This window comes from Spirillospora sp. NPDC052269 (genome assembly GCF_040679435.1).
Lineage (GTDB): Bacteria > Actinomycetota > Actinomycetes > Streptosporangiales > Streptosporangiaceae > Spirillospora.
The window spans coordinates 1-57,671 of record NZ_JBFAUU010000032.1; the positions used below are offsets into that span (position 1 = coordinate 1).

Consider the following 57,671-nt stretch of genomic DNA (forward strand, 5'->3'; position numbering starts at 1 on the left):
GTCACCTCAGTCGGCCCATACAGGTGGTGCACGATCGCTTCGGGACAGGCATCCATGACCCGGGCCACCGCCTCGGCCGGAACCACATCCCCACCAGTCAGAACATGACGCAACCCGGCAAAGCACTCCGGAGACTCCTGCGCGAGCACCCGAAACAACCCCGCCGTCACATGCACCGCCGTCACGCCGGCCCCGGCAATCAGGTTCTCCAGGACGCGCCCATCAACCTCGCCTGGCGGAGCCAGCACGACCGTTCCGCCGTTCAGCAGCGGCACCCACAACTCGAGAGTCGACGCATCAAACGCATGCGGCGCGTGGAACAACACTCGCCCGTGGCCGATATCACCCCAACAACCATCCAGCGCCAAGCCCGCTACGGCACCGTGCGTCGCGATCACGCCTTTAGGCACACCCGTCGACCCCGACGTGTACATCACATACACGCCATCCTCAGCCGACACCCCAACAGGAACCGGACCTTTCGAGAATCCCTCATCCGCGCCAAGAAGATCCGACGTGACCGTCAGAACCGGAGCGGAATCCTCCAACAGGAAACTCACCCGCTCAGCCGGATACGCCAGATCAACAGGAACGAACACCGCACCCACTTTGACGATCCCGAGCACGACCACGATCAAATCGGCCGAACGCGGCAACATCACCGCAACCCGATCCCCGACCCCGACACCACGCGATCGCAGGAACCGGGCGAACCCGTTCGACCGGGCATCAAGCTCGCCATAGGTCAGCGACACGTCCCCGTCAACAACCGCGACCTCATCCCGCGAACGCGCCACCACCCGCCCGAACAACCCCGGCACCGTCGCATCAACAACACCGACCCCACCGACATTCACACCCTCGACCAGACGCGACCGCTCACCCTCCAACAGGACGTCGACATCGCCCGCCCGAAGCCGCGGATCCCCCGCGACCTGGATCAGTACTTGGAGGAGCCGGGAGACCAGGGCCTCGGCCGTCTCCCGGTCAAACAGGTCGGTCGCGAACTCCAGGTAGCCGTCCAGTCCGTGTGGACGTCCGCCCTCCGCGCGGCGCTCCCGCAGCCCGACGGCAAGGTCGAACTCGATGGTGGCCAACGGAACCGGGAGCGGAGTCGTGGCCAGTCCCGAAAGGTCCCACGGCGAACTCGGCGTGTCCTCCATGACCATCAGCACTTGGAAGACCGGGTGGCGCGCCAGTGAACGGGTCGGGGTCAGGGCGTCCACAAGGTGCTCGAACGGCAGGTCCTGATGCGCATACGCCGCCAGGTCCACCTCCCGAACCCGGGCCACCAACTCCGCGAACGTCGGATTCCCACCCACATCAGTCCGCAACACCAACGTGTTCAGAAAGAACCCGACCTGATCGTCCAACGCCTCGTCCGTACGACCCGCGATCGGCGAACCCAACGCAATGTCATCACCAGCACCAAGCTGGGACAGCAACACTCCCAAGGCAGCCTGCGCCACCATGAACAATGTCGCGCCGCAATCGCGGGCGACCTCCACCAGCCTGCGGTGTACTTCGGCATCGACCGTGAAGGAAAGCGTTTCACCCTGGTGGCTCGCCACTGCCGGACGCGGCCGGTCGAAAGGCAGCTCCAACTGATCGGGCAGGCCGTTCAGCGCCTCCTTCCAATACGCGAGCTGCTCGTCGAACAAGCCGTTCAACAACTCACGCTGCCAAAGCGCGAAATCGGCATACTGCACCGGCAATGGCGCCCATTCCGGCGGGCCGCCGGCCACACGGGCGGCATACGCCGCCGACAAATCCCGCGCCAGCACCCCCATCGACCAACCATCGGCCGCGATGTGATGCACCACGATCAACAGCACATGCACATCCGCCGCCAACACGAACAACCGCACCCGCCACGGAAGCTCGACTCCCAAGTCGAAGCCCCGGCCGACCTCGGCGGCCATCGCCAGGTCGAGTTCGTCCTCGGTCGTCTCGGCCAGCGCCACGTCGGCGTCCACGTCGTCGGCGATCAGCTGGAACGGAGTCCCGTCGATCTCGGGGAAGATCGTCCGCAAGGCTTCATGCCTGCCGACCACATCAGCCCACGCGGCCTTCAGCGCCGAGGTGTCCAGCCGGCCGGCCAGGCGTACGGCCGCGGCCGTGTTGTAGGCGGCTCCGGCGTCCTCCAGCCGGTTCACGAACCACATCCGCTGCTGCCCGAACGACAACGGCAACCGCTCCGGGCGCCGCTGCACACGAGCGACGGACGGACGGACGGATCCCAGTTCGTCCAGGCGGCCTGCGAGTCCGGCCACCGACGGCGTCTCGAACAACGCCCGAACCGACAACTCGACCCCCAGGACCGCCCTGGCGCGGCTCGCCAGCCGCGTCGCCAGCAGTGAGTCGCCCCCGATCTCGAAGAACCGATCGTCGAGGCTGACCTGCGAAATCCCGAGGACCTCGGCGAACAGTCGGCAGAGGATCTCTTCCTGTGGTGTGCGTGGTGCTCGTCCGGAGGATGTGGAGGTGAGGTCGGGAGCGGGAAGCGCGGTCCGGTCGACCTTGCCGTTGGCGGTCAGTGGCAGCTCGTCCAGGACGACCATCGCGGCGGGCAACATGTAGTCCGGCAACCGCTCAGCCGCGAACTCCCGGACGCTCATCACATCGTCCGCAGTACCGACCAGGTAGGCGACAAGGCGCTTGTCCCCCGGCCGGTCTTCGCGTGCCACGACCGTTGCTTGTGCGATTTCGGGGTGGCTGGTCAGGACGGCTTCGATCTCGGCAGGCTCGATCCGGAAACCCCGGATCTTGACCTGATCATCCACACGGCCCACGAACACCAAACGGCCGTCACGATCCCAACGGACCAGGTCACCGGTGCGATACATGCGCCCACCGAACGGACACGCCACAAACCGCTCAGCCGTCAACCCCGGCCGATCGAGATACCCCCGTGCCAACCCACGCCCAGCAACATAAAGTTCCCCAGCCACGCCAGGAGGGACCGGCCGCAAACAACCATCCAACACGAAAACCTGGACACCATCCCGCGGACCACCGATCGGCAGCACCTGCGGAGGTTCATCGACCGTGAACGTCGTCGCACACAACGTCACCTCAGTCGGCCCATACAAGTGACGGACAGTCACCCCGGGACAAGCCTCGACCACCCGGGCCACCGCGTCCGCCGGAACCACATCCCCACCCGTCAGAACATGACGCAACCCGGCGAAACACTCCGGAGACTCCTGCGCGAGCACCCGAAACAACCCCGCCGTCACATGCACCGCCGTCAGCCCAGCCCCGGCGATCAGCGACTCAAGGCCATTCCCATCAAGCTCCCGCGACGGAGCCACCACGACCGTCCCACCGTTCAGCAGCGGCACCCACAACTCGAGAGTCGACGCATCAAACGCATGCGGCGCATGGAACAGAACCCGACCGGCACCGATGTCCCCCCAACAACCATCCAAAGCCAGCCCCGCCACGGCGCCATGCGTGGCCATCACACCTTTGGGCACACCCGTCGAACCCGACGTGTACATCACATACACGCCATCCTCAGCCGACGCCCCAACAGGAACCGGGCCTTTCGAGAATCCCTCATCCGCGCCAAGGAGATCCGACGTGACCGTCAGAACCGGGGCGGAATCCTCCAACAGGAAGCTCACCCGCTCAGCCGGATAAGCCAAATCGACGGGAACGAACACCGCACCCGCCTTCACCACACCCAGCAACACCACAATCAAATCGGCCGAACGCGGCAACATCACCGCAACCCGATCCCCACCCCCGACACCACGCGACTGCAAGAACCGCGCGAACCGATTCGACCGGGCATCAAGCTCACCAAAGGTCAACGACACGTCCCCGTCAACAACCGCGACCTCATCCCGCGAACGCGCCACCACCCGCCCGAACAACCCCGGCACCGTCGCATCAACAACACCGACCCCACCAACATTCACACCCTCGACCAGACGCGACCGCTCACCCTCCAACAGGACATCGACATCGCCCACCCGAAGCCCCGGATCCCCCGCGACCTGGATCAGTACTTGGAGGAGCCGGGAGACCAGGGCCTCGGCCGTCTCCCGGTCGAAGAGGTCGGCGCTGTACCAGAGGGCTCCATCGATGCCGGTCGGTTCCCCTCCCGGAGCATGCCGCTCGCGCAGGCTGAGGTAGAGGTCGAACAGCCCGAACGACAACTCGTTCCGGGCGGACTCGACGCCCACTCGTTCCGGCGAGACGACCAGTCCCGGCAGGTCCCAGCACGCATCCGGCGCGTCCTCCATCACGATCAGCACCTGGAACAGGGGGTGGCGCGAAAGCGAACGGGCCGGAGCGACGGCGTCCACCAGGTGCTCGAACGGCAGGTCCTGATGCGCATACGCCGCCAGGTCCACCTCCCGAACCCGGGCCACCAACTCCGCGAACGTCGGATTCCCACCCACATCAGTCCGCAACACCAACGTGTTGGCCAGGAATCCGACCAGGTCGTCGAGTGCCCGATCGGTTCGGCCCGCGATCGGGGAGCCCAGCGGGATGTCGTCCCCCGCCCCCAGCCGGGACAGCAGCACCGCCATCGCGGCCCGCATCACCACGAACGGCGTGGTGTCGCTTGAGGCGGCGACCTTCAGGAGCCGTCGGTGGAGATCCGCGTCCACAACGACCCCGACCGACGCGCCGCGTCGGGAGGCCGCGGCGGGGCGCGGGCGGTCGCCCGGCAGCTGAAGTTGCTCGGGAAGTTCGGCCAGGGCGGCGCTCCAGTACGCGCGCTGGCGTTCGACCAGGCTGTCCGGGTCGTCCTCGTCGCCCAGCAGCCGGTGTTGCCAGAGCGCGAAGTCGGCGTACTGCACCGGCAAGGCCGCCCACTCCGGCTCACGCCCGCCGGCCCGCGCCGCGTACGCCACCGACAGGTCCCGGGCCAGGACACCCATCGACCAACCATCGGCCGCGATGTGATGCACCACGACCGACAGCACATGCACATCCGGCGCCAATGCGAACACCGTCGCTCGCCAGGGCGGCTCGGTCCCGATGTCGAAGCGCCGCGCGGCATCGTCGGCCAGCGCCTCGGCCAGCGAGTCCTCGCCGGTGGCGAGGACGGCCGGCTCGATCCGGGCTTCGGCGGGAGTCAGGATCAGCTGGCGGGGTTCGCCGCGCTCATCGGGAAAGATCGTCCGTAGCGTCTCGTGCCGCAGGGTGACATCGGCGACCGCCGCTTGGAGCGCGTCAATGTCCAAGGCGCCGCTCATGCGGACGGCCATCGCCATGTGGTAGGCGGCGCCCGCGTCCTCGAGCCGGTCGACGAACCACATTCGTCGTTGCCCGAAGGACAGGGGAAGAATCTCCGGGCGTTTCTCGGCGACCACAGGTGGCCGGAACTCGCCACGATTCTCGCGGTAACGCCGGTCTGCGCCCATGCCCGCCCTCTTTTGTTCCGCGCCGCCTGGGATCTATTTGCGTCTGCAGCCGCTCAACGCCCTCCGCACAGTAACCAGAACGACCGGGCGTCCAATAGTGCGGAGTTCGACAGGTAATTGACCGGACCAGGAACGGCACGGACTCGAAGGACCGCACCGCGAGAGGCATTGAGTCGTACGGGTCTCCCGTTTACGGAACGATCCACAAGCTGAAATGCCATGCGCGGGAAGACCGGTCCGGCGGGTTCGCCCTTGGCGGGGTCAGGTCACATCCGGGGAAAGCGGACGGCGACCTCGAGGCCGCCTTCGGGGGGTGCCTCGGCGTGCAGGTCGGCGTCATGCGCGGTGACGATGGCGGCGACGATCGAGAGGCCGATGCCCTGCCCGTCCCGGCCGCCCAGCCGTGTCGCCGCGAGCCGCTGGAACGGCTGGAAGATCGTGTCGACCTGGTCGGCCGGGACGACCGGGCCGGTGTTGCGCACCACCAGTTCGGAGCGTCCGTCGCGGACCCCCGTCCGGATCGTGATCCGGCCGCCGGGCACGTTGTGCCGGACGGCGTTGTCGACCAGGTTCACGATCAGCCGTTCGACCAGCGGTGGATCGCCTAGCACGTGGGCGGAGTCCAGTGCGACGTCGAACGTCGGCGGATCCGCCACCACGTCCCGCCGGGCGAGGTCCAGCACCTCACCGGCGATGATCGCAAGGTCGAGACGGGTGCGCCGGTCGAGGCCGCGCTGGCTGCGGGCCAGCGTCAGCAGCGCCTCGATGAGTTTGCCCTGACGCTGGTTGCTGCCGAGGACGCGCTTGCAGGCGTCCCGCAGTTCCGCGGCCGTGGCGTTCGGGTCGGCGAGCGAGACCTCGAGCAGGCTGCGCTCGTAGGTGAGCGGGGTGCGCAGTTCGTGCGAGGCGTTGGCGACGAACCGGCGTTGCGCCTCGAACGCGCCCTCCAGGTGGTCCAGGAGGTCGTCGAAGGTGTCGGCGAGACCCTTGAGCTCGTCGTCGGGGCCCGTCAGGCTCAGCCGGCGATGCAGGTCGTTCGCCGAGATCGCCCGCGCGTTGTCGGTCATGCTGCGCAGCGGGCGCAGCGCCCGCCCGGCCATCAGCCAGCCCAGCCAGACCGAGCCGACCGTCATGACGGCGAGTGCGATGCCGGACGCGGTGAGCAGGTCGCGCAGGTAGTCAGCCCGCTGCCGCGCAAGCTCGGCCCTCAGGTCGGGCATCGTCGGCGCCTTCGGTCCGGGCCCGAGCCCCCCGGGCGGGCTCGGCAGAACGGGCGCCTTGGGCGGGTCGACCGCGGACCAGGGCGAGGCGTGCGCCACCAGCACGTAGACCACGGTGAGCAGCACCAGGCCGCTCACCAGGAACAGCACTCCGTACAGGAGCGTGAGACGCAGCCTAATCGACACGGTGGGCGCGATCCATCAGATCCGGTAGCCGACCTGGGCGACGGTCTCGATCAGCGGTGGGTCGCCTAGCTTGCGCCGCAGCCTGCTGACCGTCACCTTCACCGTGCCGGTGAACGGGTCGGTCGCCTCGTCCCAGGCCCGCTCGAGCAGTTCCTCGGCGGACACGACCCTGCCGCCCGCGGCGAGCAGCAGCTCCAGGACCGCGAACTCCTTGGGGCTGAGGTCGAGCCGGTTGCCGCCACGCAGGACGACCCGCCTTCCGGGATCCAGCTTGAGCTCCCCGTGCGCGAGCACCGGCGGAACCGCGGGCTGGGCGCGCCGGGCCAGGGCCCGCACGCGCGCCACGAGCTCGGCGAACGCGAACGGCTTGGGCAGATAGTCGTCGGCCCCGAACGCCAGGCCCTCGACCCTGTCCTCGATGGTGGACGCGGCGGTCAGCATCAGCACCCGCGCCGGGTACCGCTGCGAGACCAGGGTCCGGCACACGTCGTCGCCGTGCGTTCCCGGCAGGTCGCGGTCGAGCACGACCACCTCGTACCGGTTCACCGACGTGCGCGCCAAGGCCGCCGTCCCGTCCAGGGCGACGTCCACGGCCATCCCCTCGCGGCGCAGGCCCGCGGCCAGCGTCTCCGCGAGCTCCTGATGATCCTCGACGACGAGAACGCGCATGGGGCCACCGTTTCCAGACAGCTGGACGTGTCCATTCTTACCGGTGAGCGGTTACAGCGGCGTAACGGCCCTTGTTCCGGGGTGGTAACCGCTCTCTTGGTGCACTGGTCTCTCCACCACCCGACGACATGACGGGAGCGAACAATGGACGCGCCTTCCGAGGAGGAGGCCCGCCACCGGTGGACCGGCCGGCGGATCACAGTGCCAGTTTGCCTCGCCGCGGCGGCCGTCACGGCCTTCGCGGTCGCCCAGACGACATCGGTTCACGCCGGGGACAACGATCGGCGGGTGAGTCTGAGTGCTCAGTCGCAGGCACAACCGGCAACACAACCGAAAGCGCGGTCGCTGGAACGGTCGCGGCCGGCACAGGGGAAGGCCGGTGGCCAGGACCGGGCCGAGGCGTTCACCGCCTGCATGAGGTCGCACGGGGTCACGGACTTCCCCGGGATCACCGTCGGCAAGGACGGGACGGTCCAGCTCAGGAACGGCGGGTCGGTCAACCCGCTCTCACCGACCTACAAGGCCGCGGCCAGGGCATGCGCCTCGCTGCTGCCGAAGGGCAGCGCCCTGCCGGGCGATCCCGCTCCACCGAGCCCGTCGGCGCCGACGCTGACGCCCGCGTGTGAATCGGGATGCCCGGCGCCGCCGAAGGCGCCGGAACTCCCCTTCTGACCTGGAGGTAAGGGCCGGAACGCCTTTCTTCTCGGCCCACAAACCGGGCGAGTCCAATTGCGCAAATTGCGCAGTTGGACTCGCCCGAAGCTCGATGTGCGGGACGCCACCGGACGCCCCGCGTATTCGCATGTCCACACACAAGGGACGCGCACGAAATCCGGATTCTTGCCATGCCCGAACGCCGTCAACTTCGAACGCGCGCCCCATGTCCTACCAATCCCCTGTCACCTGCATGTAACCGGCATGCCGTCAGGCTTGAGACGTGATAAGAAATCGCTTTCTCGCCACGGCAGTGCTTTCCATTCCCCTCGTCCTCACGGCGGCGACCGGCTGCGGATCCGGAGAGAAGCAGTCGGCCACCCCCACCCAGTCGGCCGCCGCCGAACAGGACAAGCTGACGAAGTTCGCCCAGTGCCTGCGCCAGCACGGGCTCGACGTCGAGGACCCCAGACCCGGCTCGCCGGGCATACAGATCAAGTCGGGCCTCGACGACAAGACCAAGGTCGACACCGCCACCAAGGCGTGCCGGGCGTACAACCCCGTCGGCGACATCGACTCGCCGGGAATCGCGCAGCAGGACCGGAACCTCAAGGTCGCTCAGTGCCTCCGCAAGAAGAACATCCGGGTCTCCGACCCCAAGGACGGCCAGGGTGTGCAGATCGAGGGCAAGCCGGGTGAGCAGCCGAGGGCCGACCAGGCGATGAAGGAGTGCCTCAAGGAGGTACCCGACTTCGTCCCGGGCGCCGGGGGCTGACCCGATGACACTGCTCGAACCCGGCGCGTCCGATGCCTCCGGCGCGCCTGGCGCGTCTGACGCGTCCGGTGTCTCCGGCGCGTCCGAAGCGTTCATCCCTGAAACCGACACGCCCGACTCCGGATCGCCGGTCCGGCGTTCATCGCCCCACCGGGCCCTCCGCTGGGCGGTCGCGCCCGTCGTGCTCCTGGGCGCGGTCGGCACCGCCGTGGCGCTGCGGGGTGGATCGGACGACGGCGGTGCACCCGCGCCCGCGACGACCACCGTGGAGGTCGTCCGAACCGACCTCGCGGCCCACACCAAGCTCGACGGTCTGCTCGGCTACGCGGGCGCCTACACCGTCCTGGCGATCGGGCCCGGCAGTCTGACCTGGCTGCCGTCGATCGGGGCGGTGATCAGGCGGGGCGAGGCCGTGTACGGCCGCGACGCCGACAGGATCCCCCTGTTCTACGGTGCCATGCCGTTCTGGCGCACGTTGCGCCCGGGGATCGCGGACGGCCGCGACGTCCTGGACCTGGAGCGCAACCTGGTCGCGCTCGGGTTCGGAGCCGGGATGAGCCCGGACGACCACTTCGACGCCGACACCGAGGCGGCGGTCCGGCGCTGGCAGCACCACCAGGGCATGCCCGGGTCCGGGACCGTCGAGGTCGGGGACGTCGTCGTCCAGCCCGGGGCCCTGCGGGTCACCGGCGTCCAGGCCGTCCCCGGCGACCCGTCGCGGGGGCACATCATCACCGCGTCCGGCGACCGGCGGGAGGTGACCGTGAACCTGCCGGTCGGCCAGCAGGAGATCGCCTCGCGCGGCGCGGCCGTGCGCGTGGAACTGCCCGGCGGCCGGACCGAGGCGGGCCACATCGCGATGGTCGGCACCGTCGCCAGGAGCGCGGGAGGCGGGGGTGGGGGTGGAGGCGGGGGTGGGGGTGGAGGCGGAGGTGACGTCCGTCAGTCCCAGGCGGGCGAGGGCACCCAGACGGCCACGGTTCCCGTCTCCATCACGCTCGACCGTCCCTCCGGCGCAGGGCGTCTCGACGGCGCGCCCGTCACGGTGGCGTTCACCAGCGACCGGGTGGCGAACGCCCTCGCCGTCCCGGTCAGCGCGCTGCTCGCGACGCAGGACGGTGCGTACGCGGTCAGGGTGATGGACGTCCAGGGTCGCCCAAGACTGGTGAAGGTCGCACTCGGCCTCTTCGCCGACGGCAAGGTCGAGGTCAGGGGCGACCTCACCGAGGGACAGAAGGTCGAGGTGCCCCGCTCATGACCGGCTCACTCTCCGCCGGAGGGCCCATCGTCGAACTCCAATCGGTCTCCAAGGACTACCCCGGGGGCGTGCGGGCGTTGCGCGGGGTGTCGCTCAGCATCGGGCCGGGAGAACTGGTGGGCGTCGTCGGGCCGTCCGGCTCCGGCAAGTCGACCCTGCTCCATCTCATCGGCACGCTCGACCGGCCGAGCGCGGGCCGGATCCGCATCCGCGGCCACGATGTCGCCGGGCTGCCCGACCGTCGGCTGGCGGCGATCCGGGCACGCTGGATCGGCTTCGTGTTCCAGCAGTTCATGCTCACCGACCATCTGACGGCGGTCGAGAACGTGGCAACCGGCCTCCTCTACCACGGTGAGTCGCCCCGCCGCCGCGAGGCGCTCGCCCGCGAGAGCCTGGAGCGGGTCGGACTCGGCCACCGGATGCTCCACCGCCCAGGCCAGTTGTCCGGCGGCGAACGGCAGCGCGTCGCGATCGCGCGGGCGCTGGCCGGGCGGCCGCCGCTGCTGCTCGCCGACGAGCCGACCGGCAATCTCGACTCGGTCTCCAGCGCCGGGATCGTCCGCCTGCTCACCGAGCTGCGCGAGGACGGCACGACGGTCGTGGTCATCACCCACGCCGCCGAGATCGCGGACGCGATGGCCCGCCGCGTGGAGATCCTCGACGGCCGTGTCGCCGCGGACTCGGCCACCGGCCCGTACGCGGCGTCCGCCCAGGGGCCGGGTGGCGCGGTGTCGGAGGCCGGGACATGAGCGACCCGGTGACCGCGCCGCTCCCCGAGCCGGCCCGCCTGCGGGCCGGGGATCTGGGCCTGGTCGGGCTGGCCGGGCTGCGGGGGCGGCCCCTGCGCGCGGTGCTGTCGGCACTGGGGATAGCGATCGGGATCGCGGCGCTGGTGGCGGTCCTCGGCCTCAGCAGCGTGAGCCGGGCCGGACTGCTGGAGCAGATCCACCGGCTGGGCACCAACATGCTGACGGTCCAGCCCGGCCGGACGATGCTGGGCGAGTCGGCCTCGCTGCCGCTGGACGGGCCGGACATGGCCCGGCGGGTCTCCGGGGTGACCTCGGCCTCGGCGGTCGGCAACGTCCCGGACGCGACGGTCCGCCGCACCGACAGGATCGATCCGTCGGAGACCAGTGGGATCGCCGTGCAGGCGACCCGGCTCGATCTGCTCGCGACGTTGCAGCGCGAGGGCGACGGCACCCGCGTGGTGCGTTCCGGCACGTTCCTGAACGAGGCGACGTCCCGCTATCCGGCGGTCGTGCTCGGCTCGGTGGCGGCTTCACGACTGGGCGTCGACGGGGCGGGCCGGCAGGTCTTCCTGGGCGGGCGGTGGTTCACCGTGATCGGCGTCCTCGGCAGCCTCCCGCTCGCGCCCGAGATCGACCGGTCCGCCCTGATCGGCTGGCCGCAGGCCGCCGGGCTCGGCTTCGACGGCCACCCCACCACGATCTACGCCCGAGCGGACGACGCGGCGGTGCCGTCCGTCCGCGACGTGCTGGGCCGCTCCGTCGACCCGGAGAACCCCGAGCAGGTGCAGATCAGCCGTCCCTCGGACGCGCTCACCGCCGCACTCGCCGCCAAGTCGACCTTCAACACGCTGTTCCTCGGTCTCGGCGCGGTCGCGCTGCTGGTCGGTGGCATCGGCATCGCCAACATCATGGTGATCTCGGTGCTGGAACGCCGCCGGGAGATCGGGCTGCGGCGGGCGCTCGGCGCGACCCGGCGGCAGATCAGGCTGCAGTTCCTCACCGAGTCGGTGACCCTGTCACTGCTGGGCGGGACCGCCGGGTTGCTCACCGGGATCGGGATCAGTCTCGCGTACGCGCTCCATCGCGGATGGCCACCGGTGCTGCCGGTCCAGGCGATCGCCGCGGGCGCCGCGGCGGCGGTCGCGATCGGGGCGGTCGCGGGGCTGTATCCCGCCCGCCGTGCCGCCGCGCTTCCGCCGACCGAGGCCCTCGCGGGCTCATAACCGCCCGTGTCCAGGTTCCGCCGTTGTCGCCGCTCGGCGGCTGCTACACAATGACTTCCATTGTCAATCTCTTGTTTCACATAGTGTTTCGACAGGAGAAAAGCGGCATGGGAAATTCCTCACTCGCCGACATCTGGCCGATGACGGCAATGCAGAAAGGAATGCTCTTCCACGCCGAATACGACCCCGAGGGCACCGACGTCTACCGGAGCCAGACGATCCTGGAGTTCCAGGGGCGGCTGGACCTGCCCGCCCTGCGGGCGGCCGTGGACGCGCTGGTGCACCGGCACGCCCCGCTCCGGGCGGGCTTCCAGATGCTGCGCTCCGGCGCGAGTGTGCAGGTCGTGCACCGTTCGGTCACGACCCCCTGGGAGGAGATCGACCTGCGTGGGGCGGCCGACGCCGAGCTCGACGTGGTGCTGGACCGGGACTGGACGCATCGATTCGACCTTTCGCGGCCACCGCTGCTCCGGGTGACAGCGATCCGCGGAGACGACGAGCGACACCGGATCGTCCTCACGGTGCATCACATTCTCTGCGACGGATGGTCCTTGTCGATTCTGCTGAACGAGTTGGTCGAGCTTTACCAATCCCGCGCGCTCCCTCCGGTCACCCCGTACACCGAATATCTGGCGTGGCTGGCCGAACGCGACGACGACGCGGCGATGCGCGCTTGGGGGACCGCGCTGTCGGGGGCGGAGCCCACCCTGGTGGCACCCGGCCAGTCGCTCCGCGCGCCCGCCGATCCCGGCTTCCTCCGGATCGGCATCCCCACGTGGGTGACCGCGGGCCTGGACCGGCAGGCGCGCCGTCTCGGCGTGACCACGAGCACCGTCATGCGGGCGGCCTGGGCGATCCTGCTCGGCAGGCTGACGGGGCGCCACGACGTGCTCTTCGGCGCGACGACCGCAGGGCGGCCCCCCGACGTCCCGGGGATCCACACGACGGTCGGCCTGTTCATCAACACCCTTCCGGTGCGGGCCCGATGGGACCCCGGCGCATCGGTGGAGTCCCTGCTCGTCCGGCTCTTCGAGGAGCAGACGGCGCTCCTCGCCCACGAGCACGTGGGCCTGACCGAGCTGCAGGACCTCGCGGGATCCCGCGAGCTGTTCGACACGCTCGCGGTCTTCCAGAACTACCCCGCGGGCCTGCTGGACGTCGGTGAGTCGACGGCCCGGTCCTTCGGTGACGGGCTGAAGCTGGTCGAGGTCACCGGGCGGGACGCCGCGCACTACCCCCTGGTGTTCACGGCGGACTCCACGACCCTGCGGCTCACCTACCGAACGGACCTGTTCGATCTCGAGAACGCCGGTGCGCTCCTCCACCGCCTGGAGAGGATCCTGTCGCAGATCGCCGCGGATCCCTCCGTCCAGGTGGCCGACCTCGACCTGATGCTCGACGGCGAGCTCGACCTCGTCTCGCCGCGGGGCGACGCGTCGGCCCACCGGTCCGCCGAGACGGTGCTGGAGGGGTTCGGGCAGGTGGTCCGGCGCGCGCCGGACCGGCTCGCCGTCGTGTCCGGCGACGTCCACCTGAGCTATGGTGAGCTGGACGAGCTGACGGACCGGTTCGCGCTGTTCCTGTCATCGCGCGGCGTGGGCGCCGGTGACCGGGTGGCGGTCCTGCTCCCGCGCTCGCCGGACCTGCTGACGGTCCTGGTCGGCGTCGCCAAGACGGGCGCCGCGTACGTGCCGATCGATCCGGACCATCCGGCTGAACGGATCGAACGCCTGCTGTCGGAGGCCGAGCCCTCCTTCGTCGTGACCTCCTCCGTGCTGGACGGCTGGTCCGAGGACCTGCCCGGTGGCCCGGTCCCCCTCGCTGCGCCGGGCGGGGTGTCGCCCGACTCGGCGCTGTACGTCATGTACACCTCGGGCTCGACGGGCGTTCCGAAGGGGGTGACGGCGACCCACCGGGGTGTCGCGGCGCTCGCCGCCGACCCCGCCTGGGGCGACTGCTTCACGGGCCGGGTCCTGTTCCACGCGCCGCACACCTTCGACGCGTCCACGCTGGAGATCTGGGTGCCGCTGCTCAACGGCGGCTGCGTCGTCGTGGCTCCGCCCGGGGTTCCCGACCAGGACATGCTGACCGACCTTGTGTCCCGGGAAGGACTGACCACCGTCCATCTGACGGCGGGCCTGCTCCGGATTCTGGCGCAGGAGACGCCCGAGTGCCTCACCGGGCTCTCGCACCTGCTGACGGGCGGCGACGTGGTGCCGCCCGAGGCCCTGGCCAGGATCGTCCGCGCCTGCCCGGACCTGTCGATCCGCCATCTGTACGGGCCCACCGAGACGACCGTGTGCGCGACGCGGTACACGCTCGAACCCGGCGCGGAGACGCCGCGCGTGCTGCCCATCGGTGACGCCTGCGACGACGCCCGGCTGCTCGTTCTCGACGAGCGGCTGCGCCCGGTGCCCACCGGCGTGCCCGGCGAGCTCTACATCGCCGGGCACGGCCTGGCTCGCGGCTACCTCCGCCGGGCCGCCCTGACGGCCGAACGGTTCGTCGCCCACCCGTCCGGTGAGCGGATGTACCGCACAGGCGACAGGGTCCGGTGGGTCAGGACCGGGGCCGGGCCGCAGCTGGAGTTCCTGGGCCGCTTCGACGACCAGGTCAAGATCCGCGGATACCGGGTCGAGCCCGCCGAGGTCGAAGCCGCGCTGGCCGCCTGCCCGGACGTCGCCCAGGCCGCCGTGGTCGTCCACACCGACGGGCCCGGCCCGTCCGGCGGGTCCGGCGCGTCCCGCGGCACGCGCCTCGTCGCCTTCCTCGTGCCCACCGGCGACGGAGACCGGACCGGCGAGGCCGCCCGGCTGTTCGCCGCGGCGCGGCTGCCCGAGTTCATGCTGCCCGCCGCGACGGTCGTCCTGGACCGGCTTCCCCTCACTCCGAACGGGAAGGTCGACCGGGCCGCGTTGCCCACGGTCCCGCGCACCGCGGGCCGCACCGTCGGGCGGGCCCCCCGCACCGACGCCGAGCGCGCCGTCCACCGGATCTGGTGCGAGGTGCTCGGCCGGGACGAGTTCGGCGTACGGGAGAAGTTCTTCGACGCGGGCGGGAACTCGCTGGCGCTGCTGACGCTGCGGAACCAGGTCGCGGGCCTGTGCGACGAGCAGTTGCCCGTCGCGTTGTTCTTCGAACACTCGACCATCGAGGCGATGGCGGGGATCGTCGACCGTTCACGCCGTTCCGCCCCCGCTCACGAAGCCGGCCATGAACTGTGAACGCATCGGAGGACGCCATGAGGACGGGCGACGTCGCGATCATCGGAGCCGCGGGGATCTTCCCTGACGCCGACGACCTGGAGACGTTCCACGCCAACCTGCGGCAGGGACGGAGCAGCGTCGGCCGGCCCGGCGACGGCCGCGTGCTCAACTGCGGCGGCGAGCGAGGCGTCCGGTACCTCGCCATGGGGTACCTGGACCGGCCGGACCTGTTCGATCACGACCTCTTCGGCATCCCGCGGCGCGAGGCCGAGCTGATGGACCCCCACCAGCGCATCCTGCTCCAGCTCACCCACCAGGCCATCGAGTCCGCCGGGTACGCCCCGGGACGCCTGGCCGGGTCGGGCACGGCCGTGCTGGTCGCGGCGAGCGACGCCGGAGCGGGACCCGCGGACGGCGAGCGCGACGTCGTGGAGATGCTCGGCACGTCGGTGGCCACACTCGCCGCGCGGATCAGCTATCTGTTCGACTTCCGGGGGCCCGCGCTCGTCGTGGACACGGCCTGTAGCAGCGGCCTGACCGCGCTCGACCTCGCGGTCTCCCGGCTGCGCGCCGACAGCGCGCCGCTCGCCGTCGTCGGCGGGATGAACCTGTTCCCGGCGCTGCTGCCGCGGGAGGGATGGGAGCCGCTGCCGGGCCTGGAGTCGCCCGACGAGACGTGCCGTCCGTTCGACGCGTCCGCCAACGGCATGACCGCCGGGGAGGGCGGCGGCGTGCTGGTCCTCAAGCCGCTCACCGCCGCGGTCGCCGACGCCGACAACGTGCTCGCGGTGCTGAAGGGCATCGCGGTCAACCACAACGGCCACCGCGCCGCGGGCATGGCCGCGCCGAGCCAGGTCGCCCAGGCGAGCGTGATCACCCAGGCATGGCGCGACGGCGGGGTCGAACCCGCCACGGTCGGCTACGTCGAATGCCACGGCTCGGGCACCCCGCTCGGCGACGTGGTCGAGGTGGACGCGTTGCGGCGGGCGTTCAGCGACGCGGGCGTCACGGGACGGCACTGCGCGATCGGATCGGTCAAGGCCAACATCGGGCATCTCGGCAACGCGGCGGGCATCGCCGGGCTCTTCAAGGCCATGCTGGCGCTGCGCCACGGCGTCCGATACCCCGCCGTCAACTTCGCCTCGCCCAATCCCCTCATCGACTTCGGCGGCGCGGTGTACGTGGGCGAGGAGGACGACGCCTGGCCCGAGCCCGCGAACGGGACGGCACGCCGCGCGGGAGTGAGCAGCTGGGGGATGACCGGCACCAACGTGCACGCCGTTCTGGAGCAGGCGCCACCGCCCGCGCCGGAGCGGGGCCATCCCGCGACGCGTGGCGCCGAACTCGTCACCGTCTCGGCCCGGACGCCCGCCGCGCTGCGTCGCTACGTCGCGCGGCTGGTCGACTTCGCCGAGGACACGGGCCCCTCCGTGCGCTCCCTCGCCCACGTCCTGAACCGGGGTCGCGACGACCACCGGTTCAGGCTCGCGGTGACCGCCGCGACGCCCGGCGAGCTGGCCGCGGCGCTACGTTCCGCGCCCGTCCCCACAGAGAGCGCGGACACGGCGCCCCGAGTCGTCCTCCTCTGCTCCGGGGACGCGCTCCCGGACGACTCGCTGTGGTCACGGCTGCTGGCGTCGTCGCTCGGCCTGCCCCCGGCGGAATGGGCGGAGCTGGCGGAACTCGACGCCGGCGCGCCCAATCCGGCCGCCCGCCTGGTCGTCCGCCAGTACGCCCTGCACCGTCTCGCGGAATCGCTCGGCCTGTCCGGCACCGAAGTGATCGCCTCCGGTCCGGGCCACCTGGTGACCCGGGTCGTGCGCGGGGAACTGCCGCTCACCGACGCCGTGACCCTCGCGGCGGCACGGGAGCTTTCCGACGAGCTCGACCGGCCCCGGCTGGCGGCGCTGGCGGCGGGCCTCGTCCGGGACGGCGCGACCCTGGTGGAACTCGCCGGCGAGGGAGTCCTCTCACGCGAGCTGGGCGCCACGGCCCCAGAGCTGCCGACGGCCGATCTCGCCGGGGACGGTTCGCGCCGCGACGTGCTCGACCGCCTCGGACGGCTCTACACGCTCGGCGCCACGATCGACTGGGACCGGCACTACCGCGACTCCGCGATCAGGCGGATCGAGGTGCCGACCTACCCGTTCGAGCCGACGCCCGTCTGGCGGGCCCGTCCCGCGACGACGGCTCCCGCACGTCCCGAACGCCCTCCTCAGGACGGACCGGCCGGCCTCCAGGAGGCCGAACGCCGGGTGGCGGAGATCTGGTCGGACCTGCTGGACGTCCCCGGCCTCGGCCCCGAAACCGACTATTTCGCGGCCGGAGGCACCTCGCTGATCGGCGTGGGGCTCCTGCGCCGGCTCATGCGGGACTTCGGCGTGGAGGTCACCTTCGCCGACCTCTACGCCCATCCGACGGCCCGCGCCATGGCGGCGCGGCTTCAGGAGCTCGCCGCCGAACGCGCCGCCGTGGCGCCCGAGGCGCCGATCACTCCGATCGAACGCGGCGACCGGCTGCCGCTGTCCCCGGGCCAGGAACAACTGTGGTACCTCGACCAGGTCAATCCGGCCAGCCCGCTCTACAACATCCCCGGCCACCTGCGGCTGGCCGGCCCCCTCGACGAGGCCGCGCTGCGCGGGGCGCTGCTCGACGCCGCCACCCGGCACGAGGTCCTGCGCAGCGCGTTCGGCATGGACGACAACGGCGCCCCGTACGTCTCGATCACGGCCCCTGAGCCGGTCATGCCCGTGTTCGATCTCAGCCGGATGCCGGAGCGGGATCGCGACCAGCGAGTGCGCGTCCTGCTCCACGAGGCGACGACGCGCCCGTTCGACCTCGCCCGGGACACCCTCTTCCGTCCCGTCCTGGTCAGGCTCGCGGGCGACGACCACGTCCTGCTGCTGACCTTCCACCACATCGTCTGGGACGGCGGCTCTCCCCCGGCCTTCTACCGTGACCTGCGGGAGTTCTACCGGGCGAGGACCAGTGGCGGCGAGCCGCGGCTCCCGGAGCTTCCCGTGCAGTACCAGGACTACGCCGCCTGGCACCGCGCCCGGCTGGCGGGGCCCCGGCTCGACCGCGCCACGGCGTTCTGGCGGGACGAGCTATCGGGTCTGCGCCGCGGCGAGCTGCCGCTGGACCACCCGCGGCCCGCCGTCCAGTCGCATGCGGGCGGCGTGGTCCGGCTCGCCATCGGGCGCGAGGTCGCCGAGCGGGTCCGGGCGTACAGCAGGCGGACCGGCGTCACCACCTTCGTCACCATGCTGGCGGCGCTCCAGGCGCTGGTGCACCGGTGGGCGGGCTTGAACGACGTGGTCATCGGCGTCGCCACCTCCGGTCGCATCCACCCCGACACCCAGGAACTCGCCGGATACTTCAACAGCCTTCCGCCGTTCCGGACCCAGGTCGCCTCGACGCTGCCGTTCGCCGAGCTGGTCCAGCGCTGCGCCCGCACGGTCGCCGGGGTGCTGGACCACGAGGACATCCCGCTCAACAGGATCCTCGCGGCGGGCGGGATCGAGCGCGACCTGTCCCGGCATCCGCTGTACGACGTGACCTACACCTACCAGAACGTCCCTCCCTACCGGGGCGGCATGGGCGACCTGGAGATGTCCCCTTTCAGCGACGGCGAGGTAGGCGGCGCCGCCCCGGGGACCGCGAAGTTCGACCTGTCCGTCGGGCTCGTGGACACCGGCGAGGGAGCGATGGCCGGCGAGATCGAGTACGCGACGGCGTTGTTCGACCGGGCGACGGCGGAGCGCCTCGCGGCTTGGTTCCCGGCGCTGCTGGCGGAGGCGATGGCCGACCCGGACGGCCTGGTAGGAGACCTCGCCGAACCCGCCACGGCCACGGTCTCCGACGCCGACTCCGTAACCGACTCCGTCACTGCCTCCGACGCCGGGCGGGCGGCGACCGCGCCGCTTCCCCGTCCGCCGGAGCGGACCGGCGGGCCGGTTCCCGCGGAGGGCACGTTGGAGGTGTTGCGGGGGCTGTTCGAGCAGGTGCTCAACGTCGATCGGGTCGAGGACGATGACGGGTTCTTCGCCCTAGGCGGTGACTCGGTCCTGTCGATCCAGCTCGTGGCGCGGGCGCGCAAGGCCGGAGTGGTGATCACGCAACGGCAGGTGTTCGAGAGCAAGACCCCTGGGGAGCTGGCGCGGTCGGCGGGCGACCGGGTGCCGCTCACCGTCGTCTCGGCGGACGACCGGAACGGGCCGGTGCCGCTGACCCCGGTGATGCTGGAGGCGGCGGAACGGTCGGGGGTTCCGGCGCGGTTCACACAGTCGATGCTGCTGGTCGTGCCCGCCGGGCTCGACACCGGCGGCCTCGAGGTCGCCGTCCGCGCGCTGGCGGAGCGGCACGAGACGCTGCGGGCGCGCCTGGTCCGGGCCGACGAGGACGATCCACGTTCGTGGACGCTGGAGGACTCTCCCCCGCAGGCGGGCTGCGTCCGCAGGGTGGACGCGGCGGAGCTGAGCACGGAGGAACTGGCCGATCTCGTCCGAACCGAGGGCGAGGCGGCGGCGGGAAGGCTCGACCCGCGCACCGGGGTCATGGCGCAGCTGGTGTGGTTCGACCCGGGGCCCCGGCGGGAGGGCCGCGTCCTCCTGGTCGTCCATCATCTGGCCGTCGACCTCGTCTCCTGGCAGGCGCTGGTCTCCGATCTGGAAGCCGCCTATGCGGCGGCCGGCGAGGGAACCGCACCCGCACCCGCACCAGAGGAGACGTCTTTCGGAGAGTGGGCGCGCCGCATGGCGGAGATCGCGGTCGAACCGTCGGTGACCGCGACCCTGCCGGAGTGGCAGCGAATTCTGGCCCCCGGCGAGCCGGTGCCGGGCGGACGCCCCCTGGACCCGCGCACCGACACGATGGGCGACACCCGGCATGTCTCGGTTCCCCTTCCGGCGCCGGTGACGGACGCCGTCCTGACCACCGCCCCCGACGCCTTCCGCACCGGGACGAGCGACCTGCTGCTGGCGGGCCTGTGCGCGGCGACGGCCGAGTGGCGGGCCGTGTGCGGCGACGCGTCCGGGCCGGTGCTGGTCGACCTGGAGAGCCATGGACGTGAACCGCTCACGCCGGACATGGACGTCTCTCTCACGGTGGGCTGGTTCACCTGCGTGCATCCCGTGCGGTTCGATCCCGGGCCCCTGGACTTCGCCGAGGTCCGCGACGGCGGCCCCGCGGCCGGGAGGCTGGTCAGACACGTCAAGGACCGGCTCGGAGCGGTTCCCGGCAACGGCCTCGGCTACGGCTTGCTGCGTTTCCTCAACCCGGCCACCGGCCCGGCCCTGGCCGACTTGCCCACACCATCCATCGGATTCAACTACCTGGGCGCCCCTACCCGGGGGGCAGGTCCCGCCGGCGACTCGACCGGCTGGCGCCCGATCGCCACAGGTGGGGACGTCGACGCGAAGGTCCCCTGCGCGCACGCGCTCGAAGCCATGGCCGCGATCGTGGACACCCCGCGCGGGCCGGAACTGAACCTGTCCCTGTCGTCCCCACGGCGGCTTCTGGACGAGGAGCCGCTGCGGGACCTGTGCGAAGGGTGGGCCGCGATGGTCACCGGGCTGGCCGCCCATGCCGGACGGCCCGGGGCGAGCGGTCACGTTCCCTCCGACTTCCCGATGGTGTCGTTGAGCCAGGACCAGATCGACCAGATCGAGGCCGGGATGACGGAATGAGCATCGCCCTGAGTACCACCTCGACCCACCTGCCGGGCCGCGTCGCCCTCTCCGACCTCCCTGAGCTGGACGAGCTGGACGACCGGGAACTCGCCGCCTGCCTCGCGCTCGGCATCGAGCGCGTCGCGGTGGGCGAGGGCCTGACCGCGGTCGACCTCGCGGCCCGGGCGGGCCGGCACGCCCTGGCCACGGCGGGTGTGGACCCCGCGGAACTCGCCGGGCTGATCATGGTCGAGCCGCGCGCGCCGGGCGCCCTGTCCAGCTCGGAGGCGACCGCTCTGCAGGCCGCCCTCGGCGCGGACCGGGCGGCGGCCTTCTCCGTGGGCGGGCTCGGCTGCGCGTCGATCGTGCCCGCCCTGCGCGCGGCGGCGGGCGTGCTCGCCACCGATCCACGCGCGCCGTACGTCCTGGTCGTGCACGGAGCCAAACCGGTGACCGCCCGACGGTACCGGCATCCCGTGACCGTCAACGGCGACGCCGGCCAGGCGGTGCTGGTCGGCCGGGACGGGCCGCTCCGCGTGCGCGACATCCTGCTGGAGACCAGCGGCGCGTACTGGGATCTGTTCCGGGTCGACTACCGCAACCAGGAGCCGGGGCGATGGCGTGAGGAGTGCACCGACCTGCCCAAGTACTCGTTCCGGCTCGCCGTGGAGACCAGGAAACGGCTCGCGGCGCTCCATGACCGCCTGCTGGAGAACAACGGCGTGCGCCGCGAGGACGTCTCCTGCTATGTGGGCCAGAACCTGTCCACCGCGGCCCTCCGGGTCGTGGCCGAGTCCCTCGGCGTGCGGATCTCGGAGGTTTGCGCCGACAACCTCCGCGAGTACGGCCACCTCGGGCCGGGCGACGCGTTTTTCAACCTCTCCACCGCGATCGACCGCGGCGAGCTGCCAGAGGGCGGACTGGCCGTCGTCCTCAACATGAGCCCGGCGGCGGCGTGGAGCGCGATGCTCGTCGAGCACGGCGCGCGGGACACCGGAACAGTCTGCCTGTAGCGCGACGGGAGCCGCGATGAACGTTCAGCCGAACACGACCGACGAGATCACCGGCGAGGTCCTCGCCATGCTGACCGGATTCCTCGGCGGCGTACGTCTCGCCCCCGACCAGGACTACATGGCCGAGGGCCTGATCGACTCGATCATGGCACTCGAGCTGGTGACGGGGATCGAGGAGATCCTCGGCGTCGAGATCGACGTCGACGACCTCGATCTGGACAACTTCCGCACGGCGGCCCGGATCTCTTCCTTCGTCAGGCGCAAGCGAGCCGCCACCGCCGACGGCGGCTCGGTCGACGGCGGCTCGGTCGACGGCGGCTCGGTCGGCGGCGGCTCCGGAATCCCGGCATGAGCGAGGACGACACCGCGAAGCCCGACACCGGCGGGTTCTCCCGATCGGTACTGGCCCTGGCCGACTCCGTCCGCGCGGAGGCGAGCGCCTGGGACGCCGCGGGCGCGATTCCCACGGAGGTCATCGCGACCATGGCCGCGGACGGCCTGCTCGCGGCCGACCTCCCCCGCGCGCACGGCGGCCTCGGCCTCGGCCCGCACGAGCTCGGCGAGCTGTGCGCCGAACTGGGCGGCGTGTGCACCGGGCTGCGCAGTCTCGTCACCGTCCAGGGCATGGTGTCGGCGGCCCTGCTCCGCTGGGGGACCGAGGAGCAGCGCTCGGCGTGGCTGCCCGCGCTGGCGAGCGGGGAGCTGATCGCCGCATTCGCCGCCACCGAGGAGGGCGCGGGCAGCGACCTGAGCGCGGTGAGCGCCCTGGTGACGCGCACGAGCCGCGGGTACGCGATCCGCGGTCGCAAGTTGTGGGTCACGTTCGGGAGCCTCGCCGCCGTCATCCTGGTCATCGGCCGTTGGGAAGGGCGCATGGTCGCGCTGCTGGTCGAGTCCGACCGTCCAGGGGTCGTGGTCGAGCCGGTCCACGACGCGCTGGGGCTACGCGCCGGCCATCTGGCGCACATGCGCTTCGAGGACGTCCGCGTCCCGGCGGCCCATCTGGTCGCCCGGCCGGGGTTCGGGTTGTCGCACGTCGCCGCGTCCGCGATCGACCACGGCAGGCACACCGTCGCCTGGGGCTGCACCGGCCTGGCCGCCGCGTGCCTGGACCACACGGTCGCGCATGTCGCCCAGCGTGCGCAGGGCGCGGTGCGGCTGGCCGATCACCAGGCGGTGCGCGCCGTCGTCGGCCGCGCCTCGGTCTCGGTCTCGGCCGCGCGTGAGCTGTGCCGCCGCGCGGCCGACCTGCGCGCCCGCGGCTCGGCCGCGGCCATCCCGGCGACCGTGATGGCCAAGTACGCGGCGGCGGACGCCGCGGCCACCGTCAGCCAGGACGCGGTCCGGCTGCACGGCGCCACGGCCTGCGAGTCCGGCAGCGCGGTGAACCGGTTCCTCCGGGACGCGCAGATCATGCAGATCATCGAGGGCTCCCGCGACGTGGCGGAGGTGCAGCTCGGTGACGTCGCGCTGAGGACGGCCGCCCGGGGCCGTCCGGCGCCCGGGTCCAGGAGGAGGGCGGAACGTGCCGAAGATCAAGTGCACGGTGTGGGATCTCGATGACACGCTGTGGGACGGCGTGCTGCTGGAAGGCGACAGGGCCTCCCCCCGCCCCGCCGTGGTGGAGACCATCAGGGAACTCGACAGGCGAGGCGTCCTGCACGCGGTCGCCAGCCGGAACGTACCCGAGCTCGCACGTTCCCACCTGGCCGAGCACGGCCTCGCCGACTACTTCTGCGCCCTGGAGATCGGCTGGGGCGCGAAGTCGGAGTCGGTGCGCCGCATCGCCGCCGCGCTGAACATCGGCCTGGACACCATCGCGTTCGTCGACAACGACGATCTCGAACTGGCGGAGGTCGCGGCCGCGTGCCCCGAGGTGCGCGCCTACCCGGCCGACCTGGCCGCCGGACTGGCGTCGCTGCCGGAGTTCCAGCCGGACCACCAGACCGCCGAGTCGCGTGACCGCCGCAGCCGCTACCAGGCCGAACAGGGGCGGACCGCCGCACGGCAGGAGTTCCCCGGGACGTCCGCCGAGTTCCTCGCCTCACTGGACCTCGTCATGACCGTCCTCCCCGCCACCGACGACGACCTCGTCCGCGCCCACGAGCTGACCGTCCGCACCAACCAGCTCAACACCACCGGGCTCACCTTCGACGAGGACACGCTCCGGAAGCTCACCCGGTCACCCGGCCACGAGGTGCTCGTCGCGAGGCTGGCCGACCGGTTCGGGCACTACGGCACCGTCGGCCTCGCGGTCACCCGCCTCACCGCCACCGACGCCGAGCTCCAGCTGCTGCTGATGTCCTGCCGGGTGATGTCGCGAGGGGTCGGCACCGTCCTGCTCCATCACGTGATGGACCGAGCCCTCCGCCGGAACCGCCGCCCCCTCGCCTGGTTCGCGCCCACGCCGGTGAACCGGGTCATGCTCGTCACCCTGCGCTTCGCCGGCTTCGAGCCGCTGGAAGAACGCGGTGACCGCATGCTGCTGGGATACGCCCCCGGCCGCCCCCTGCCTCCGCCGCCCCCGCACGTCAGCCTGATCACCGGAGGAACGTCATGAACGCGATGGCCCCGATCGGCGTCGTCGGCGCCGGGCTCATGGGAGTCGGCGTGGCCCAGTGCTTCGCGGTGGCCGGGCACCCGGTCACGGTCGTGGAGCCGTCCGAGGAGGCCCGCGCCACCGCCCCCGGACGTCTGGCCGACGGGCTCCGCATGGCGGCCCTGGCCGGACGCGGCAAGGCCCGGCCCGCCGAGGTCGCCGCCCGTGTCGTATGGAGCGGCTCACTCGACGACCTCCGAGACGCGGCGTTCGTCGTCGAGTGCGCCGTCGAACGCGAACCGGTCAAGCGCGAGATCTTCCGGCGGCTCGGCGAGGTCTGCCGGCCCGAGGCGATCCTGACGTCCTGCACGTCCGCCGTCCCCATCTCCCGCCTGGCCGCCGTGACCTCCCTGCCGCACCGCGTCGCCGGCACGCACTTCATGAACCCCGCCCCGTTGAAACGGGCCGTCGAGGTGATCCGCGCGAGGACCACCTCCGAGTCGGCCCTCGGCCGCGTCCTGGAGCTCCTCGAGTCGATCGGCAAGTCCCCCGTCGTCGTCGCGGACGCGCCCGGCTTCGTCACCAACCGGGTGCTGATGCTGACGATCAACGAGGCCGCCGCCGTCGTCCAGGAGGGCACCGCCGACCCCGACGTCGTCGACCGGATCTTCCGCGACTGCTTCGGCCACCCGACCGGGCCGTTGCGCACGGCCGACCTCATCGGCCTGGACACCGTCGTCGACACCCTGGCCGTTCTCCACGCCCACACGGGCGACGCGAGGTTCCGTCCCTGCCGCCTGCTGGCGGAGCTGGTCGCCGAGGGCCGGACCGGCCGCAAGTCCTCGGCGGGCTTCCACACCTACGGCGGAGCCACCCGTGCCACCGGTCCGAAAGGCTCTTTCAGGTCCCGCTGACGCGCTCTTCAGCCGGCTGGAGAACGTCGCGCCAACTTGAAAGGTGGGAACTCCTTGGCGCTGACGGGATCGTCGAGTTCGTCGTAGGGCACGCCGAGGGCGCTCACCAGCCGGTCGACGTCTTCGCGCGAGTAGTAGTGGCCGGAGTACACCTTGGCGAGCAGGCCGCCCTGCGCGTCCAGGACGAACAGGATCTCGGCGGGGGTGGTTCGGCGTCCCTCGATGATGGACGCGCGCACCACGCGCGCGGCGCTTGTCCGTGGGTGGCGCTGCTGCCGGAACAGGCCGCGGACAAGGAGCTGCTGTGGGGTCAGGACGATCCTGGAGCGGTAGGTGTCCACGATCGCCACGACGAACAGGACGGCGGACACCGCGCCGACGACCGCGGCCGCCGTCCGGCCACTCCGAGATCCTCAGCCTCCCGGCCGGCCATCCCGACGGCCTGCACCCCAAGGACATCGCCCGAGCCCTCGGCCAAGACCCCACCAGCAAGAGCACCGTCGAAGGCATCCGGGCAAAGCTCAAACGCCTCGTCGGCCGAGACCTCGCCAACGAACCCAGAAGGGACTCTTCAACGCCAAAGCGCCCAAGTGCTAATAAAAAACCCTCTGCGGGAGAAACAGGCATCAAATCGATCTGGATCGACGGAAGCTTAGCGTGACTACACAAAGTGATTAACGGCAGTAATGGAGTGATGTAGATCACTTCGATGCCGGTTGCCACTTTGGCCGGCCTTCAGGTGTTGTTCAGATCGGACAAAAGCACATTCCATGGAACGAATCCCTCACATAACTACATACAGTCACCATCCTGATCGCCGAGTGGTCGATCAAGGTGATGTGAGTCACGCGATGTTCGGGTAAACGTGGATTTAGGTAGGAGCGTCTTTACCTTCCGATCACTTGGCCGCGCTCGCCTGGTAGATGCGCTGAGTAATCACGGGGGTTGAATGTTGGATGACTGGGGCTGGCTGTGTCAGGTGGTCGACGTTCCGGACGCCGGTGTGGGGGATCAACTCGACTCCGGTGGTGGACGCGTTGATCGCGGCGGCGCGGCCCGGGCGTGGGTGGGCATGCAACGGATCCCGGGCTACCGGACAAGTAAAGACATGACCCTCTACAAGAAGCCGGCCGTGGCGCTGGGGACCGACAAGGCCAAGCCGTCCTGGGTGGTGCCGTGCTCGCCCAAGGACCCCGCCGACGCCACCAACGAGGGGTCTGTATCGGGTCGGCGGGCACGCTTGAGCACCACACCAGGTTCCACCTGTTCTCCATCACCCGCGGCGCCGTCGCCCGCAAGCTGCACGACCTGGACCAGGCGGGCTGCTGCGTCGACGTCGTCCACACCACGATCGACGGCGGATCCCACAACGAACCGACCAGCCCGTTCACGGCCTGCGGCGGCGCGCGTGCGCACTTTCTCCGACCCTGATTAGGGCAACGGTGTCCACTTGAAGTACCTGCTGATCGAGAGAGGCTACGACAACGTGATCAACGAGAAAGTCGTCATCATAGGCAGCCATAGCCACACCACAGCGGCTCTTCATGAGAATGACGAAGCCCTTCTTAGAATCAACGACAACGCAATCCACGACGCCTACAGGCCAATTTCAACAATATGGGTGGCGCGACGGACGTAGGGATCGCCGACGCCAGGGCATCGTCACCTGGCCGAACGCGCCGTCCACTTTCACACCGGGCCAGGACACCACCGTCCCGGGCGAAATCGACCAGGACGACCTGCACGGACACCGGTAGCAGTATCGCTCGCCGCCCAGGGGTGGGGCGGAGGGCGAGGACCGGCTCGAGTGGCGAGGGGCGTTCGCCGCAGGGACCTGGCCGACACTCTCGCGCCGCCACCGGCCGAGCCCGGCAAGCGCGAGGTAAATCACTGTTTTCGCCACATCCACTCAATGCGGCCGGTGGTTCCAACGCTCTGTTTTGAGCGACTCCAAGCCGCCACAGAAAGGAGTTCCGCGTGTCCGTGACCGGGGATATTGGTCGCGCGGGAAGCGCATCGGAGACCGACTCTCAAAACTCTTCGCCGCGAGAGTCGGGAAGTACGGCCAAGCAGCGGTTCGGGGCGTTTCTGTCGCCGGAAATGCGGTTGAGGATCTCCAACTCGCTGTTCCAGCGCCGTCACCGTCGTCTGAGGGACGGTTACGTGCTGCTGCCGGTGAACGGCCGTCTGCGGGTGGTCGCGGTGCGAGAGGACCCGTCTCCGTTGCAGGCGTGGCGAGAGACGCTGGAGTTCGTCTGCTCGACGCTCGCGGCGGCGTCGGTGCCGTTCTTCTGTCTGCGGCCCGTGGACTTTCGGGCCTCGGGCGTCGCCGTGCCGAAGGCCCACCGGAAACAAGCCGTGGAGGCGCTGGCCGAGGCCGCCGAGCAGGTGTACGCGCAGATCGGCCCCGTGAACGACCCGGACGGCAGCCGGGCCACCAGTGCGCGGGAGGCCTGGGACCGGCTGGGCAAGCGCAAGGCGTTCCGCGTCTCGCGGAACTACTGTGCGCCCGACGGGCAGATGATCCTCGGGCCTGAGCACGGTTGCGTGGTGGAGTTCTGGGAGTCGCAGGACGGGGGACTGGTCGCCCCGCGCGCCAACCGCATCACCGACGTGCTGTCCCCCGAAGGGGAGATCACCTACGTCGCCGCACCCGTCCTGACCCCGATGGCGAACAAGGCGGACACCGAGGCGCGCTACCCCACCCGGGCCGACTTCCTCCTGTCGGTGGTGGACGAGGTCACCTTCCCCATCGACGTGGTCTACACGTGGGTGGACGGCGGCGACCCGGCGTGGCGGGCCCGCCGCGACGCGGCCTACGAGCGGTTCACCGGCGAGACGCTGCACGAGCAGGCGGCCAACGAGTCCCGGTACACCAGCCGCGACGAGCTGCGGTACTCGCTGCGCAGCCTCGCCCTCTTCGCGCCGTGGGTGCGGCACATCTACCTCGTCACCGACGCGCAGGTGCCGTCCTGGCTGAACACCGACCATCCGCAGATCACGGTGGTGGACCACAGGGAGATCTTCGGCCACCGCGGTCTGCTGCCGACGTTCAACTCCCACGCGATCGAGTCGCAGCTGCACCACATCCCGGGGCTGTCGGAGCACTTCCTGTACTTCAACGACGACGTGTTCCTCGGGCGTCCGCTGGTCCCGACCTCGTTCTTCCATCCGAACGGGACCGGCAAGTTCTTCCCGTCCAGCAAACGGGTGGACCTGCGTGACCCCTCGGCGGCCGACCTGCCGGCGACGGCGGCGGGCAAGAACACCCGGCGGCTGATCGAGCGGACCTTCGGAGGGGTGCCGCTGGCGCGGATCAAGCACACTCCGCACGCGCTGCGGCGCAGCGTGCTGTCGGAGATCGAGCACCAGTTCGCCGAGGAGAGCGCCGAGACCGCCGCCCATCAGTTCCGGCACCCGGACGACGTGGCGATCCCGTCGTCGCTGTACCACTACTACAGCTTCTTCACCGGCCGGTCGGTCGAGGCCGACATGGCGTACCGGTACATCAACCTGGCCTCCCCGGAGGCCGCCGAGCGGCTGGACGTGGCGTTGGAGCAGCGGCCGTACGAGGTCTTCTGCATCAACGACACCGAGTTCGATGCGGAGGCGGCGGCGCGGCAGCACGAGCTGGTCGAGCGGTTCCTGCGGGCGTACTTCCCAGTGCCGAGCCCGTACGAACTCGGATCGGGCGAATGAGGCTGTTCGTTCCGACGCGGGCGCAGGCCCTGATCGGTATCGGCCTGCTCCTGATGCTCCTGCTGGGCGCGGTGGTGGTCCGCGAACTGGCCGCTCGCCGCAGGACCAGCACGACGCGGGTCGCAGGGCCGTCCTCGGTCGCGTTCATGCAGGTCGTCGCGCATCCGGACGACGATCTGTACTTCATCAACCCTGACCTGGTCCAGTCGGTGCGGTCGGGTGCGCCGGTGACCACGGTCTACGTCACCGCGGGGGAGGCCAACGGACGGAACGCCAACGCTCGGGACATCGCCCGAGGGCAGCCCACCGTCCCCATCGACTATCCGGGCTACATCGCGGCGCGGCACGCCGGGCTGCGGCGCGCCTACGCGCAGATGGCGACCGGGGATCCGAACGCGGTGTGGACGCGTGGCCTGCTGCCCACCACGAAAGGGCCGGTCGAGTCCGACACCCTGGCCAAGCGGCCGAACGTGCGGCTGGTGTTCCTCAACACCGGCAACTGGCGCGGCCCCGACGGCACGATGCAGCGGCTGATGGGGATGTGGGAACACCGGGTCAAGCAGTTGCAGACCCGTCCGGCGCTCGGCAGCCCGGTGAGCAAGCCGACGTCGTACACGCTGGCCGAACTGATCGCGCAGTTGGACGAGCTGATGCGGCGGTTCCATCCGTCGGTGATCCGCACTCTGGATCCAGCCCCGGAGCGCGGCACCGACAAGAAGGGTTTCGAGCAGCGCATCGACCATCCCGACCACACCGCCACGGCGCTGATGACGCGAGAGGCGGCGCGCCGCTACCAGAAGCAGGTGCCCGGGCCGGTGGTGACGGAGTACTACCGGGGCTACTACAACCGGCACTGGCCGGCCGACCTCGGCCCCGACGCGTTCGAGGAGAAGATGTCGTTCATCCGCACCTACGGATGGGCCGACAAGGGCCGTTTCCCCTGCCGGGAACCCGGCGGGTGCGGCGACCTGCAAACCGGGGACTCCGGCGACCGCAACGGCTGGCCGCAGAGCACCCACCCCCGCTACACCGGTTCCACCCGCTGGATGCAGCCGCAGGCCGATGGACGGCTGATGGCGTTCGCGGTGGTCAGCGACCGGGTGACACGCTGGGAGCAGGACCGGCCGGGCGGCGGATGGCATCCGGGCGTGCCGATGTCGGATCCCGGTTTCGTCTCCGACCTGGACGTCGCGCGGCTGCCGGACGGCCGTCTGGCGGTGTTCGGGCTGCGCGTGCTGCGGACCACCGCGCTGACACAGCCCCGCTACCGGATCATGTACGCGGGACAGGACCGTCCCAACGGGCCGTTCGGTGACTGGCGCGACCTGGGCAACCCCGCCGGATCCACCGTGGTTCGCGAGGAGGACGCAGGCGCTCCAGTGACGGCCGTGGACGGCGCGGGCCGAATCGCGGTGTTCAGCCGCAACTCCGGTCAGGGGGTCAGCGTCCGCTACCAGAACGCCGACCAGACCTTCGGCCCGTGGACCGACCTCGGCGGTAAGCGCATCCAGGACGGGTTGACCGCCGGAACCGACGCTTCGGGACGTATCGAGGTGTTCGGCGCGGCGATCCCGGCCTGGGCCAAATGGCAATGGAACAAGCCGCCGGGCACGCCGAGCCTGTGGCACTGGCGCCAGCCCGCCCCCGGCCGGCCGCTCGAAGGACCCGGGGCGTGGACGCCGACGAAGGTCGGCGTGACCGGTCCGCTGACCATGGCCCGCGACGGACAGGGGCGCTTGAGCCTGGTAGCGCGGCAGGTCGGCGGGCCCGGCGCACTGGTGTTCCGGCAGCAGACTCCGAACGGAACATGGCCTGACCAGCCCAAGACCCTGCCAGGCCCGGGCGGGGTCGGCCCGGTCGCCGCAGTGGGACCGGCTGGAACGGCGGGGAGCGGTCCGCTGCTGGTCGGACGGGACGCCTCCGGCGGCGTGGGCGTCTCGGCGGGCGGAACCCGCTGGCAGGACGCGCCGGGCCTGTTCATGCACGCCCCCGCCACCGTGTTGGACGGGCAGGGCAGAGCCGTCACGGCCGTGCTGGATCCGTTAGGACGGCTCAAAGTGACGCCCCCCTACACCCCCTCCGGTTCCGGAGGGGGTGTCGCCCCATGGCAGTGGCAGACCGTAGGCGTGCGAGCGCCCCAGTGACAAATGAGAGCAGGAGACGACAGGCGATGAACGCGTCGCGGTACTGGCGCATGGCGCGCAACGATCCGGGCTGGTTCGCCCAGCGCCTGCGCGAGGAGGCCGAGGTCCGCACAGCGGTCGCCCAGCGGCGTGTCCGCCGCGAGACCGACGAAGCGGTCCGGGCGGCCATCGCGCGCAGCGGCCTGGCCAGAGTGGTCGCCTCCGGACCGTCGGCCGAGGTGTCCTACTTCGCGGTGCTGGACGGCTGCACCCTCAACCTGCACGCCCGGCTCCCCGAAGCGGTGGACGGCCCGGCCGAACTGGAGTTCGTCCGCGCGGGCCGGCGCCTTCGCGCGCCCGTCGACCCGGTGGTCGCCGGGGAGCTGGCCGCCACCGTGCCGCTGGGTGAGGCCACCGGCGGGGTGCGGCTGACGCGCGGCGGCTGGCGGATCGGGCTCCGGGTGCACACCACCACCGGTGAACGCGCCTTCACCCTGCTCGGCGGCGCGCGCGTCCTCGGCACCTGGGACGGCCCGACCACACTGACGCCGCCATGCCCCCTGACGGGGATGCGGTTCGTCCCCGAGACCTCGACGACCGGAATGTGCCTGCTGCGGGTCGCCGACCCCGAACCGTCCGCCGAGATCGTCGGGCTGGACCTCACCTTCGCCCGGATCACCGTCGACTTCGAACTGGTCGGAGCAACGGCCGCCGCGCAGGCCGCGGTGCGTTTCCAGTCGCGCGGCAAGGCGGGTGGCTCCGCGCCCGCGCACACCGTCGCCGCCACGCCGGTCGAACGTCCCGGCGCGCGCGGCCCGGTCTTCCGCGTCACCGTGCCGCTGCGGCAGATGGCCTCCGGCAGCGGCAGCCGGGAACGGCTGTGGCACCTGTTCGCCGAACCGTCCGGCCATCGTCCGCTGCGGCTCGGCCGCCGCCTGCACGACGTGCGCGACCCGCGCCGCGTCCTGCGCGTGGCCCAGCGGATGCTCGCCGTCACCCCCGGCGCGCTGCTGCGCGTCCGCCCCTACTACACCGGCTCCGGTGATCTGGTCCTGGCCTGCGCGCCCGTCCAGGCCGGCGCCCCCGCCGCTTCCCCGGAGGTCTCCTCGTGAAGATCACGTTCATGCTCACCTGGGCCGACGCCATGGGCGGCACCGAGCGCGCCGTCTACACCCAGGCCGAGTACCTGGCCGCGCGGCACGACGTGGAGATCATCAGCGTCTTCCGGACCAGCGCCGAGCGGTTCTTCGACACCCGGATCCCCGTCCGCTACCTGGTGGACGAGACCGGGCCGGTGCCGCGCCCCGTCCGCGACAGCGGCATGAGCGACGAGGTCTGCCGCACCCTGGCCGCCGCGCCCTCCCGGCTGATCGAACCGCGCTGGGAGAAGGCGTTCCACCGGCTGTCGGACATGGAGATCGAGCACGTCCTGCGCGAGGCGGACACCGACGTGCTGGTGTCCACCTCACCCGCGCTGATGGCGGTGACCACCACGCTGCCGCCCGCGCGCGTGCTGACCGTCCACCAGGAGCACCGGCCGTCGCAGATCCGCGGCGGCACCGGCGAGCCGCTGTTCCGGTACGCGCCCCGCCTGGACGCCCTGGTGGTGCTGACCGAACGCACCCGCGAATGGTTCGCCGAGTCCCTGACCGACTGCGCGCCCCTGCTCGAGGTGATCGTCAACCCCGTCCCCGCCGGATTCCGGCCGCGCTCGTCGCTGTCGGCCAAGGCGGTCACCATGGCGCGGCGGCTGGTGCCCGACAAGCAGGTCGACCACGCGATCCGCGCGTTCGCCCAGGTCGTCGAGGCCCACCCGGACTGGGTGCTGCGGATCTTCGGCGACGGCCCGCAGGCGTCCGCGCTGCGCCGGCTGGTCAACGCGCTCGGGCTGCACGACAACGTGCAGCTGCTCGGCCCCACCGGGCACATGGCCGAGGAGTGGGCCAAATCCTCGGTCTGCCTGCTCACCTCCCGCGACGGCGAGGCGTTCCCGCTGGTGCTGGGCGAGGCGTTCGCCGCCGGGGTCCCGGCGGTGAGCTACGACTGCCAGACCGGCCCCGCCGAGATCATCAGCGACGGCGTCAACGGGTTCCTGGTCGCCCAGGACGACATCGACGGCCTGGCCGCCGCGCTGCTCAAACTGATCGACGACCCGCAGATGCTGAACGACTTCGGCGCCGCCGCGCTCCGCCAGGCCGCCGAGTACGACATCGACCTGATCATGGGCCAGTGGGACGCCCTCTACCAGCGGCTGCTGACCGGCCGCGACGCCCCCGCCCGGTCGGCCGCCAAGACCGACCGGCTCGCCGCCTGGGGCGTGCGCACCGGCGGCTCGGGCTTCGCACCCGCCGTCCCGGCCCCCGCGACCCGGCTGGACGGACCGGCCGCCCGCCACGAGAGCAAACTGGCCGCCGCGGACACCGGGCTGGTCCGATTCGGCGGACGCCTGTGCCGCGTCGCCGACGACCTGATGCCCCGCGACATCGTCCAGGCCAACCTGAAGCTGGTGGCCACAGCGCTGGAGGACGCCGGGATCCCCTACCAGGTCCTCCGCGACCCCGGCCCCCGGCACCGCGTCGTCACCGGCGCCGACAAACGGGCCGCCGCCATCGACGCGCTGGCCGCCGCGTTCGCCGACCGGCCCGTCTACGCCGACCGGATGCATCCCGGCGGACGCCCCGGCCAGGCCACCCTGGTCGCCGAACTGACCGGCGACACCGACATCGCCGGGCTGCGGATCTTCCAGCCCGTCGTGTCGGCCTCCCGCACCCTCAGCTACGGCGCCGCCTACGGCTGCGACCTGGAATTCTGGACCGAGGAACCGGACAGCGGCGACCTCGTCCCGCTGCGTCGCACCCTGATCGGCGACACCGTCCCCAGGGCCGTCCTGGCGGGCACCGGGCGCGTCACCATCGGCGACCGCGCCTACCCCTCGGTCGCCGCCCTCGACCGCACCCTGGTCGCCGACCTCACCTTCCCGATCGACATCGTCTACACCTGGGTGGACGGCGACGACCCCGCCTGGCGGGCCCGCCGCGACGAGGCGTTCGCCGCGATGGGACGTCCGCCCGTCGAGGCCGCGGGATCCGAGGCCCGCTTCCGCTCCCGCGACGAACTGCGCTACTCGCTGCGCAGCCTGGAGATGTTCGCGCCCTGGATCCGCACGATCCACCTGGTCACCGACCGGCAGGTCCCCGCCTGGCTCGACACCGACCACCCGAAGATCCGCGTCGTGGACCACAGCGAGATCTTCGGCGACCGGGGCCGGCTGCCCAGCTTCAACAGCCACGCGATCGAGTCCCAAATCCACAACATCGACGGGCTGTCGGAGCACTTCCTGTACTTCAACGACGACGTGTTCCTCGGCACGCCCGTCAGCCCCGACCGGTTCTTCCACCCCAGCGGGACCACCAAGTACTTCATGTCACCGACCTCGGTCGCGCTCACCCCGATCGACGCGGACGACGACTTCAACTTCGCCGCCGGAAAGAACAACCGCGTCCTGATCGAGGAGGCGTTCGGCCACACCCTGACGCACGCGTTCCTGCACGCGCCCCACCCGCTGCGCCGCGACGTCCTGACCGACCTCACCAACGCGTTCCCCGAAGCGGTCGCGCGCACAGCCGCCGCGCAGGTCCGCTCGCACACCGACATCTCCATCCCGTCCTCGCTGCACCACTACTACGCCCACTTCACCGAACGCGGCGTGCCCGGCGACATCCGCTGCGCCTACGTCAACGTCGGCGACGCAAGCCAGCACCCCAGACTCACCCAGATCCTCACCCAACGCCGCCACGAGGTGATCTGCCTCAACGACACCCACCACGGCGACCTGTCGGCCGAAGAACAGAGCCAGGTCGTGTTCGGCTTCCTGGAGGGCTACTTCCCGATCGCCAGCTCCTTCGAAAAGCACAGCAAGCGCAACCACCACCTCCGCAACACCTGACCCACCCCGCCCCAAACCCCTGGGGGCCGGTCACTCCCAACCGACCGGCCCCCGGCTTCCAGCCCGCCATGCTCCCGCCCCGGAAAGCCCCCCCCCGCACGCCGCCGTCCCCGCGGCCCACGCCCACTCGTCCGCACCCCGACCCCGGCCGCCTACCTTGGACGGCCTGCGATTCCTGGCCGCGCTGTTCGTCGTGCTGTACCACTACACCGCGATCTCCGGCGGACACTGGCGCGGCGAATCCCCCAAGGACCCGTTCCCCCACCTGAACCTGGTGTCGGCCAACGGCTGGATGGACGTCCACCTGTTCTTCGCCGAGCGACCACAGCGGCAAATGAGGTTCCCCCGTAGCGCTACGGGGGAACCTCACCTCGGCTGCTCCGTGACCATCGGACACATCGTCCTTGGGCTCCCCCTTGGTGGCCAGGGCCTCAATTCCCGAACTCAGGAGACGGCACCCTGCGCGGTACCCCGCCGTCGGAACGGCTGAAATGGGTGCAACTGGATCCCAGGTTCCACCGCTGGCCGTACGAGCAGCTCGCGGCCTGGCATCGGCAGAACGGACGTGACGGCCTTGCCCGGGAGGTCCGACTGGCCATGATGCGGGTCCGCCGGGACGTACAGGGGCCGATCCACCAGCTCCCCGAGATGCTCCTGGACTGGACGGTCGGGTACGGCTACCGGCCCTGGCGCGCGGTCTCCTGGTTCGCGCTGGCACTGGCCACGGGGACGATCGTCTTCACGCTGGCGCCGCCTCACCAGCCGCACAATCCGCAGGACCAACCGCCGTTCCACGCCTTCTCCCACACGCTCGACCTGCTAATGCCCGTCCCGCTGTTCGGTCAGCGGGAGCATTGGATCCCGGTCGGTTGGACGCTCTGGCTTTCGTATGCCCTGATCGCCTCTGGCTGGATCCTCGCGACCGCGCTGATCGCGGGGGCGACCCGCGTACTGCATCCGGACTGACGCGTCGGTCCGATTGCAGACGACTTCTGGCATCCGCGCAGAGGACTCTGGAAATCAACAGGACGACGGGAACGGCGGACCCTTTCGAAGGCCGTGACACAATCCACCCGAGTCGCCGTCGGACGGCCGGACCAGGCCGCGCCGGTGAGCGGGCCCCACCAGGGGGAGACGGTCGGGCGCAGCCAGGGCCATGTGGGCGAGCGGCGCGGACCAGCCGAGTCGCGAGGCCGTCAGACATCGGACTTCTCCTCAGCCTCGAGTGAAGGATCTGGCGGCGATTCGGCTTTGGTGACGGTGTACTCCACGCCGCCCGTACCTCGCAGACGGTGGATGGCGCGGAGATCCCGAGTGAGAACGCGGGCCATGGGCCGCTCATCTGGCCGGAGGCTGCGGCCGCGTTAGCCGCCCTGCAGGTGAACAACATGGCTGATAACACGCTGGTACGGGCGCGGAGTGACGTGATGGACGAGTACGGGCCATGGCCGACGGTCTATGGCTGATTCCGGGGTGAATGAGAGAGAGGTTGAACGGCATGAGCCGGATCGTCTCGCCGCCTCACTCGGGCGGCCTCGGCGGCCTGGTCCACCGCTGCGACGCCGTGGTTCCTATGACCCGCTCTGCGGCCAATGCCCCTGCTCCGGGACACTTGCCACATGGTCCGTCGGCGCGTCCAGCCACTCCCGAACGACGGCGAGGTCCTCCTCGGAGAACACCGTCTCACCGGAATCGCCATCACCACGGTGCAGACCGTCGGCGCGTCGGTCGGGGCGGCCGTCCTCGCGGCGATCCTGCAGAGCCGGGTGGCCCACCACGCCGACGCACCCGCCCGCGCCTTCGCGGACACATTCTGGTGGATCTTCGCCGTCACCCTGTTGACGCTGGTCCCGGCCTCGCTGCTGCCTTTGCGTCGCGGCACGGGGACGCGCTGACGCCTCGTCTCGAGGCCGGATGCGGACGGGAGGGCCGGACCGTGATCTGGGGCACTCACGATCACGGCATGACGTCCGACAGTTGGATCTCCCTGGGCCGGTTGCTCCTGGTCACCGCAGGTGTGCTGGCCGTCGTGTCGGCGGGGCTGGTGTTCGCCTCGATCGACAACACCACCATCATCAGGCTGCCGCAGGACCCGAACGCGGTCCCGCCGCCCATGATCACCAACTTCAGCAGGTTCATGGCCGGGCTCGTGGTGGCGGTGCTGGCGGGGGCGACGTTCATCTCCGGGCTGGCGTCGTTCTCCTGGGCCGCCGCCGTCCGCCGGCACGATCTGCTGGAAGAAATTCTGCGCAAGTTGCCTGACTAGGCGACGGGTGAGGGCGTGTCGCGTCCGGCCGCGCTGCTCGATATCGCCCCGGTATAGAAGCCCGCGCGAAGATGGCGGGCGTTCGGTTCGTGCTCGCTTCGACGGACGAGACTGGGGTGGCCGGTGCGCATCGGTAGCGATCGGCGTGCGAAGTGGTGACGGCGGAGCCCGTGGGGACGCCGGAGCCGGTGGTCCGGCTGTCGGCGATCCGCAAGTCCTTCGACGGAGGGGGCGGCCGGGTCACGGCGCTGGACGGTGTCACGCTGGATTTCGAGGCGGGCACGTTCACCGCGATCATGGGTCCGTCCGGTTCGGGCAAGTCGACGCTGCTGCAGTACGCGGCGGGCCTCGACCGGGTGGACGAGGGCCAGGTCGTGATCGGCGGGACCACGCTCAACGGCATGCGGGAGAAGGCGCTCACCGAGTTCCGGCGCCGCCGCGTCGGGTTCGTCTTCCAGTCGTTCAACCTGATGCCGTCGCTGACCGCCCGGCAGAACGTCGAGCTGCCGCGGATGCTCGCCGGTGGAAGGCCCGAGCCCTGCCGTGGCGCAGAAGGTGCTGGCGGAGGTCGGGCTCGCGGACCGTGCCGGGCACCGGCCGAGCGAATTGTCGGGCGGGCAGCAGCAGCGGGTCGCGATCGCCCGAGCCCTGGTCACCCGGCCCGAGGTGCTGTTCGCCGACGAGCCGACCGGCGCGCTGGACTCGCGCACCTCGCGCGAGCTGTTGCACATGCTGGCGGGGCTGGCCGGGAAACTCCCCACCAGCCACATCGCCGGCACCCGCCCTAGGCGGGAGGGCCGGGCCGCGGCGCGAAGGCGAGGGTCGTCCAGTGGACGCCGGGGCGGCCGTGCAGATCGCCCCATGTGCTCTGGTGGACGGCACGGAGGCCCGCTTCGGCGGCCTGCCCGACCGTTTCCTCCGCCGGGATGTCGAACATGTGCCGTCCGGGCGGCGTCGGGCCGTGCCGCAGGATCAGCACGGCGAGCCCCTCGGGCGCGAGCAGCCCGGCGAGACGCCGCATCGCGCGAGGGCGTTCGGCCTGGTCGAGGTGCATCCAGACCGCGACGAGCGTGACCAGGTCGAACGTCCCGCGGACGGCGGCGAGGTCGGGGAGCGTGTCGTCCAGCCACGCGATCCCGGCGCCCGCGTGCAGGCGCCGCCCGTGCGCGAGCAGCTCGGGGGTCGGCTCGACCGCCGTCACCGCGTGACCGCGCGCGGCGAGGGCGGCGGCGTCCCGGCCCGTCCCCGCGCCGATGTCGAGAACCCGGCCGGGTTTCTCCGGGATCAGGTGCAGCACGTCGCCGAGCACCTCGTCGCTGGTCAGCGACTCGTACTGCGTGACGAGCGCGTCCGCCTCGGCGCCGTAGCCACGTGTCCCCTTTGCGTCCATTCCGCCGAAATTAGCAGGTCAGTGGCCGGTGATGGCGTCCGCAACGCGGGCGATGACCGATGTGCGGGGCGTGTCCGAGGCCGCCTCCCGGCCGTCCGCGACCTGGTAGAGCGCGTACATCGCCTGGACGCCGAGCCAGCGCAGCGGCTCGGGCTCCCAGCGCCGCACGCGCCAGTTCACCCAGGGCAGCGCGGTGAGTTCGGTGTCGCGGCGGAGCACCAGGTCGCGCAGGGTGCGTCCGGCGAGGTTCGTGGCCGCGACGCCGTGCCCGGTGTACCCGCCCGCGTGGCCGAGGCCGGTGCGGTGGTCGACGACGGCCGTGGAGCACCAGTCGCGTGGGACGCCGAGGACGCCCGACCAGGCGTGGTCGACGCTCGCCTCCCCCGCGACGGTGGGGAACATACCGGTCAGCATGCGCCAGAGCTGGTCGACCGTCTCGGGCCGGGTGACGCCCGCGTCGTCCACGCCCGAGCCGTAGCGGTACGGCTTTCCGCGGCCGCCGAACGCGATGCGGCCGTCCGCCGTGCGCTGGGCGTACATGTAGTAGTGCGCCATGTCGCCCAGGACCTCGCCCTGCCGCCAGCCGATCGCGTCCCACACGGCGTCGGGCAGCGGGGTCGTGACGACCATGGAGCTGTTCATCGGCAGCCAGTCGCGGCGGTGCCCGGCGAGGCGCGCGGTGAAGCCCTCGGTCGCGCGGATCACGTGCTCGGCGGTCACCGTCCCGTACGGGGTGACGGCGGCGGCCGGACGCCCGTCCCGGCGCGGGACGACGCGCAGCACCGGCGTGTCCTCGTAGATCTCCACGCCCAGCGCCCGGACGGTCGCGGCGAGGCCGCGCACGAGCTTGGCGGGCTGGACGCGGGCACAGTGCGGTGAGAACGTGGCGGCCCGCTGGCCCTCGATGCCGATCCGCTCGTCCGCCTCGCGCCCGGACAGCAGGACCATGTCGTCCCGCGTCCAGCCCCATGCGCGGTTCTCCTCGACCAGCGCGCGCACCCGCGCGGCCTGGGCGGCGTTCCGCGCGGTGCTGAGGACGCCGCCTTTGACCAGGTCGGCGTCGATGCCCTCGTCCTTGGCCACGCGCAGGATCTCGTCCACGGTCGTGAACATGGCCCGCTGGAGCGCGACGGCCGCCTCGCGCCCGTGGCGGTGCGCGTACCGCTCCCGCGACCCGGCCAGCTCCCCCACGACCCAGCCGCCGTTCCGGCCGGACGCGCCGAACCCGGCGAACTCCTTCTCCAGCAGGACGATCCGCAGGTCGGGCTGGGCCTTCTTGAGGTAGTAGGCCGTCCAGAGCCCGGTGTAGCCCGCGCCGACCAGGCAGACGTCGGCGGTGCGCGGGCCGGGCAGGCGGTCGCCGGGCGCGGGCAGGCCGGGCTCGCGGTACCAGTGGGACACCCCGCCGTTGCCGAACGCGGCGGAACGGGGGGCGGAGGCGGGGGCGCCGGACGCAGTAGGCATGCGCCAATACTGCTGTATTCGGCAGCCTAAAGCATCTCTGGCGACGGATTCTGTTGTCTTCGTGCCAGAGTATGACGCGTTCCGATCCACTGCGTCCGGTCGATCGCGTAGATCGCGGTGCCGCCGACGCCCATCCCCCGGTGCCGCATCCCGAGCTGCTGCGCGACGCCGAGGGACGAGGCGTTCGCCATGTCGATCTCGGCGATGACCCGGCGCAGCCGCGCGGTCGTGAACGCGTGCCGCAGCACCGCCAGGCCCGCCTCGGCGGCAAGGCCTTGGCCCCAGCGGTCCGGTTCCAGGCTGTAGACCATCTCGACGTCGCCCGCCACGTCCGGGCCGCACAACCCGGCCACGCCGACCAGCGCGCGGTCGGTCACCCTGGCCGGCGCGCGGCTGGTCACCCCGGACTCGCCGAAGCGGCGAGCGGCCGGGCGCAGCACCCACAGGCCGTAGCCCTCGGTGGCGAAGTCCCGGCGGCTGGCCTCGATGATCTCGGTGACCTGCTGGGCCGAGACCCGGCGGTCGCCGAACAGGTGCCGGCGGACGAGCGGACCCGTCCAGTGCGCCAGCAGCGCCGTCTTGTCGCCCATGCTCACCGGACGCAGCGCCAGCCGCCCGGTCCGCACCTCCTCGCTCACCGCGCCGCGCGGCGGAAACCTCCGCCGGGGCCGGACAGAACGCAGATCACTTACGAGACGCTAGGCGCTCGCGCGGGCCCGCTCAAGGCCGGGGAAGAAGGTGAAACTCTCAGCTCACGCGGGTGTAGCGCTTCCGTAACACCGGCGGGCGACAGTGGCCGGACGAGAACCCGCCGGGCCCCGGAAAGGACCAGTTCATGCCGCTGCTGCGCATCCGTACCGAGATCGAGGACCGCCCCGGCCGGCTGGCCGTCCTCACCGCCGCGCTGGCCGCGCGCGGCGCGAACATCCTCGGGCTGACCGTCCAGGTCGGAACCGAGGGCGTGGTGGACGAGTTCGTCGTGGACGTGCCGTCCGGCGGGGCGGGCCCGGACGAGCTGGCCAGTGCCGCGGCGTGGGCGGGAGGCGTCCGCACGACCATCGTTCCCGCGCGCCCGCGCGAGCTGGTGGACGAACCGACCCGCGTGCTGGCCCTCGCCACCCGCGCCCGCGTCGAACCCCACGCGCTGCCCGAGATCCTGGCCGAGCTGTTGCGCGCGCACGAGGCCGCCTGGACGACCGCCCCGGCAGCCGGTGACGACGAGGGCGAGGTGCTGACCGTCCACGCCGGACGCCGCTCGGTGCGGATGCGCCGTCCGGGGTTGCCGTTCACCGCGACCGAGGCCGCTCGCGCGGACGCCCTCGTGCGCGCTGCCCTTCCTACCGGGCCGCCGTCCGCCGCGTCCGCATCTGTCTCCCTGGCCGACGGGACTCGCGTGACCGTCCGGCCTATCGAGCGGGACGACGCCGACGCCGTCCGCGCCATGCACGAACGCTGCTCCCTGGACAGCCGTCGCATGCGGTACTTCAGCGCCAAGCCGTTCCCGCCGCGCGCGGCCATCGAGCGGTTCTGCGAGCCGTGGCACGGGCTGACCCTGGTCGCCGAGGGCCCGGACGGCTCGGTCCTCGCGCTCGCCCACCTCATCCACGTGCTCGACCCGGGCGTCGCGGAGGTGGCGTTCCTGGTCGAGGACGCCTGGCAGGGCCGCGGCCTCGGCCGGGCGCTCGCCGAGCTGCTCGCCGTGCTCGGCCGCGAGCGTGGCCTGGTCGAGCTGCGCGCCACCGCGCTCGGCGAGAACACCCGGATGCGGCGGCTGCTGGTCTCCCTCGGCGGCCGAACACGCAAAACCGGCGAACCCGGCATCGTCGAGATCCGGCTCCGCCTGGACGGCCGCCCCGCACCCGCCACCTCCGCACCCGCCACGCCCAGCGCGTCCGCGCGGGAACGGTCCACGCGGGGCTGACGTCCGAACGTGTGAGGCCCGCCTGGCAGGATTGGGGATCGTGAGCGGCATCTACGACGATCCCTGGGCCTACGAGCTGGCGTGCTCCTTCCGCGACGTGTCCGCCGAGGTGGACGCGCTGCTGGAGTGGACCGTCCGGCACCGCTCGTCCGGCGCGGCGGCGCGGACCGTCCTGGAGCTGGCGGCGGGCCCCGCCGAGCACGCCCGCGAGTTCGCCCGGCGCGGCCTCACCTCCACCGCCCTCGACCTGCACCCGGCCATGTGCGCCTACGCCGACCAGCAGGCCAAGGACGCGGGCCTCGAGCTGGACGTCGTCCAGGAGGACATGACCTCCTTCGCCCTCGGCCGCCGGTTCGACCTGGTCGTGACGATGCTGGACTCCACGTCCCACCTCATGACCCTGGACGCGTTCGTCGCCCATCTGGACCGCACCGCCGACCACCTGGGCCCCGACGGCCTGTACGTCCTGGAGATGTCGCACCCCCGCGACCGGCTCACCGACGCCCCGTCGGTCTCCACCGGCTGGACGGTCGAGCGCGACGGCGTGGCCGCCACGGTCCGGTGGGGCGAGCCGTCCGACGAGCTCGACCCGGTCACGCAGATCGCCGACGACCACGTCACCATGACCATCACCAAGCCGGACGCCCCGACCCGGGTGATCGAGGACGTGGTCCCCTACCGCTTCTGGACCGCGACCGAGCTGACCGCCGCCGTCCGCCTGTCCGGGGCGCTGGAGACCGTCGCGCAGTACGGCGACTTCGGCGACGTCGCCCTCACCGACTCCGGCGCCTGGCGCATGATCACCGTCCTCCGCCGCACCTGACCGGCACCGCCTCAGCTCCCGTCCGGCCCAGGGTCGATCAGCTGGGCGGCCAGCGTCGCATGGGCCCATTCCTCCCACCGGTCCGGTGACCACCCGCGTTCCTGGACGAACAGCAGGTACAGCTGAGGGCTGAGGAGGCCGAACAGCAGGTCCGCGGCCGCGTCGGCGGAGACGCCGGGCCGCGCGTCGGGCTTCCCGACCAGCGTTTCGGCCGCGGCATGATGCACGGTGTACCGCGGATCGGGGCCGTCGGGCCATTGCTCGGCGATCTGCGGGTCGGTGGCCGCGGCGGCCGCGACCATCGGCGTGATCGGGGCGATCCGCCCGAGGATCCCGCCGGTGCCGCGCACATGCGCGCGCAGCTGCTCGGCCGCTGTCGGCGCGGCGCAAGCGGCCTGGAACCACTCGCGGTCCATGGTCGCCACCGGCTCGGCGTCGCCGGCGATGGCCGTGTCGACGACGTCCTTGAACAGCGTGCGCTTGTTGCCGAAGACGAAGTAGAGCGTCTGGACGGCCAGGCCCGCCCGGTCCGCGACCTGCTGCAGGCTCGTCGCCCCGTACCCCTGCTCGACGAACAGCTCCCGCGCCGCCTGGACGGCCCTCTCCCGGGTGCGGCGTGAGCGCTCGGCCCGTTTGTCCGGCCGCTTGACGGTCTCCATGGCGCGAGTATATGTCTAGAGTTGAACACTAGAGTTCGACTCTAGTTACAGCATCCGGCGAAGGGAGACCCGATGCGCACCGTGGTCAACGTCCAGCAGGCGGAAGCGTGGAACGGATGGGAGGGAACGTCCTGGGCCGACAAGGCCCCCCGGTACGACGCGATGGTGGCCGGTTTCAACCAGCCGCTCCTGGACGCCGCCGCGATCGGCGAGCACGACGACGTCCTCGACATCGGATGCGGCACGGGTCAGATCACCCTGCTGGCCGCGCGCCGGGCGACGCGAGCGCAGGTCGTCGGCGTCGACATCTCCGCGCCCATGCTGAACCGCGCCCGCGCGGACGCCGCCGAACAGGGCATCGCGAACGTGCGGTTCGACCAGGCCGACGCCGAGGTCCACCCCTTCGACGCGGGCGGATTCGCCACCGTCATCAGCCGCGGCGGCGTCATGTTCTTCACCGACCTCACGGCCGCGTTCACCAACATCGCCCGCGCTCTGCGCCCCGGCGGACGGATGGTGTTCATGGTCCCCCAGCCCGGCCGCCCCGACGGCGAGTACGCCCGGGCCACCGCCGCGCTCGCGCCCCTGTTGCGCGGCCCTTCACCCGCGGCCCAGGGAATGGGATCGCTGTCCGACCCCGACCGCGTCCACCAGGTCCTCGGTGAGGCGGGCCTGACGGAAGTGGACATCCAGCCGGTCTCGGCGCCGATGGACTACGGGCGCGACGCCGCGGACGCCGCGGAGTTCATCCTCAGCCAGGGCCCGGTCCGCTTCAACCTCCGGGACGCCGACCAGGCCACCACCACCCGAGCCCGTGAGGAACTCCAAGCCGGGCTCACGGCCTTCGAGACCCCGGAAGGAGTCCGCATCAGCGGCTCCGTCTGGCTCGTGAGCGCCACCCGTCCCTGAACCCCGAACACAACGAAGTCAGCCGTGCGTGGGCTTCTGCCTGAGCCCACGCCAGTAGCGGTCCGCGCGCCGATGGCCGCGGACCGCCATGCCCCTGGCGTGCCGGTCAGCCGACCGGGTGCGGCTGGGGGTCGCCTTGCTGCGGGACGACCATCAGCCCGACCGAGGTGGAGCTCCGCATCCACGCGCCGATGACGCGGCGCTCACCGGAGGGACGCCACGTCACGGGCGATTCCCAGTAATGGCTCGACCCGTCGGCCTTGAGCTCACCGAGCGTGAATGCCGAGGTCAGGCCGCGACGGCGCAATTCCGCGAGAACTTGGGCGACGGTCCGGTCGGCCAGGCGCAGGCCCTTGGCACCATCACCACGAGCCGGATGCGCGTCGAAGAAGACCTCACCGGGCGCGGCCTTCCGGCCGATGACGATGTCGGCTCCTCCCAGGCGGTACATCGCGCCGCTCAGCCGGACCCTCAGCGGGCAGGCGTTCTGGCCCGGCGGGCACTTCAGCACGGCGTCGGACGTCCCCGTCACGCCTCCTGCGGGCATGCCGCCCTTGGGCGCGTGCAGCTCACTGATCTGGACGATCTGGCGCTCATTGCCCGGCATGACCGGAACGATGCGCAGCCTGGCGTCCAGCCCGACCTTGGCGAACGCCTTGCTGAACTCACGCTGGTCGGCGTAGGCGTCCTTGACCTCGACCTCGTACTCGGCGCCCTTGACCTCGATCGACATGGCCGCGTTGGCGTAGCTGCGCAGCGGCGCCGCATGCCCGCCGTCCGACATCCAGATGGCGACCGCGGCGGCCGCGGCCGAGACCGCCACCACCCCGCTCACCAGCCCGGGAAGGCGCCGGGACCGACGGCGTCGGGGCGCCGGCGCCTCTTCGGCGGTGATGGCCGCCAGCAGGGACCGCGCTCCGGCGCCGTCCGGTTCGCTCGTGATGTCGCTGTCGCGCACCGTGGCCAGGCCCGCCACAAGATCGTCGATGCGGGACGTCATGCCAGCTCACTCTCCTGGAGAACGGGCCTGGGCTGCACGGCCGCAGGCGAAGGGTCGATGCCCGCGGACCGCAGGGCACGCGCGAAGCGCTTGCGGGCCCGGTGCAGGCGGATGCTCACGGCGTTGGACGAGCAGCCGAGCACCGTCGCGATCTCTGTGTTGGACAGCCCTTCCCAGGCCACGAGCGCGAGAAGCTCACGATCGCGATCCGGCAGGCGGCCGAAGACGTCGGCGACCGCCGAAGAGCCGTCCCGCGACGGCGCGTAAACCGACAACTCGGATACCAGCGCGGCCGTCTTCAACCCGTGGCGCCGCGCCCCGCGCCGCTGATTGGCCAGGACATTGCGCGCCACGCCGTACAGCCACAGCCGCGCTTCTCCCCCGGACGGCATCTCCGTCGCGCGCCGCCATGCGATCGCGAACGTCTCGGCCACCACATCGGCCGCGTCCTCGGGCGAGTCACAACGACGCAGGGCGTACCCGAGCAAGGGCTTGTAGGTGGCGGCGTAGACGTCCGCGAACTCGTCCTCACCCATCCGGGTTCCTCAACATCCGACCTCCTGAACATGTGATCCCTTGGTGAACGATCACCTGCACATGTCCAGGCCCCGCCCGGATCTTTCACCCCCACGGGAAAGAAACGACAGTCCCGTGCGGCGGCCACGGCCTCCACTGGATTCCAGTGGAGGCCGGGTGCTCGCCTACGGCGTGGCGGACCAGCCGGGCATGGGGTGGGCGGCCATCAGGTCGCGGACCTCGGCGGCGACCCGGTCCACCACGGACTCGTCGCCCTTCGCCGCCGCCTGGACGACCTCGTCGATCCACGCGGCGAGCGGCTCCATGTGCTTCTCGGTCAGCCCGCGCGTGGTGACCGCCGCCGTGCCGATGCGCAGCCCGGACGGGTCGAACGGCTTGCGCGGGTCGAACGGGACGGCGTTGTAGTTCAGCTCGATCCCGGCCCGGTCGAGCGCCTGCGCGGCGGGCTTGCCCGCGACACCCTTGTTCGTCAGGTCGATGAGGATCAGGTGGTTGTCGGTGCCGCCGGAGACCAGGTCGTAGTCGCGGGCGAGCAGCGCCGCCGCGAGCGCGCGGGCGTTCGCGACGATCTGCCGGGCGTAGACCGGGAAGTCCGGCTGCGCCGCCTCGCGCAGCGCCACCGCGATCGCGGCGGTCGTGTGGTCGTGCGGGCCGCCCTGCAGGCCGGGGAAGACCGCCTTGTCGACCGCCTTGGCGTGCTCCTCGGTGGACATCACCATCGCGCCGCGCGGGCCGCGCAGCGTCTTGTGCGTCGTGGTGGTGATGACGTCCGCGTGGCCCACCGGCGACGGGTGCGCGCCGCCCGCGATCAGGCCCGCGATGTGCGCGATGTCGGCGGCCAGGACCGCGCCGACCTCCCGGGCGATCTCGGCGAACGCCGGGAAGTCGATGGTGCGCGGGATCGCCGTCCCACCGCACCAGATCAGCTTCGGCCGCTCCTTCAGCGCCAGGTCGCGCACCTCGTCCATGTCGACGCGGCCGGTGTCGGCGCGCACCCCGTAGCGGACGGGGTTGAACCACTTGCCGGTCGCCGACACCGACCAGCCGTGCGTGAGGTGGCCGCCCATCGGCAGCGACAGCCCGAGGACGGTGTCGCCCGGGTCGAGGAACGCCATGTAGACGGCGAGGTTGGCGGGCGAGCCGGAGTACGGCTGGACGTTGGCGTGCTCGACACCGAACACGGCCTTGGCCCGCTCGATCGCGGCCAGCTCGATCGGGTCGATGTTCTGCTGGCCCTCGTAGTACCGGCGGCCCGCGTAGCCCTCCGAGTACTTGTTGGTCAGGACGCTGCCGGTCGCCTCAAGGACGGCGGGCGACACGTAGTTCTCCGACGCGATCAGCCGGATCTTCTCGTACTGACGGCGGGCCTCGGCCTCCACCAGCCCGGCGATCTCCGGGTCCTCGGCGGTCAGATGGGGAATCGACGGAACGTGCACAACTGCCTCCGCGAAGGTCGGGCCGGGAGACTCGGTCTCGGGCACCCCGGCATGGTGAGGTGTCCCGTACACCCAGGCGCGCGGTGTGCGGACGGCGGTTCGCTCCCCGGTGGTCGGCTCCACCTTGACTGCGCCAGTCGCGTGCGCGTCATCATAGCGTCCTCGCCGTGAATCGCCGGTGATCCATGACCCGCCCGGTGCGTTCGACCCACTAAGGTCCCTGGGATGCGTTCCGAACTCCCCCTTCGCAGGCCGGACGCTACTGTTCGGCTCGGCTGGCTCGACGCCCTGCGCGGCGTCGCCGCGATCACGGTGGCCCTGCACCACGCGTCCTACCACTACCTGCCGCACACCCGCCGAACGATCCTCTCCTGGTTCGACCCGGGAATGTTCGGCGTGTTCGTCTTCTTCCTGGTGAGCGGCTACATCGTCCCCGCCTCGCTCGAGCGGCGCGGGTCGGTCCGGCGGTTCTGGACAGGCCGGGTCTTCCGCATCTACCCGCTCCTGCTCGCCGCCATCGCGGTCGTGCTCGTCCTGCACGTGACGGATGCGTACGAGCTGCGCGACGGCCTCGCGACCGACTATCACCCGGTCGCCGTGGCGCTGTCCCACCTGACGATGATGCAGGACCTCCTCGGTGTACCGAGCGCGATCAACGTGCTCTGGACGCTGTCCTACGAAATGGCGTTCTACCTCCTCGTCGTGGCGCTCTTCTCCGTCGGATGGCACCGCAGGTCGGTGGCGACGGCCTCGACACTCGCGGCCGCGGCCCCCGTGCTCGCGCTGGTCCTGCCGACCGCGGCGCTGTCCACCCGGTTCGGGGAGGGCCGGGTCTCGCTCGCCGCGTTCCTGCTGATGGCCGCCTCGATCGGGCTCGCCTGCGCCCGCCGGACCGCCGTCGCCCGCACCGGGGCGCTGCTCGGCGGCGCCCTCACCCTGGCCCTGGTCATGGTCGACGGACGCGTCGACCCCTGGCAGGGCCTGGCGATCCTGGCCGTGATGTTCACCGGGACGGTCGTCCACCGCGCCGAACGCGGCCAGATCAGCCCCCGCATGGGCGTCGCCGTCTTCGTCCTGGTGATGGCGAGCGCGGCGGGCACCGGGTTCTGGCGTGCCCAGAGCTACACCGACTGGGACACCGCCCTGGGAGAGAAGAGGGCTTGGGCCCTCGCCGTCATCGGCGCCTTCGTCGTGTTCGCGATCGGCTACGCGCTGCGGGACCGGCACGTCCCGCGCTGGCTGGCCTGGGCGGGCGTGGTCAGCTTCTCCGTGTACCTGCTCCACGAGCTGCTGCTCATGAGCCTGGACATGGTCTTCGATCGCCCCAAGAGCGACCAGCCCCTGCTCTTCGTCCCGTTCCTGGCGGCGCTGCTGGCCGCGAGCTGGGCGGCCCACCGCTGGATCGAGAAGCCGGGCCAGCGCCTCGGCCGGGCCCTGGCCCGCCGCCTCGACCCGCCCGTCGCCGTGCCCGCACCGGCTCCCGAACCGGATCCGATGCCGACGGCGGCGCCTGAGGAACGGACCGACGCCGCGTCCCGTCCGGCCGAGACCCCGGCCACCCGTCGCTAGTCGGCCCCAGGGCCGCGCACGCGAAAGGCCCGGTCCGTCCGCATTCATATGCGGACAGACCGGGCCTTTCGTGGCTCGCGCCGAAAACGGAACGGCCCGGTTCCACCACGGGTACCGGGCCGGAGGACGCGCGTCAGGCGCGCGCGGCCTCCATGGCGCGCTTCACGGCAGCGCGCTTCTCGCGGAGCTTGTTGAGGGCCTCCTCGAGGATGGCCTCACCGTCGGCGTCGCTGCGGCGCTCCTTCACGTACGCGAGGTGCGTCTTGTAGGGCTCGGTCTTCGGCGGCGCCGGCGGGGCGTCCTTGTCCTGCCCGGCTGGGAACCCGCAGCGCGGACAGTCCCACGTGTCGGGAACCGCGACGTCGGTCGCGAAGCTCGGACGGGTCTCGTGCCGGTTGGCGCAGTAGAAGGTCACCCAGACACGGGGCGCTGCGTCCCCGCGCTCGGCCTCACCCATCGGTCCGGCGCCGACACGGCTTCCCCGAATCGCGTTGCCACTACCCACGGACATACTCCTCGGTCGATACGCCGCCGCCCGCTTCGAGGTCGCTCTGGGGAGCCGGGCGGCGGCTCGGCGGTGTTGGTGTTTCTTCGGCTCAGTGCTACGGGACCAGGCCCGGTGAGCGCGGCTCAGCTGTGCTTGAACAGCAGGCCGAGCACGATGATCGAGGCGAACCAGACGACGCCGACACCGACGGTCAGCCGGTCCAGGTTACGCTCGACCACCGAGGATCCGCCCAGCGACGACGAGATGCCGCCACCGAACATGTCGGACAGTCCCCCACCCTTGCCCTTGTGCATCAGGACGAGAACCACCATCAGCAAGCTCGTGATGATAAGCACGATGGACGAAGCGATGATCACAGTTACGCGCCTTCTCTGGCCTGCCCCGCCGAGGCGGGGCCTGTCTGATGTTGGACGGAGGATCTAGCCGGGCGGTTTACCCGTCACCTCCGCAGGGTACGACGAACTCTTCGCTGGTTCGGCAAGAACCGGCGGGTCGAGACCGAATTGATCTCAAGTCGCCGGCCCCGCACCGCCGGATTCAGGCCGGGAGGTCCCGGTAACGGCAGATCTTGACGAACTCACCCGCATCCAGACTGGCACCTCCGACCAAGGCGCCGTCCACGTCCGGCTGCGCCATGATCCCGGCGATGTTGTTCCCCTTGACCGAGCCACCGTACAGGATCCGCACCTTGGCGGCCGTCTCACCGTCGTACAGCTCGGCGATCCGGGCCCGGATCGCGCCGATGACCTCCTGCGCGTCCTGCGGCGTGGCGACCTCGCCGGTGCCGATCGCCCAGACCGGCTCATAGGCGATCACCAGGTCGGCGACCTGGTCGGCGGGGATCTTCTCCAGCGCGCCCGTGACCTGGTTCACGCAGTGCGGGACGTGCTCGCCCGCCTTGCGCACCTCCAGGCCCTCGCCGACGCACACGATCGGGGTGATCTTGTTCGCGATCGCGGCCTTGGCCTTGGCGTTGACCACCGCGTCGTCCTCGTGGTGGTACTGGCGGCGCTCGGAGTGCCCCACGGTCGCGTAGCTGCAGCCCAGCTTGGCCAGCATCGCCCCGGAGATCTCGCCGGTGTAGGCGCCGGACGCGTGCTGGGAGATGTCCTGGGAGCCGTAGGTGATCTGCAGCTTGTCGGCGTCCACCAGCGTCTGCACCGAGCGGATGTCGGTGAACGGCGGCAGGACGGCGACGTCCACCGCGGCGAAGTCGGCCTCCTTGAGCCCGAACGCGAGCTTCTGGACGAGCGCGATCGCCTCGAAGTGGTTGTTGTTCATCTTCCAGTTGCCCGCCATGAGCGGCTTGCGCGCGGGGGCGTTGGCGGAAGGGGCCATCTCGGTCAGTCCTCCAGAGCAATCAGGCCGGGCAGGGTCTTGCCTTCCAGATACTCCAGGCTGGCGCCGCCGCCGGTGGAGATGTGCGAGAACGCGTCCTCGTCGAAACCGAGCGAGCGCACGGCCGCGGCCGAGTCGCCGCCGCCGACCACGGTGAAGGCGCCCGAGTCGATCAGGCCCTGCGCCACGGCGCGGGTGCCGTGCGAGTACGGCTCCATCTCGAACACGCCCATCGGGCCGTTCCAGAAGATCGTCTGAGCGTCGGCGAGACGGGAGGCGAACAGCTCACCGGACTCCGGGCCGATGTCCAGGCCCATCCGGTCGGCGGGGATCGCGTCGGCCGGGACCACCGCGTGGTCGGCGTCGGCGGCGAAGGCCGTGGCGGCGACGATGTCGGTCGGCAGGACGATCTCGACGCCGTTCTTCTCCGCCCGCGCCAGGTACTCGCGGACGGTGTCCAGCTGGTCCTTCTCCAGCAGGGACGTGCCGACCTCGTGGCCCTGGGCCGCGAGGAAGGTGAAGACCATGCCGCCGCCGACCAGGATCCGGTCGGCCTTGCCGAGCAGGCTGTCGATCACGCCGAGCTTGTCGGAGACCTTGGAACCGCCGAGGACGACCGCGTAGGGGCGGGCGACATCCTCTGTGAGCTTCTTCAGCACGTCCAGCTCGGCCGCGATCAGGTACCCGGCGGCGTGCGGCAGCCGCTGCGGGACGTCGAAGACGCTGGCGTGCTTGCGGTGGACGGCGCCGAAGCCGTCCCCGACGTAGACCTCGGCCAGGGCGGCCAGCCGGCCTGCGAACGCGCCGCGCTCGGCGTCGTCCTTGCTGGTCTCGCCGGGCTCGAAGCGCAGGTTCTCCAGGAGGGCGACCCCGCCCTCGGCGAGGCCCGCGGCGGCGGCCTGGGCGGAATCGCCCACGACGTCGGTCGCGAACGTCACGTCCTGGCCGAGGAGCTCACCGAGCCGCCGCGCGACGGGCGCGAGGGAGAACTCGGGCTTGACCTCGCCCTTGGGACGGCCCAGATGGGCGCAGACGATCACCTTGGCGCCGCGGCCGGCCAGGGCCTTGATCGTGGGCACGCTGGCCCGGATCCGGCCGTCGTCGGTGATCTTGGAGCCGTCCAGCGGCACGTTCAGGTCGGCGCGGACCAGCACCGTGCGGCCGGTCACGTCCAGGTCGTCGATGGTGCGCATCGGAACGCGGTGTCCTTCCGTGAGTCGCGTGCGGGTGTGCCGCGGGCGGCCCGGGTGTGCGGCCGCCCGCGGACGTGCGCCCGCCGTGGTCACGGAGCACATCCGTGGCCACGGCGGGCGTCGCGGCTCAGATCGACGAGCCGACCAGCTTGACCAGGTCGACCAGGCGGTTGGAGTAGCCCCACTCGTTGTCGTACCAGCCGACGACCTTCACCTGGTTGCCGATGACCTTGGTGAGGCCGGCGTCGAAGATGCAGGACGCCGGGTCGGTGACGATGTCGGAGGAGACGATCGGGTCCTCGGTGTAGTGGAGGACGCCGCGCAGCGGGCCCTCGGCGGCCGCCTTGACGGCCGCGTTGACCTCGTCGGCGGTGGTCTCGCGGCCGACCTCTACGGTCAGGTCGGTGGCCGAGCCGGTGGGGATCGGCACCCGCAGGGCGTAGCCGTCCAGCTTGTCCTTCAGCTCGGGCAGCACCAGCGAGATGGCCTTGGCCGCGCCGGTGGAGGTCGGCACGATGTTGATCGCGGCGGCGCGGGCGCGGCGCAGGTCCTTGTGCGGGCCGTCCTGCAGGTTCTGGTCCTGCGTGTAGGCGTGGACGGTGGTCATCAGGCCCTTCTCGATGCCGAAGGCGTCGAGGATCACCTTGGTCATCGGGGCCAGGCAGTTGGTGGTGCAGGAGGCGTTGGAGATCACCGTGTGCTTCGCCGGGTCGTACTGGTCGTCGTTGACGCCCATGACGATGGTGATGTCCTCGTTCTTGGCCGGAGCCGAGATGATGACCTTCTTGGCGCCGTTGTCGGCGTGCACCTTGGCCTTGTTGGCGTCGGTGAAGAAGCCGGTGGACTCGACGACGACGTCCACGTCGAAGTCGCTCCACTTCAGGTTGGCCGGGTCGCGGTCGGCCAGAACCTTGATCGACTTGCCGCCGACCAGGATCTCGTCGCCGGCCGCCTTCACCTCTTCGGGGAAGCGGCCCAGAATGCTGTCGTACTTGAGCAGGTGGGCGAGCGTCGCCGGGTCGGTGAGGTCGTTGACCGCCACGACCTCGATGTCGGCTCCGCTGGCCTTGACCGCGCGGAAGAAGTTGCGTCCGATCCGGCCGAAACCGTTGATGCCTACTCGGATGGTCACGGAACCGCTCTCCTCGTACGTCGTCCACGCCCGGCACGGGTGAATCCGGGCGACCTACCGTTGATCCCTGGGGTCTCCCCCGCACCCGACCCTACCGAACACGGTGCCGCCTCCCCGCACCGGCGGGCCGGATTTCGCCAGGTGACGCGGGCTTGCCCGCCCCGGCTCCCGGACCAGGACAGGCAGAGGTCTAGACCGCACCGTCTAGACCAATCACGCATGTCCCCTGAAACCGACGGGTTCATTCCCGCCGGTTTGGCTCCCGGCACGCCATCGGCCTCCGGCCGTCGGGGCGCGGTCCGGGTGACGAAATACCCAGAAAACCGAACGAAATGCTCAGCCGAGCAGGCCGTGGGCGACCACCGCGAGCCGCGCGCAGCAGATCGTCCGGCCGTTCCAGACGCAGACCGAGCCTCGCCTCCACGTTCCGCAGCCGCTTGGCGACGCTCGTGTGATGCAGATGCAGCTCGGCCGCCGCTGACCGCAGCGACCCCCGCGCCCGCCGCCACGACTCGTGCGCCTCCGCCGCCGGCGTCACCGGCCCCGCTCCGAGCAGCACGCCCGCCGGGACCTCGGCGAACGGTCCGCCCTCCAGCGGCCGGGCGAGCGGCCTGGCCCCAGGAGTCTCCGCGCTCGACGCACTCAACATGCTCGACGTGCTCGACTCGGCCTCGGCGGGCAGGCCGCCGCGAGCCAGGACCACACCCACCTCCCCCAGGAGAGCGGCGCGTCCGCCGAGCCCGCGTGCGACCGCCGCCAAATCCTCCGCGGACAGGCCGCCGCGCCTGGGCCCTGCGGCCTCGCGCCCGACCGCGAGGGCACGGAGCGGGATATCGGGCGCGAGGCCCAGAAGGTTCAGCGCTCGGGCGCGGGCGGGTTCGCCGGTCTCCTCCGCGATCACCAACTCGACGAGCGCCGGGTCCGCCATGGTCGCCGGAACGCCACCGCGCTCCCACACGGCCGCCGCGGCCAGCGCGAACCGCTCCAGCAGCACCTCGTCCAGTGGGAGTGGGCCGCCCGGACGCTCCAGCCAGACCGTCCCGACCCGCGCCCCGGCCACCAGGATGGCCTGCATGGACCCCGAACTGCAGGCCTTCCTCCCGATGCTGCCCCGCGTCGACTTCAGCGACGTCCAGGCCGGCCGCGAGATACGCCGCCGCAGGGCCGCCGCCCGGCCCGCCGACCCCGAGATGACGGCCAGGACCCGCATCACCGACGTGGACGAGCCGCGCGTCCGGCTGTACCGGCCCGAGCGCGTGGCGCCCGGCGGGCCCGCGATCCTGTGGATGCACGGCGGCGGGTTCTGCGTCGGAGACCTGGACACCACCCACAACGAGGCGCTGACGCTCGCCGACACCGTCGGGGCCACCGTGGCCTCGGTCGGCTACCGGCTCGCGCCCGAACACCCCTATCCGGCGGCACTGGACGACTGCCATCGGGCGCTCGTCTGGCTCGCCGACCAGGACATCGATCCGGAGAGGATCGCGGTCGCGGGAGTCAGCGCGGGCGGCGGGCTGGCCGCCGCGCTCGCGCTCCGTGTCCGCGACCTGGGCGGCCCCGCGATCCGGTTCCAGGCCCTGCTGATCCCCGAACTGGACGACCGGCTCGGCACCCCGTCCATGCGCGCCTTCACCGACACGCCCAACTGGACGGCCGCCGACGCCGAGACCAGCTGGCGGTACTACCTGGGTGGACGCGAGGACGTGCCGCCGTACGCGGCCCCGGCGCGCGCCGAGGACCTGTCCGGACTGCCGCCCGCCTACATCACGGCCGCCGAGTTCGATCCGCTGCGCGACGAGGCCATCCTCTACGGGACGCGGCTGCTCCAGGCCGGGGTCTCCACGGAGCTGCACGTGTTCCCGGGCGCCTTCCATGGTTCGCAGGCCGTCCCGTCGGGGGTCACGGAACGGCAGAAGCGTGAGACCACGGTGGTGCTGCGCCGCGCGCTCGGGCTCTGACCGCGGATCAGGGGGCGAGCATCTCGGCGGTCAGGTTCGCCTCGGTGCCGGGGATGCCCTGGTCGCCGGCGCGCTTGTCGGCCATGGCGAGCAGACGCCTTATACGGCCCGCGATGGCGTCCTTGGTCAGTGGCGGGTCGGCGAGCTGGCCGAGCTCCTCCAGGGACGCCTGCTTGTGCTCCAGCCGGAGCCGCCCGGCGCTGACCAGGTGCTCGGGGGCGTCGTCGCCGAGGATCTCCAGGGCGCGGCCGACCCGGGCGCCCGCCGCGACCGCCGCGCGGGCGCTGCGGCGCAGGTTGGCGTCGTCGAAGTTGGCCAGGCGGTTGGCGGTGGCCCGGACCTCGCGGCGCATCCGCCGCTCCTCCCAGGCCAGGACGGAGTCGTGCGCGCCGAGCCGGGTGAGCAGCGCGCTGATCGCGTCGCCGTCCCGGACGACCACCCGGTCCACCCCGCGGACTTCACGGGCCTTGGCGTGGATCTTCAACCGGCGGGCCGCGCCGACCAGTGCCAGGGCCGCCTCCGGGCCCGGGCAGGTCACCTCCAGTGACATCGACCGGCCCGGCTCGGTCAGCGAGCCGTGCGCCAGGAACGCCCCCCGCCAGGCCGACTCGGCATCGCAGGCCGCCCCCGCGACCACGTGCCGGGGCAGCCCTCGGACCGGACGGCCGTTGTTGTCGATCAGCCCGGTCTGCCGAGCCAGCGACTCGCCGTCCCGGAACACCCGGACCACGTACCGGTTGCCCTTGCGCAGCCCGGACGGAGCGAGCACCACCACGTCGGAGGTGTGCCCGAACACCTCGGCGATGTCCCGGCGCAGGCGGCGCGCGGCCGCCCCGGTGTCGATCTCGGCCTCGATCACGATGCGCCCGCTCACCAGGTGCAGGCCGCCCGCGAAGCGCAGCAGCGTCGAGACCTCGGCCTTGCGGCAGCACGGCTTGAGCACCTGGAGCCGGCTCAGCTCGTCCTTCACCACGCCGGTCATAGCCATGGATGTACCCCTCCCCCTATCGAACTTCCAGCAGTGTGGCCGATCGCGGCCCGGCCGGACGTCAGTCAGCGAATATCTGTACGAAGGCTTGGGCCAGCAGGGCGGGATCATGACGTGGGGAGCCGTCCGCGGCGGCCACGTCGGCCAGCACCAGGCGTCCGCCGAGATCACCGACGGCCTTCTCCAGGGCGTCCGGCTCGTCCACCACGCCCTTGTCGGCCAGCACCACGTCGACCCGCAGGTCCGGCGCGTGGGCCTGAAGCACCTCGAGATGGTTCTGCGGCGAGAAGTCGTCGGTCTCGCCAGGCTGCGGCGCCAGGTTGAGCGCCACCGCGCGGCGCGCCGACGTCCGCCGCAGCGCGCGCGCCAGTTCCGGCACCTGCAGGTGCGGCAGGACGCTGGTGAACCACGACCCCGGGCCGAAGACCACCCAGTCGGCGTCCTCGATCGCGGCCAGGGCCTCCGGGCACGCGGGGGGATCGGACGGGATCAGCGAGATGCCGACCACCGTGCCCGGCGTCTTCGCGCAGGCGACCTGCCCGCGCACCTGGACGACCTCCTCCGGGCACGCCGGATCGGCGCCGCGCACGTCCGCGACGATGTCGAGCGGCACCGACGCCATCGGCAGGACGCGTCCGTGCGCGCCGAGCAGCCGTCCCACCCAGTCGAGCCCGGCCACGACTCCCGGGCCGCCGACCGCCGCGCCCCCGGCGGACGGCGGCCCGACCGCCGTGGCCCCGGCGGGCAGGCCGCCGGGCATGTCGGGGACGGCCGCCATAGCCCCGGCGGGCAGGCCGCCGGGCGCGTCGGGGACGGCCACGGGGGCCGACTGGCCGAACAGCTCCCAGAGAGCGACGATCAGCAGGTTGCCGACGGCGTGGTCGTGCAGGGCGCCCTCGCTGCGGAAGCGGTGCTGCACCACGTCACGCCAGGTCTGGCCCCATTCGTCGTCGCCGCACAGCGCGGCGAGCGCCATCCGCAGGTCGCCCGGCGGCATGACGCCCAGCTCGCGGCGGAGCCGCCCGCTGGAGCCGCCGTCGTCGGCGACCGTGACCACGGCCGTGAGGTCGTCGGTGACGCGGCGCAGCGCGGACAGCGAGGCGTACAGACCGTGCCCCCCGCCGAGCGCGACGACCTTGGGCCCACGGGGCTTCACGGGTTCGTCAGTCTCCTCGGTCCTCCCGCGCGGGCGCTCACCCGCGCGGCTCACTCGCGGCCGAGGTCGCGATGGGCGACCTGCACCTCGACGCCCTCGTCCCGCAGCCGTGCGGCGATCTGCTCGGCCATGGCCACACTACGGTGTTTGCCACCGGTACATCCCACGGCCAGCGTCACGTAGTGCTTGCCCTCGCG

The 57,671-nt window shown here is 71.5% G+C and carries 46 protein-coding genes, 1 pseudogene and 1 riboswitch (1 of these 48 running past the window's edge); of the genes and pseudogenes, 27 read left to right on the forward strand and 20 right to left on the reverse strand.

What is annotated here, in order from left to right; all coding sequences use genetic code 11:
- From AB0L06_RS41385 to AB0L06_RS41395, 3 genes are all read right to left on the reverse strand, one after another.
- On the reverse strand, nt 1–5,384 hold a 5,384-nt coding region (locus tag AB0L06_RS41385; protein ID WP_500237011.1), incomplete at its 3' end, for an amino acid adenylation domain-containing protein.
- 266 nt (nt 5,385–5,650) lie between these two features.
- On the reverse strand, nt 5,651–6,790 hold the full coding sequence (locus AB0L06_RS41390) for a sensor histidine kinase (protein ID WP_500237013.1): 1,140 nt from the start codon (nt 6,788–6,790) through the stop codon (nt 5,651–5,653).
- 15 nt (nt 6,791–6,805) lie between these two features.
- Nucleotides 6,806–7,459, reverse strand: a complete 654-nt coding sequence (locus AB0L06_RS41395; protein WP_500237015.1) for a response regulator transcription factor — start codon at nt 7,457–7,459, stop codon at nt 6,806–6,808.
- A gap of 414 nt (nt 7,460–7,873) precedes the next feature.
- On the opposite strand from AB0L06_RS41395, the gene AB0L06_RS41400 reads away from it, so the two are divergent.
- The 12 genes from AB0L06_RS41400 to AB0L06_RS41455 all read left to right on the forward strand — a co-directional run bounded on the left by AB0L06_RS41400 (nt 7,874) and on the right by AB0L06_RS41455 (nt 25,459).
- The gene (locus AB0L06_RS41400) at nt 7,874–8,131 is read left to right on the forward strand and encodes a hypothetical protein (protein ID WP_500237017.1); all 258 of its coding nucleotides are present in this window, start codon (nt 7,874–7,876) and stop codon (nt 8,129–8,131) included.
- Between the two features lie 295 nt (nt 8,132–8,426).
- Nucleotides 8,427–8,888: a hypothetical protein gene (locus AB0L06_RS41405; RefSeq protein ID WP_500237019.1), complete on the forward strand. Its 462-nt coding sequence runs from the start codon at nt 8,427–8,429 to the stop codon at nt 8,886–8,888.
- Between the two features lie 4 nt (nt 8,889–8,892).
- Nucleotides 8,893–10,146 (forward strand): peptidoglycan-binding protein, encoded by a 1,254-nt coding sequence (locus tag AB0L06_RS41410; RefSeq protein WP_500237020.1) that lies wholly within the window; start codon nt 8,893–8,895, stop codon nt 10,144–10,146.
- Nucleotides 10,143–10,895, forward strand: coding sequence for an ABC transporter ATP-binding protein (locus AB0L06_RS41415; RefSeq protein ID WP_500237021.1), 753 nt, complete (start codon nt 10,143–10,145; stop codon nt 10,893–10,895). Before AB0L06_RS41410 ends, AB0L06_RS41415 begins: the two co-directional genes overlap by 4 nt.
- Complete coding sequence (locus AB0L06_RS41420) at nt 10,892–12,118, forward strand: ABC transporter permease (protein ID WP_500237022.1); 1,227 nt, start codon at nt 10,892–10,894, stop codon at nt 12,116–12,118. The genes AB0L06_RS41415 and AB0L06_RS41420 overlap by 4 nt, the downstream gene beginning before the upstream one ends.
- 107 nt (nt 12,119–12,225) lie before the next feature.
- The gene (locus AB0L06_RS41425) at nt 12,226–15,342 is read left to right on the forward strand and encodes a non-ribosomal peptide synthetase (protein WP_500237023.1); all 3,117 of its coding nucleotides are present in this window, start codon (nt 12,226–12,228) and stop codon (nt 15,340–15,342) included.
- A 17-nt stretch (nt 15,343–15,359) separates the two neighbouring features.
- Nucleotides 15,360–21,011, forward strand: a complete 5,652-nt coding sequence (locus AB0L06_RS41430; protein WP_500237024.1) for a condensation domain-containing protein — start codon at nt 15,360–15,362, stop codon at nt 21,009–21,011.
- Complete coding sequence (locus AB0L06_RS41435) at nt 21,008–22,006, forward strand: 3-oxoacyl-[acyl-carrier-protein] synthase III C-terminal domain-containing protein (protein WP_500237026.1); 999 nt, start codon at nt 21,008–21,010, stop codon at nt 22,004–22,006. The genes AB0L06_RS41430 and AB0L06_RS41435 overlap by 4 nt, the downstream gene beginning before the upstream one ends.
- A gap of 16 nt (nt 22,007–22,022) precedes the next feature.
- Nucleotides 22,023–22,358 carry an acyl carrier protein gene (locus AB0L06_RS41440; protein ID WP_500237027.1) on the forward strand — a complete coding sequence of 112 codons (336 nt, stop codon included), beginning with the start codon at nt 22,023–22,025 and terminating at the stop codon, nt 22,356–22,358.
- Nucleotides 22,355–23,569: an acyl-CoA dehydrogenase family protein gene (locus AB0L06_RS41445; protein WP_500237028.1), complete on the forward strand. Its 1,215-nt coding sequence runs from the start codon at nt 22,355–22,357 to the stop codon at nt 23,567–23,569. The genes AB0L06_RS41440 and AB0L06_RS41445 overlap by 4 nt, the downstream gene beginning before the upstream one ends.
- Nucleotides 23,532–24,566, forward strand: a complete 1,035-nt coding sequence (locus AB0L06_RS41450) for an HAD-IIIC family phosphatase (protein ID WP_500237030.1) — start codon at nt 23,532–23,534, stop codon at nt 24,564–24,566. The genes AB0L06_RS41445 and AB0L06_RS41450 overlap by 38 nt, the downstream gene beginning before the upstream one ends.
- On the forward strand, nt 24,563–25,459 hold the full coding sequence (locus AB0L06_RS41455) for a 3-hydroxyacyl-CoA dehydrogenase family protein (protein WP_500237032.1): 897 nt from the start codon (nt 24,563–24,565) through the stop codon (nt 25,457–25,459). The genes AB0L06_RS41450 and AB0L06_RS41455 overlap by 4 nt, the downstream gene beginning before the upstream one ends.
- A gap of 8 nt (nt 25,460–25,467) precedes the next feature.
- Here the strand turns inward: AB0L06_RS41455 and AB0L06_RS41460 are convergent, their stop codons facing one another.
- A complete protein-coding gene (locus AB0L06_RS41460) occupies nt 25,468–25,830 on the reverse strand; it encodes a hypothetical protein (RefSeq protein ID WP_500237034.1) in 363 nt (120 codons plus the stop codon).
- 805 nt (nt 25,831–26,635) lie between these two features.
- Between AB0L06_RS41460 and AB0L06_RS41465 the strand changes: the two genes are divergently transcribed.
- The 10 genes and pseudogenes from AB0L06_RS41465 to AB0L06_RS41510 form a co-directional block, all read left to right on the forward strand.
- Nucleotides 26,636–26,890 carry a hypothetical protein gene (locus AB0L06_RS41465; protein ID WP_500237035.1) on the forward strand — a complete coding sequence of 85 codons (255 nt, stop codon included), beginning with the start codon at nt 26,636–26,638 and terminating at the stop codon, nt 26,888–26,890.
- A gap of 19 nt (nt 26,891–26,909) precedes the next feature.
- The gene (locus tag AB0L06_RS41470; RefSeq protein ID WP_500237036.1) at nt 26,910–27,098 is read left to right on the forward strand and encodes a hypothetical protein; all 189 of its coding nucleotides are present in this window, start codon (nt 26,910–26,912) and stop codon (nt 27,096–27,098) included.
- Between the two features lie 461 nt (nt 27,099–27,559).
- The gene (locus AB0L06_RS41475; RefSeq protein ID WP_500237037.1) at nt 27,560–29,158 is read left to right on the forward strand and encodes a stealth family protein; all 1,599 of its coding nucleotides are present in this window, start codon (nt 27,560–27,562) and stop codon (nt 29,156–29,158) included.
- Entirely contained in the window at nt 29,155–31,302 is a 2,148-nt protein-coding gene (locus AB0L06_RS41480) for a PIG-L family deacetylase (protein WP_500237038.1), read from the forward strand. The genes AB0L06_RS41475 and AB0L06_RS41480 overlap by 4 nt, the downstream gene beginning before the upstream one ends.
- Nucleotides 31,303–31,328: 26 nt before the next feature.
- Nucleotides 31,329–32,393: a hypothetical protein gene (locus tag AB0L06_RS41485; RefSeq protein ID WP_500237040.1), complete on the forward strand. Its 1,065-nt coding sequence runs from the start codon at nt 31,329–31,331 to the stop codon at nt 32,391–32,393.
- On the forward strand, nt 32,390–35,227 hold the full coding sequence (locus AB0L06_RS41490; protein ID WP_500237042.1) for a stealth family protein: 2,838 nt from the start codon (nt 32,390–32,392) through the stop codon (nt 35,225–35,227). The genes AB0L06_RS41485 and AB0L06_RS41490 overlap by 4 nt, the downstream gene beginning before the upstream one ends.
- 495 nt (nt 35,228–35,722) lie before the next feature.
- Nucleotides 35,723–36,193 carry a hypothetical protein gene (locus AB0L06_RS41495; RefSeq protein ID WP_500237043.1) on the forward strand — a complete coding sequence of 157 codons (471 nt, stop codon included), beginning with the start codon at nt 35,723–35,725 and terminating at the stop codon, nt 36,191–36,193.
- Between the two features lie 653 nt (nt 36,194–36,846).
- Nucleotides 36,847–37,122, forward strand: coding sequence for a hypothetical protein (locus AB0L06_RS41500; protein ID WP_500237044.1), 276 nt, complete (start codon nt 36,847–36,849; stop codon nt 37,120–37,122).
- A 68-nt stretch (nt 37,123–37,190) separates the two neighbouring features.
- Nucleotides 37,191–37,493, forward strand: a complete 303-nt coding sequence (locus tag AB0L06_RS41505; RefSeq protein ID WP_500237045.1) for a hypothetical protein — start codon at nt 37,191–37,193, stop codon at nt 37,491–37,493.
- Between the two features lie 296 nt (nt 37,494–37,789).
- Nucleotides 37,790–38,123, forward strand: a pseudogene (locus AB0L06_RS41510) (ABC transporter ATP-binding protein); the annotation flags it as partial.
- 154 nt (nt 38,124–38,277) lie between these two features.
- Here AB0L06_RS41510 and AB0L06_RS41515 read toward each other — a convergent pair.
- The 3 genes from AB0L06_RS41515 to AB0L06_RS41525 are packed head-to-tail and all read right to left on the reverse strand — an operon-like array spanning nt 38,278 to nt 40,973.
- Nucleotides 38,278–38,883 carry a class I SAM-dependent methyltransferase gene (locus tag AB0L06_RS41515; protein ID WP_500237046.1) on the reverse strand — a complete coding sequence of 202 codons (606 nt, stop codon included), beginning with the start codon at nt 38,881–38,883 and terminating at the stop codon, nt 38,278–38,280.
- Nucleotides 38,884–38,901: 18 nt separating this feature from the next.
- Complete coding sequence (locus AB0L06_RS41520; RefSeq protein WP_500237047.1) at nt 38,902–40,347, reverse strand: NAD(P)/FAD-dependent oxidoreductase; 1,446 nt, start codon at nt 40,345–40,347, stop codon at nt 38,902–38,904.
- A 26-nt stretch (nt 40,348–40,373) separates the two neighbouring features.
- Nucleotides 40,374–40,973, reverse strand: a complete 600-nt coding sequence (locus tag AB0L06_RS41525; protein ID WP_500237049.1) for a GNAT family N-acetyltransferase — start codon at nt 40,971–40,973, stop codon at nt 40,374–40,376.
- Between the two features lie 209 nt (nt 40,974–41,182).
- Here AB0L06_RS41525 and AB0L06_RS41530 point away from each other — a divergent pair, with 209 nt between their 5' ends.
- Nucleotides 41,183–42,268 carry a GNAT family N-acetyltransferase gene (locus AB0L06_RS41530; RefSeq protein ID WP_500237051.1) on the forward strand — a complete coding sequence of 362 codons (1,086 nt, stop codon included), beginning with the start codon at nt 41,183–41,185 and terminating at the stop codon, nt 42,266–42,268.
- A gap of 40 nt (nt 42,269–42,308) precedes the next feature.
- The gene (locus AB0L06_RS41535) at nt 42,309–43,091 is read left to right on the forward strand and encodes a class I SAM-dependent methyltransferase (RefSeq protein WP_500237053.1); all 783 of its coding nucleotides are present in this window, start codon (nt 42,309–42,311) and stop codon (nt 43,089–43,091) included.
- Between the two features lie 11 nt (nt 43,092–43,102).
- On the opposite strand, the gene AB0L06_RS41540 is transcribed toward AB0L06_RS41535, so the two are convergent.
- Nucleotides 43,103–43,750, reverse strand: a complete 648-nt coding sequence (locus AB0L06_RS41540; protein ID WP_500237055.1) for a TetR/AcrR family transcriptional regulator — start codon at nt 43,748–43,750, stop codon at nt 43,103–43,105.
- A 72-nt stretch (nt 43,751–43,822) separates the two neighbouring features.
- Here AB0L06_RS41540 and AB0L06_RS41545 point away from each other — a divergent pair, with 72 nt between their 5' ends.
- On the forward strand, nt 43,823–44,659 hold the full coding sequence (locus AB0L06_RS41545) for a class I SAM-dependent methyltransferase (protein WP_500237057.1): 837 nt from the start codon (nt 43,823–43,825) through the stop codon (nt 44,657–44,659).
- A gap of 106 nt (nt 44,660–44,765) precedes the next feature.
- Here the strand turns inward: AB0L06_RS41545 and AB0L06_RS41550 are convergent, their stop codons facing one another.
- From AB0L06_RS41550 to glyA, 3 genes are all read right to left on the reverse strand, one after another.
- Nucleotides 44,766–45,659, reverse strand: a complete 894-nt coding sequence (locus AB0L06_RS41550; RefSeq protein ID WP_500237059.1) for a hypothetical protein — start codon at nt 45,657–45,659, stop codon at nt 44,766–44,768.
- Nucleotides 45,656–46,195 carry an RNA polymerase sigma factor gene (locus AB0L06_RS41555; protein ID WP_500237061.1) on the reverse strand — a complete coding sequence of 180 codons (540 nt, stop codon included), beginning with the start codon at nt 46,193–46,195 and terminating at the stop codon, nt 45,656–45,658. Before AB0L06_RS41555 ends, AB0L06_RS41550 begins: the two co-directional genes overlap by 4 nt.
- 165 nt (nt 46,196–46,360) lie before the next feature.
- A complete protein-coding gene (glyA, locus tag AB0L06_RS41560; protein WP_500237064.1) occupies nt 46,361–47,632 on the reverse strand; it encodes a serine hydroxymethyltransferase in 1,272 nt (423 codons plus the stop codon).
- Nucleotides 47,633–47,695: 63 nt separating this feature from the next.
- A riboswitch (ZMP/ZTP riboswitch) is annotated at nt 47,696–47,783 on the reverse strand.
- A gap of 74 nt (nt 47,784–47,857) precedes the next feature.
- On the opposite strand from glyA, the gene AB0L06_RS41565 reads away from it, so the two are divergent.
- On the forward strand, nt 47,858–49,201 hold the full coding sequence (locus tag AB0L06_RS41565) for an acyltransferase family protein (protein ID WP_500237066.1): 1,344 nt from the start codon (nt 47,858–47,860) through the stop codon (nt 49,199–49,201).
- A gap of 133 nt (nt 49,202–49,334) precedes the next feature.
- Here AB0L06_RS41565 and AB0L06_RS41570 read toward each other — a convergent pair whose 3' ends face one another.
- The 6 genes from AB0L06_RS41570 to AB0L06_RS41595 all read right to left on the reverse strand — a co-directional run bounded on the left by AB0L06_RS41570 (nt 49,335) and on the right by AB0L06_RS41595 (nt 54,447).
- A complete protein-coding gene (locus AB0L06_RS41570) occupies nt 49,335–49,706 on the reverse strand; it encodes an RNA polymerase-binding protein RbpA (protein ID WP_500237067.1) in 372 nt (123 codons plus the stop codon).
- A 125-nt stretch (nt 49,707–49,831) separates the two neighbouring features.
- Nucleotides 49,832–50,065 (reverse strand): preprotein translocase subunit SecG, encoded by a 234-nt coding sequence (secG, locus tag AB0L06_RS41575; RefSeq protein WP_117360914.1) that lies wholly within the window; start codon nt 50,063–50,065, stop codon nt 49,832–49,834.
- A 181-nt stretch (nt 50,066–50,246) separates the two neighbouring features.
- Entirely contained in the window at nt 50,247–51,047 is an 801-nt protein-coding gene (gene tpiA / locus AB0L06_RS41580; protein WP_500237070.1) for a triose-phosphate isomerase, read from the reverse strand.
- Nucleotides 51,048–51,052: 5 nt separating this feature from the next.
- A complete protein-coding gene (locus tag AB0L06_RS41585) occupies nt 51,053–52,240 on the reverse strand; it encodes a phosphoglycerate kinase (protein WP_500237073.1) in 1,188 nt (395 codons plus the stop codon).
- 127 nt (nt 52,241–52,367) lie between these two features.
- Nucleotides 52,368–53,372, reverse strand: a complete 1,005-nt coding sequence (gene gap, locus AB0L06_RS41590) for a type I glyceraldehyde-3-phosphate dehydrogenase (RefSeq protein WP_500237075.1) — start codon at nt 53,370–53,372, stop codon at nt 52,368–52,370.
- Nucleotides 53,373–53,613: 241 nt separating this feature from the next.
- On the reverse strand, nt 53,614–54,447 hold the full coding sequence (locus AB0L06_RS41595; protein WP_500237077.1) for a helix-turn-helix domain-containing protein: 834 nt from the start codon (nt 54,445–54,447) through the stop codon (nt 53,614–53,616).
- On the opposite strand from AB0L06_RS41595, the gene AB0L06_RS41600 reads away from it, so the two are divergent.
- The gene (locus tag AB0L06_RS41600) at nt 54,446–55,330 is read left to right on the forward strand and encodes an alpha/beta hydrolase (protein ID WP_500237079.1); all 885 of its coding nucleotides are present in this window, start codon (nt 54,446–54,448) and stop codon (nt 55,328–55,330) included. The genes AB0L06_RS41595 and AB0L06_RS41600 overlap by 2 nt on opposite strands.
- Nucleotides 55,331–55,337: 7 nt before the next feature.
- On the opposite strand, the gene whiA is transcribed toward AB0L06_RS41600, so the two are convergent.
- The 3 genes from whiA to rapZ all read right to left on the reverse strand — a co-directional run.
- Complete coding sequence (gene whiA, locus AB0L06_RS41605) at nt 55,338–56,318, reverse strand: DNA-binding protein WhiA (RefSeq protein ID WP_500237081.1); 981 nt, start codon at nt 56,316–56,318, stop codon at nt 55,338–55,340.
- Between the two features lie 61 nt (nt 56,319–56,379).
- Nucleotides 56,380–57,474 (reverse strand): gluconeogenesis factor YvcK family protein, encoded by a 1,095-nt coding sequence (locus AB0L06_RS41610; RefSeq protein WP_500237082.1) that lies wholly within the window; start codon nt 57,472–57,474, stop codon nt 56,380–56,382.
- Nucleotides 57,475–57,524: 50 nt separating this feature from the next.
- Nucleotides 57,525–57,671 carry the final stretch of an RNase adapter RapZ gene (gene rapZ / locus AB0L06_RS41615; protein WP_500237084.1) on the reverse strand. The gene runs 732 nt beyond the window's last position, so the window shows 147 of its 879 coding nt (coding positions 733–879); its start codon lies beyond the right edge, outside the window; it ends in the stop codon at nt 57,525–57,527.

Bases quoted from the DNA above. Each gene is read 5' to 3' on its own strand.
- AB0L06_RS41395 (WP_500237015.1), bottom strand. From the start codon at position 7,459: ATGCGCGTTCTCGTCGTCGAGGATCATCAGGAGCTCGCGGAGACGCTG.
- AB0L06_RS41400 (WP_500237017.1), top strand. From the start codon at position 7,874: ATGAGGTCGCACGGGGTCACGGACTTCCCCGGGATCACCGTCGGCAAG.
- AB0L06_RS41410 (WP_500237020.1), top strand. From the start codon at position 8,893: ATGACACTGCTCGAACCCGGCGCGTCCGATGCCTCCGGCGCGCCTGGC.
- AB0L06_RS41415 (WP_500237021.1), top strand. From the start codon at position 10,143: ATGACCGGCTCACTCTCCGCCGGAGGGCCCATCGTCGAACTCCAATCG.
- AB0L06_RS41420 (WP_500237022.1), top strand. From the start codon at position 10,892: ATGAGCGACCCGGTGACCGCGCCGCTCCCCGAGCCGGCCCGCCTGCGG.
- AB0L06_RS41425 (WP_500237023.1), top strand. From the start codon at position 12,226: ATGGGAAATTCCTCACTCGCCGACATCTGGCCGATGACGGCAATGCAG.
- AB0L06_RS41430 (WP_500237024.1), top strand. From the start codon at position 15,360: ATGAGGACGGGCGACGTCGCGATCATCGGAGCCGCGGGGATCTTCCCT.
- AB0L06_RS41435 (WP_500237026.1), top strand. From the start codon at position 21,008: ATGAGCATCGCCCTGAGTACCACCTCGACCCACCTGCCGGGCCGCGTC.
- AB0L06_RS41440 (WP_500237027.1), top strand. From the start codon at position 22,023: ATGAACGTTCAGCCGAACACGACCGACGAGATCACCGGCGAGGTCCTC.
- AB0L06_RS41445 (WP_500237028.1), top strand. From the start codon at position 22,355: ATGAGCGAGGACGACACCGCGAAGCCCGACACCGGCGGGTTCTCCCGA.
- AB0L06_RS41455 (WP_500237032.1), top strand. From the start codon at position 24,563: ATGAACGCGATGGCCCCGATCGGCGTCGTCGGCGCCGGGCTCATGGGA.
- AB0L06_RS41475 (WP_500237037.1), top strand. From the start codon at position 27,560: ATGCGGTTGAGGATCTCCAACTCGCTGTTCCAGCGCCGTCACCGTCGT.
- AB0L06_RS41480 (WP_500237038.1), top strand. From the start codon at position 29,155: ATGAGGCTGTTCGTTCCGACGCGGGCGCAGGCCCTGATCGGTATCGGC.
- AB0L06_RS41485 (WP_500237040.1), top strand. From the start codon at position 31,329: ATGAACGCGTCGCGGTACTGGCGCATGGCGCGCAACGATCCGGGCTGG.
- AB0L06_RS41500 (WP_500237044.1), top strand. From the start codon at position 36,847: ATGGTCCGTCGGCGCGTCCAGCCACTCCCGAACGACGGCGAGGTCCTC.
- AB0L06_RS41505 (WP_500237045.1), top strand. From the start codon at position 37,191: ATGACGTCCGACAGTTGGATCTCCCTGGGCCGGTTGCTCCTGGTCACC.
- AB0L06_RS41515 (WP_500237046.1), bottom strand. From the start codon at position 38,883: ATGGACGCAAAGGGGACACGTGGCTACGGCGCCGAGGCGGACGCGCTC.
- AB0L06_RS41520 (WP_500237047.1), bottom strand. From the start codon at position 40,347: ATGCCTACTGCGTCCGGCGCCCCCGCCTCCGCCCCCCGTTCCGCCGCG.
- AB0L06_RS41530 (WP_500237051.1), top strand. From the start codon at position 41,183: ATGCCGCTGCTGCGCATCCGTACCGAGATCGAGGACCGCCCCGGCCGG.
- AB0L06_RS41540 (WP_500237055.1), bottom strand. From the start codon at position 43,750: ATGGAGACCGTCAAGCGGCCGGACAAACGGGCCGAGCGCTCACGCCGC.
- AB0L06_RS41545 (WP_500237057.1), top strand. From the start codon at position 43,823: ATGCGCACCGTGGTCAACGTCCAGCAGGCGGAAGCGTGGAACGGATGG.
- AB0L06_RS41550 (WP_500237059.1), bottom strand. From the start codon at position 45,659: ATGACGTCCCGCATCGACGATCTTGTGGCGGGCCTGGCCACGGTGCGC.
- AB0L06_RS41555 (WP_500237061.1), bottom strand. From the start codon at position 46,195: ATGGGTGAGGACGAGTTCGCGGACGTCTACGCCGCCACCTACAAGCCC.
- AB0L06_RS41565 (WP_500237066.1), top strand. From the start codon at position 47,858: ATGCGTTCCGAACTCCCCCTTCGCAGGCCGGACGCTACTGTTCGGCTC.
- tpiA (WP_500237070.1), bottom strand. From the start codon at position 51,047: ATGGCCCCTTCCGCCAACGCCCCCGCGCGCAAGCCGCTCATGGCGGGC.
- AB0L06_RS41585 (WP_500237073.1), bottom strand. From the start codon at position 52,240: ATGCGCACCATCGACGACCTGGACGTGACCGGCCGCACGGTGCTGGTC.
- AB0L06_RS41600 (WP_500237079.1), top strand. From the start codon at position 54,446: ATGGACCCCGAACTGCAGGCCTTCCTCCCGATGCTGCCCCGCGTCGAC.
- AB0L06_RS41595 (WP_500237077.1), bottom strand. From the start codon at position 54,447: ATGCAGGCCATCCTGGTGGCCGGGGCGCGGGTCGGGACGGTCTGGCTG.
- whiA (WP_500237081.1), bottom strand. From the start codon at position 56,318: ATGGCTATGACCGGCGTGGTGAAGGACGAGCTGAGCCGGCTCCAGGTG.